This window comes from Streptomyces sp. NPDC057002, assembly GCF_042673825.1.
Classification (GTDB): domain Bacteria; phylum Actinomycetota; class Actinomycetes; order Streptomycetales; family Streptomycetaceae; genus Streptomyces.
In genome coordinates this window covers 1-57671 of the sequence record NZ_JBHURZ010000013.1, presented here as the reverse complement: position 1 = coordinate 57671, position 57671 = coordinate 1, and the positions used below count along the sequence as shown (strand labels likewise).

General features: G+C 70.8%; 46 protein-coding genes (1 of these 46 running past the window's edge). 13 read left to right on the top strand and 33 right to left on the bottom strand.

The window, feature by feature from the left end; translation table 11 throughout:
- Positions 1-787, top strand: partial view of a hypothetical protein gene (locus ACFT32_RS42010; protein ID WP_382499729.1) — the 3' portion only. Its footprint begins 545 nt before the window's first position; 787 of the gene's 1332 nt are visible here — the last part of the coding sequence; the start codon falls outside the window, past its left edge; it ends in the stop codon at positions 785-787.
- Positions 787-1380 carry a hypothetical protein gene (locus ACFT32_RS42005; RefSeq protein ID WP_382499728.1) on the top strand — a complete coding sequence of 198 codons (594 nt, stop codon included), beginning with the start codon at positions 787-789 and terminating at the stop codon, positions 1378-1380. The genes ACFT32_RS42010 and ACFT32_RS42005 overlap by 1 nt, the downstream gene beginning before the upstream one ends.
- Here the strand turns inward: ACFT32_RS42005 and ACFT32_RS42000 are convergent.
- On the bottom strand, positions 1377-2531 hold the full coding sequence (locus ACFT32_RS42000) for a pectate lyase (protein WP_382499725.1): 1155 nt from the start codon (positions 2529-2531) through the stop codon (positions 1377-1379). The two genes, ACFT32_RS42005 and ACFT32_RS42000, sit on opposite strands and share 4 nt — an antisense overlap.
- A 247-nt stretch (positions 2532-2778) precedes the next feature.
- On the opposite strand from ACFT32_RS42000, the gene ACFT32_RS41995 reads away from it, so the two are divergent.
- Positions 2779-4986, top strand: coding sequence for a family 43 glycosylhydrolase (locus ACFT32_RS41995; protein ID WP_382499723.1), 2208 nt, complete (start codon positions 2779-2781; stop codon positions 4984-4986).
- A 3-nt stretch (positions 4987-4989) separates the two neighbouring features.
- Here the strand turns inward: ACFT32_RS41995 and ACFT32_RS41990 are convergent, their stop codons facing one another.
- From ACFT32_RS41990 to ACFT32_RS41905, 18 genes are all read right to left on the bottom strand, one after another.
- Complete coding sequence (locus ACFT32_RS41990) at positions 4990-6147, bottom strand: dienelactone hydrolase family protein (RefSeq protein WP_382499720.1); 1158 nt, start codon at positions 6145-6147, stop codon at positions 4990-4992.
- Positions 6134-7369, bottom strand: a complete 1236-nt coding sequence (locus ACFT32_RS41985) for a polysaccharide lyase family 1 protein (RefSeq protein WP_382499718.1) — start codon at positions 7367-7369, stop codon at positions 6134-6136. Before ACFT32_RS41985 ends, ACFT32_RS41990 begins: the two co-directional genes overlap by 14 nt.
- Before the next feature lie 22 nt (positions 7370-7391).
- Complete coding sequence (locus tag ACFT32_RS41980; RefSeq protein ID WP_382499716.1) at positions 7392-8510, bottom strand: pectinesterase family protein; 1119 nt, start codon at positions 8508-8510, stop codon at positions 7392-7394.
- A 117-nt stretch (positions 8511-8627) separates the two neighbouring features.
- Positions 8628-9938 carry a polysaccharide lyase family 1 protein gene (locus ACFT32_RS41975; RefSeq protein ID WP_382499714.1) on the bottom strand — a complete coding sequence of 437 codons (1311 nt, stop codon included), beginning with the start codon at positions 9936-9938 and terminating at the stop codon, positions 8628-8630.
- A 33-nt stretch (positions 9939-9971) separates the two neighbouring features.
- Positions 9972-10769 carry a rhamnogalacturonan acetylesterase gene (locus ACFT32_RS41970; protein WP_382499928.1) on the bottom strand — a complete coding sequence of 266 codons (798 nt, stop codon included), beginning with the start codon at positions 10767-10769 and terminating at the stop codon, positions 9972-9974.
- Between the two features lie 105 nt (positions 10770-10874).
- The gene (locus tag ACFT32_RS41965; RefSeq protein WP_382499713.1) at positions 10875-12224 is read right to left on the bottom strand and encodes an ABC transporter substrate-binding protein; all 1350 of its coding nucleotides are present in this window, start codon (positions 12222-12224) and stop codon (positions 10875-10877) included.
- Positions 12225-12273: 49 nt separating this feature from the next.
- Positions 12274-14265, bottom strand: a complete 1992-nt coding sequence (locus tag ACFT32_RS41960) for a pectinesterase family protein (RefSeq protein WP_382499711.1) — start codon at positions 14263-14265, stop codon at positions 12274-12276.
- Between the two features lie 34 nt (positions 14266-14299).
- Positions 14300-15808 (bottom strand): family 43 glycosylhydrolase, encoded by a 1509-nt coding sequence (locus ACFT32_RS41955; protein ID WP_382499709.1) that lies wholly within the window; start codon positions 15806-15808, stop codon positions 14300-14302.
- Positions 15805-16650 (bottom strand): PmoA family protein, encoded by an 846-nt coding sequence (locus ACFT32_RS41950; RefSeq protein ID WP_382499707.1) that lies wholly within the window; start codon positions 16648-16650, stop codon positions 15805-15807. Before ACFT32_RS41950 ends, ACFT32_RS41955 begins: the two co-directional genes overlap by 4 nt.
- On the bottom strand, positions 16647-17816 hold the full coding sequence (locus ACFT32_RS41945) for a Gfo/Idh/MocA family protein (protein WP_382499926.1): 1170 nt from the start codon (positions 17814-17816) through the stop codon (positions 16647-16649). The genes ACFT32_RS41950 and ACFT32_RS41945 overlap by 4 nt, the downstream gene beginning before the upstream one ends.
- Before the next feature lie 20 nt (positions 17817-17836).
- Positions 17837-19120 (bottom strand): polysaccharide lyase family 1 protein, encoded by a 1284-nt coding sequence (locus ACFT32_RS41940; RefSeq protein ID WP_382499705.1) that lies wholly within the window; start codon positions 19118-19120, stop codon positions 17837-17839.
- On the bottom strand, positions 19117-20013 hold the full coding sequence (locus ACFT32_RS41935; protein WP_382499703.1) for a carbohydrate ABC transporter permease: 897 nt from the start codon (positions 20011-20013) through the stop codon (positions 19117-19119). The genes ACFT32_RS41940 and ACFT32_RS41935 overlap by 4 nt, the downstream gene beginning before the upstream one ends.
- On the bottom strand, positions 20010-20945 hold the full coding sequence (locus tag ACFT32_RS41930) for a carbohydrate ABC transporter permease (RefSeq protein ID WP_382499701.1): 936 nt from the start codon (positions 20943-20945) through the stop codon (positions 20010-20012). Before ACFT32_RS41930 ends, ACFT32_RS41935 begins: the two co-directional genes overlap by 4 nt.
- A 156-nt stretch (positions 20946-21101) precedes the next feature.
- Positions 21102-22832: an L-arabinonate dehydratase gene (araD, locus tag ACFT32_RS41925; protein ID WP_382499699.1), complete on the bottom strand. Its 1731-nt coding sequence runs from the start codon at positions 22830-22832 to the stop codon at positions 21102-21104.
- Entirely contained in the window at positions 22829-23740 is a 912-nt protein-coding gene (locus ACFT32_RS41920; RefSeq protein ID WP_382499698.1) for a dihydrodipicolinate synthase family protein, read from the bottom strand. The genes araD and ACFT32_RS41920 overlap by 4 nt, the downstream gene beginning before the upstream one ends.
- Positions 23737-24396 carry a GntR family transcriptional regulator gene (locus tag ACFT32_RS41915; protein ID WP_382499696.1) on the bottom strand — a complete coding sequence of 220 codons (660 nt, stop codon included), beginning with the start codon at positions 24394-24396 and terminating at the stop codon, positions 23737-23739. The genes ACFT32_RS41920 and ACFT32_RS41915 overlap by 4 nt, the downstream gene beginning before the upstream one ends.
- A 121-nt stretch (positions 24397-24517) precedes the next feature.
- Complete coding sequence (locus tag ACFT32_RS41910) at positions 24518-28468, bottom strand: tetratricopeptide repeat protein (protein ID WP_382499694.1); 3951 nt, start codon at positions 28466-28468, stop codon at positions 24518-24520.
- Positions 28469-28676: 208 nt separating this feature from the next.
- Positions 28677-29273, bottom strand: coding sequence for a TIGR03086 family metal-binding protein (locus tag ACFT32_RS41905; RefSeq protein ID WP_382499692.1), 597 nt, complete (start codon positions 29271-29273; stop codon positions 28677-28679).
- A gap of 150 nt (positions 29274-29423) precedes the next feature.
- Between ACFT32_RS41905 and ACFT32_RS41900 the strand changes: the two genes are divergently transcribed.
- Complete coding sequence (locus ACFT32_RS41900) at positions 29424-30662, top strand: MFS transporter (RefSeq protein ID WP_382499691.1); 1239 nt, start codon at positions 29424-29426, stop codon at positions 30660-30662.
- Here the strand turns inward: ACFT32_RS41900 and ACFT32_RS41895 are convergent.
- Both ACFT32_RS41895 and ACFT32_RS41890 read right to left on the bottom strand, forming a co-directional pair.
- On the bottom strand, positions 30599-31765 hold the full coding sequence (locus ACFT32_RS41895; RefSeq protein WP_382499689.1) for a hypothetical protein: 1167 nt from the start codon (positions 31763-31765) through the stop codon (positions 30599-30601). The two genes, ACFT32_RS41900 and ACFT32_RS41895, sit on opposite strands and share 64 nt — an antisense overlap.
- Positions 31762-32703: a 5-dehydro-4-deoxyglucarate dehydratase gene (locus ACFT32_RS41890; RefSeq protein ID WP_382499687.1), complete on the bottom strand. Its 942-nt coding sequence runs from the start codon at positions 32701-32703 to the stop codon at positions 31762-31764. Before ACFT32_RS41890 ends, ACFT32_RS41895 begins: the two co-directional genes overlap by 4 nt.
- A 222-nt stretch (positions 32704-32925) precedes the next feature.
- On the opposite strand from ACFT32_RS41890, the gene ACFT32_RS41885 reads away from it, so the two are divergent.
- The 8 genes from ACFT32_RS41885 to ACFT32_RS41850 all read left to right on the top strand — a co-directional run bounded on the left by ACFT32_RS41885 (position 32926) and on the right by ACFT32_RS41850 (position 40723).
- Positions 32926-33735, top strand: coding sequence for an NAD-dependent epimerase/dehydratase family protein (locus ACFT32_RS41885; protein ID WP_382499685.1), 810 nt, complete (start codon positions 32926-32928; stop codon positions 33733-33735).
- A 289-nt stretch (positions 33736-34024) separates the two neighbouring features.
- On the top strand, positions 34025-34792 hold the full coding sequence (locus ACFT32_RS41880) for a DeoR/GlpR family DNA-binding transcription regulator (RefSeq protein ID WP_261681350.1): 768 nt from the start codon (positions 34025-34027) through the stop codon (positions 34790-34792).
- 82 nt (positions 34793-34874) lie between these two features.
- Positions 34875-36248, top strand: coding sequence for an ABC transporter substrate-binding protein (locus ACFT32_RS41875; protein WP_382499683.1), 1374 nt, complete (start codon positions 34875-34877; stop codon positions 36246-36248).
- A complete protein-coding gene (locus tag ACFT32_RS41870) occupies positions 36245-37186 on the top strand; it encodes a carbohydrate ABC transporter permease (RefSeq protein WP_382499680.1) in 942 nt (313 codons plus the stop codon). The genes ACFT32_RS41875 and ACFT32_RS41870 overlap by 4 nt, the downstream gene beginning before the upstream one ends.
- Positions 37183-38007: a carbohydrate ABC transporter permease gene (locus tag ACFT32_RS41865; protein ID WP_382499678.1), complete on the top strand. Its 825-nt coding sequence runs from the start codon at positions 37183-37185 to the stop codon at positions 38005-38007. The genes ACFT32_RS41870 and ACFT32_RS41865 overlap by 4 nt, the downstream gene beginning before the upstream one ends.
- Complete coding sequence (locus tag ACFT32_RS41860; RefSeq protein ID WP_382499676.1) at positions 38004-38993, top strand: zinc-dependent alcohol dehydrogenase family protein; 990 nt, start codon at positions 38004-38006, stop codon at positions 38991-38993. The genes ACFT32_RS41865 and ACFT32_RS41860 overlap by 4 nt, the downstream gene beginning before the upstream one ends.
- Positions 38994-39228: 235 nt before the next feature.
- On the top strand, positions 39229-39450 hold the full coding sequence (locus tag ACFT32_RS41855; RefSeq protein WP_382499674.1) for a hypothetical protein: 222 nt from the start codon (positions 39229-39231) through the stop codon (positions 39448-39450).
- A 64-nt stretch (positions 39451-39514) separates the two neighbouring features.
- Positions 39515-40723, top strand: coding sequence for a TerD family protein (locus ACFT32_RS41850; RefSeq protein ID WP_382499924.1), 1209 nt, complete (start codon positions 39515-39517; stop codon positions 40721-40723).
- Positions 40724-40844: 121 nt separating this feature from the next.
- Here ACFT32_RS41850 and ACFT32_RS41845 read toward each other — a convergent pair whose 3' ends face one another.
- From ACFT32_RS41845 to ACFT32_RS41795, 11 genes are all read right to left on the bottom strand, one after another.
- The gene (locus ACFT32_RS41845) at positions 40845-41420 is read right to left on the bottom strand and encodes a TetR/AcrR family transcriptional regulator (protein ID WP_382499672.1); all 576 of its coding nucleotides are present in this window, start codon (positions 41418-41420) and stop codon (positions 40845-40847) included.
- A gap of 93 nt (positions 41421-41513) precedes the next feature.
- Positions 41514-42146 carry a DUF6461 domain-containing protein gene (locus ACFT32_RS41840; RefSeq protein WP_382499670.1) on the bottom strand — a complete coding sequence of 211 codons (633 nt, stop codon included), beginning with the start codon at positions 42144-42146 and terminating at the stop codon, positions 41514-41516.
- Positions 42147-42509: 363 nt separating this feature from the next.
- Positions 42510-43382, bottom strand: coding sequence for a carbohydrate ABC transporter permease (locus tag ACFT32_RS41835; RefSeq protein WP_382499668.1), 873 nt, complete (start codon positions 43380-43382; stop codon positions 42510-42512).
- Positions 43372-44391, bottom strand: a complete 1020-nt coding sequence (locus ACFT32_RS41830) for a carbohydrate ABC transporter permease (RefSeq protein WP_382499667.1) — start codon at positions 44389-44391, stop codon at positions 43372-43374. Before ACFT32_RS41830 ends, ACFT32_RS41835 begins: the two co-directional genes overlap by 11 nt.
- 1 nt (position 44392) lies before the next feature.
- Positions 44393-45685: an ABC transporter substrate-binding protein gene (locus tag ACFT32_RS41825; RefSeq protein ID WP_382499666.1), complete on the bottom strand. Its 1293-nt coding sequence runs from the start codon at positions 45683-45685 to the stop codon at positions 44393-44395.
- Positions 45686-45974: 289 nt separating this feature from the next.
- On the bottom strand, positions 45975-47012 hold the full coding sequence (locus tag ACFT32_RS41820; RefSeq protein WP_382499664.1) for a LacI family DNA-binding transcriptional regulator: 1038 nt from the start codon (positions 47010-47012) through the stop codon (positions 45975-45977).
- An 842-nt stretch (positions 47013-47854) separates the two neighbouring features.
- Complete coding sequence (locus tag ACFT32_RS41815) at positions 47855-48871, bottom strand: 1-aminocyclopropane-1-carboxylate deaminase (RefSeq protein WP_382499662.1); 1017 nt, start codon at positions 48869-48871, stop codon at positions 47855-47857.
- A 27-nt stretch (positions 48872-48898) separates the two neighbouring features.
- The gene (locus ACFT32_RS41810; RefSeq protein ID WP_382499660.1) at positions 48899-49540 is read right to left on the bottom strand and encodes a GntR family transcriptional regulator; all 642 of its coding nucleotides are present in this window, start codon (positions 49538-49540) and stop codon (positions 48899-48901) included.
- A gap of 110 nt (positions 49541-49650) precedes the next feature.
- Positions 49651-51234 carry a TROVE domain-containing protein gene (locus tag ACFT32_RS41805; protein ID WP_382499659.1) on the bottom strand — a complete coding sequence of 528 codons (1584 nt, stop codon included), beginning with the start codon at positions 51232-51234 and terminating at the stop codon, positions 49651-49653.
- 355 nt (positions 51235-51589) lie between these two features.
- Complete coding sequence (locus ACFT32_RS41800) at positions 51590-53047, bottom strand: alkaline phosphatase PhoX (protein ID WP_382499657.1); 1458 nt, start codon at positions 53045-53047, stop codon at positions 51590-51592.
- Positions 53048-53202: 155 nt separating this feature from the next.
- On the bottom strand, positions 53203-54630 hold the full coding sequence (locus ACFT32_RS41795; protein ID WP_382499655.1) for a hypothetical protein: 1428 nt from the start codon (positions 54628-54630) through the stop codon (positions 53203-53205).
- A 302-nt stretch (positions 54631-54932) separates the two neighbouring features.
- Here ACFT32_RS41795 and ACFT32_RS41790 point away from each other — a divergent pair, with 302 nt between their 5' ends.
- A complete protein-coding gene (locus ACFT32_RS41790; RefSeq protein WP_382499653.1) occupies positions 54933-56762 on the top strand; it encodes an endonuclease/exonuclease/phosphatase family protein in 1830 nt (609 codons plus the stop codon).
- 50 nt (positions 56763-56812) lie between these two features.
- On the opposite strand, the gene ACFT32_RS41785 is transcribed toward ACFT32_RS41790, so the two are convergent.
- On the bottom strand, positions 56813-57454 hold the full coding sequence (locus tag ACFT32_RS41785) for a hypothetical protein (RefSeq protein ID WP_382499651.1): 642 nt from the start codon (positions 57452-57454) through the stop codon (positions 56813-56815).
- Between the last annotated feature and the right edge of the window lie 217 nt (positions 57455-57671).

The window sequence follows — 57671 nt, the reverse complement described above, 5'->3', positions numbered from 1 at the left end:
GTCGACCGGGCCCGGCCCCGCGTCGCTGCTGGCGCCCAACCTCACCACGGACCTAGACGAGTTCACCACGATCGCCGGTTCGGTGAGCCTGGCCCAGGCCCTGTGGTTCACCGGCCTGGCGGGCACGGGGCTGGTCCTGCTCATGGCCGCCCGGCGTCGTACGGCCGCCGCCGCTCCGCTGCCCGCGCTGCTCGGCCTGGCCCTGGCCATGCCGTTGCTGGGCGCCGCCCCCGCCTCCGGCCTCCAGCGCGACGCGGGCGCCACGGCCGAGGTCTGCACGCGGGACGACGGCCCCACCGTCTGTGTGACCAAGGCGCACGAGCGGGGCCTGGCCGAGCTGGCCGGACCGGCCCGCCGCGCCCTGAAGCTGCTGGCGAAGCTGCCCGACGCCCCCACCTCGGTCCACGAGGTGACCGGCGACCGGCCGGGGCCGCAGCCGGCGCGCGAGGTGTGGCTGCACTCGGACACCTACGCGCCCGGCCGCGGCTGGGTCGCCGACGGTGACGACGCCCTGGTGGCGCGGATCCTGGCCGGGGCGGGCACCCGGCCGTGCGAGCCGGTCGCCTACGGGACGCGTGCGATCGCGGCCGCCTGGCTGTACGGCCGGTATCCGGCACCGGGCCAGGACATCCCGCCGGGCGAGGAGGCGGACGCACGGAACGCGGCGTGGCGGACGTTGCGGGCCCTGCCCGCCGAGGAGCAGACCCGCCGGATCGCGGCCGTCCGGGAGGCGGAGCTGAACTGCCGCGGCGACGTGGACGAACTGCTGGCGAAGGGGGCGTCCTGATGCGGCAGTACACACCGAACCTGCGGCCCGTCTCGCTCTACCTGCGCTCACGCCGGATCCCCGCCGCCCTGGCGGTGGCGGCGTCGGGGGTCGCCCTGGTGGCCCTGCTCGGGAACGCCTCCGCACAGCAGTGGCAGATCCGCGTCTTCGCCGTGCTCGCCCTCGGTCTCGGTCTCGGCGTACTCGGCAACGGCCTCGGCGGGGCCGCCGCCGCGCTGGAGCGGACGGCGGCGATCCGCTGGGCCGGCTGGCGCACGGCGCATCTCGTGGCGGTCGCCGGCGCGGTGTGCGCGGTGGCGGCCGTGGCGAGCGCCGCCCCGGCCGGTGTCGTCCTGCGCGCCACGGCCGGCCTCGCCGGACTCACCGCGCTGGCGGCCGCCGTGCTCGGCCATCAGCTGGCCTGGACGCTGCCGACCGTCTGGGCGGGAGCCGCCGCGGTCGTGCCGCCGCTGACGGAGCCCGGGATCCTGCGGCTGCTGACCTGGCCGGTGCAGCCGTCGGACAGCACGGCCGCCACGGTGGCCGCCGCCGCGCTGGCCGTCGGCGGGCTGCTCCTCTACGCCGCCCGGGGCAGCCGTACGACAACTGCCTAGTCCATCGTCGAGCCGATGGTCGTGGAGCCGGTCGTCAGGAACGTCGTGGCGGGGAGGGAGCCGTCCGCCTTGCGTGCCCCGTACGCGCCGGTCGCGTCCGTCGACCTGAAACTCGGGGTGGCGACGCCGCTGTCCCAGTTGTTGCCGGCGGAGACCGTCGAGGAACCCCGCTTCACGGGGCCGCCCTTGTCCTTGACGGCGAGGTTCTTGCCGAGGCGGGCCTTGCCGGTGGCGAAGTAGAAGCCGTTCTGGGCGTTGGCGTACGTGGTGTTGCGGTTCAGGGCGATGGCGCCGGTGTTGGAGTTCTCGGTGAAGCCGTGCAGCGTGTTGTCCCAGGCCGCGTTGTTGTTGACGACATGGGCGACGGAGGCTCCCCCGCCGCCCAGTTTGAAGCCGTTGCCGTTGCCCTCGAAGGCCGGGTCGTCCCAGCGGTTCTTCCCGTTGCCGAAGGCCCAAGAGTGCTCGAGGGTGACCGGCGAGGAGAACTGCCAGAGGTCGAGGCCGTCGTCGGAGTTGTTGTACAGCCGGGCGCCGGTGATCCGGTTGCCCGTCCCGGAGCCGAACTTCACGGCGATGCCGTCGGCGTTCTGGCCGTGTCCCGCCGGGTCGTAGTTGCCGTGGCTGTCCAGGTTCTGTACGAGGTTGCCGGTGGTGCCGTCGCCGCGCAGGGTGAAGCCGGAGTCGCCGTTGTCCGCGGTGACCAGGTTCCTGAACACGCCGCCGGCCGAGGAGGTGGCGACGAAGCCCTGGGCCGGGGCGTTGACGAAGGCCAGGTCCTGGACGGTCCAGTAGTCGCCGTAGAGGCCGGCCAGCCAGGAGCCGGCGGGCAGCTTGGAGCCGTCGATGCGCACCTTCTCGCTGCCGTAGGGCCGCAGGGTGATGCGTGCCGCACTCGTGCCGTTCGCCGTGGACTTGAGGGTGGCGGCCGGGTAGTAGGTGCCGCCGCGGACCTGGATGACGGTGCCGGCGGTGGCGTTCTTCACGGCCGCTTCGAGCTGGGCCGCGGTGGAGACGGTGACCGCCGCCGAGGCGGCCTGCGCGCCGCCGCTCGACAGCCCGAGGTAGACACCGCCCGCCCCCGCGGCGACGGCCACGGCCGCGGCGATGGTGAGCGTACGGGTCCTGCGGTGGCGTCCGGTGCTGAGCAGCACGGAGCGTTCCTTTCCTGGGGAATGAGGGACGGAAACGGTTCGGAGGGGCCCGCTCCGATCCGTTTCCGCCCAGCAGTCGCCGCCGTGCCGGGAAAGGGTTGCCGCCGTCACGTGCACAGGTGTGCCCGGGTTCCGAAACTTTCGGAACCACCGGCCTCATGCACACCCGTTGACGCACTGCACCCGTCCGGTGAAACTCCGAGGGCCGATACCCAACAGAATCCCCCACACTCCGACAGGAAGTGTCATGCGCCCCCGCACGCTCCTGCTTCCGTTCCTGGCCCTGACCGGCCTTCTCCTGACCCTCCTCACGGCGCCGCCCAGCACCGCAGACCCCGGAGCACCACCCGTGAAGCAATCCAAGTACGCCGGCTATCTCTTCGCCTACTTCACGGGAGAGGGCACCGCCGACGGCGAGCAGATCCGCTACGCCCTGAGCCGGGGCAACGACGCGCTGCACTGGCGTGAGCTGAACGCCGGCAAGCCGGTCCTGACGTCGACGACCGGCGAGAAGGGGCTGCGCGACCCGTTCGTGATCCGCTCCCCGAAGGGCGACAAGTTCTATCTGATCGCCACCGACCTCAGGATGTACCAGAACTCCAGCGGGAGCTGGGACGACGTCCAGCGGCACGGCAGCAAGTCGATCATGGTCTGGGAGTCCACCGACCTGGTCCACTGGACCGACCAGCGCCTGGTGAAGGTCTCCCCGGACACCGCGGGCAACACCTGGGCCCCGGAGGCCTACTGGGACGACAAGCTCGGTGAGTACGTCGTCTTCTGGGCGTCGAAGCTGTACGCCGACGACGACCCGGACCACAAGGGCGACACGTACAACAAGATGATGTACGCGACCACGAAGGACTTCCGCACCTTCAGCGAGCCGAAGGTCTGGAACGACCCCGGCTATTCGGTCATCGACTCCACGGTCGTGAAGTACAAGGACGAGTACTACCGCTACACCAAGGACGAGCGGGACCCCACGAGCTCCAGCCCCTGCTCGAAGTTCATCACCGGCGAGAAGTCCACCTCCCTGACCTCGACGAAGTACGACTTCGTGGCCGACTGCATCGGCAAGGGCGCGATGGACCGCGGTGAGGGCCCGACGGTGTTCAAGTCGAACACCGAGAAGAAGTGGTACCTGTTCATCGACGAGTACGGCGGCCGCGGCTATCTGCCGTTCGAGACCACCGACCTCGCCTCGGGCAAGTGGACCCCGTCGACGAACTACCAGCTCCCGGCGAGCCCCCGGCACGGCACGGTGCTCCCGGTGACGCAGAAGGAGTACGACCGGCTGCTGGCGGCCTACCCGTCCACGTCCACCTCGGTGGTGGACGCGACGGCCAAGCACCAGAAGGGCTACTCGATCGTCACGGACAGCGCCTCGAAGGTCGTCCTGCCGATGGAGCCCAAGGCCGACCTGCGGGGCCTCGCCCCGAAGCTCTGGGTGGGCGAGGGGGCCACGCTGAGCCCGAAGTCAGGTACGCGCCGCGACTTCCGCAAGCCGCAGAAGTACACCGTGACGGCCGCCGACGGAACGAAGCGCACCTGGACGGTCGAGGCGGTCCGCACCCGCAGCCCGCTGCTCCCCGGCCTGAACGCCGACCCCGACGTGCACTATCTCGACGGCAGATACTGGATCTACCCGACGACGGACGGCTTCCAGGGCTGGAGCGGCACCAAGTTCAAGGCGTACTCGTCGAAGGACCTGGTCAACTGGAAGGACCACGGCGTCATCGTCGACCTCGGGCCGGACGTGAGCTGGGCCGACAAGAACGCCTGGGCGCCAGCGATCGCCGAGCGCGACGGCAAGTACTACTTCTACTTCTGCGCCGAGCAGCAGATCGGCGTGGCGGTCGCCGACTCCCCCGCCGGCCCCTTCAAGGACGCGCTCGGCAAGCCGCTGGTCGCCAAGGGCGGTGCGCTCAAGGGCCAGATGATCGACCCGGCGGTCTACACGGACGACGACGGCCAGGCGTACCTGTACTGGGGCAACGGCCACGGGTATGTGGTGCCGCTCAACGACGACATGGTGTCCTTCGACGCGTCGAAGGTGAAGGACATCACCCCGGACAACTTCCGCGAGGGCTCCTTCGTGATCAAGCGGAAGGGCACGTACTACTTCATGTGGTCGGAGGACGACACCCGCAGCGAGAACTACCACGTGGCGTACGCGACCGGTCCGTCCCCGCTCGGCCCGTGGACCAAGCGCGGGACGATCCTTCAGAAGCGGCCCGAGTACGGCATCCTCGGCACCGGTCACCACTCGGTGGTGAACACGCCCGGCACCGACGACTGGTACATGGTCTACCACCGCTTCGCCCTCAACGGCCCGGGCCTCCCGGGCGGCGACGGCATGCACCGGGAGACCACGATCGACCGCATGGAGTTCGCGGCCGACGGCAGCATCAAGCCGGTGGTGCCGACGCTGGAGGGGATACAGCCGGTACGGCGGTGAGTCTCACAGGACCTCGTCGAGCCAGCTGACGACCTCGTCCTGCATCGCGTGGGTGAAGACGTGGCCGAGCTCCGGCCACGTCTTCATCCGTATCCGCCCCTCCGCGCGGCGTGAGCGCCAGACGGCGCGCAGCTTGTCGTAGGCGACCCGTACGCCTTCGGCGGGGAAGAGCGTGTCGAGCCCGCCGTTCATGAACAGCATCGGTCTGGGGGCGGCGATGCTCGCCACGTCGGGGATGTCGAGATGGCGGGCGAGCCCCGGGTGGAGCATGTGGAACGCCGACTGCCCGCGCAGCGTGTTGTTGCCGGGCACCATCATCTCCTTCAGGCCGGTCATCCAGCACACGCTCGCGGCGGCCGCGATGTGGTCGCTGAGGGCGGCGGTCTGCCAGGCGCGGTAGGCGCCCATGGAGAAGCCGACGGCCGCGACCCGCCGGGCGTCCACCCGGTCGAGCCCCGCCAGGAAGGCGGCGGCCCTCTGGTCCTCCCGGGCCATGAGCCCGGCGAGCGAGGAGCCGAGGTTGTAGAAGTTGGACGCCAGCGCCTGCTGCTGCTCATAGGCGAGGGGCCCGCGGTCGCCCCAGCCGAGGGCGTCCAGGCACAGCACCGCATAGCCTCGCCGGGCCAGTTCGTCACCGACGAACCGCCCGCTGAAGTACTTGTCCGCCCACGCCTGGGCAGAGGCGAGACGCGTGTCGTCGTACCAGGGCCGGACGAGCTTCTCCTTCCCGATGTCGAACTTGGATCCGTGGTCGTGCAGGAGCAGCACGGCGGGGAAGGGCCCCTCCCCGTGCGGGGTGAGCAGGGCGCCCCGCACCCGCTCGTACCGGGTGAGGGAGACGGTCACCAACTCACGGGTGTAGCCGTGCCCTTGAGTCCGCCCGGTGTACTCCGGCGCGAACGGCACCCGGTCCTGCCGTTCGACGAGGAGGTGCTCCTCGACCGTGGCCCGGGCGGTACGCCGCCAGGCGCGGAAGTCGCGGGTCGGGGACGTCCCCCAGGCGAGCGGGAAGGTCAGCCGCTCCTTCAGCGCCGGATGGAAGTCGGGCAGCGGCCCGTCCACGACCGCCGCCTCCGCTCCGGTCACCCCTCCCCCGGCCAGCAGCGCCGAACCCGCCCCGACCACGAACGTCCGCCGTCCGAGCCGCTCATGGGTGTCCATACGGCCTCCCGGATCCGGCGTGCCGCAGCACATACCGCTCGACCGCCGCCGGGGACGTGAGGGCGCGGTAGTCGTAGACGTCGGCGGGGTCCCAGCCGACCTCGCTCCCGAGGCCGAGACCGCTCGCCACGTCGTTCAGCCGGGCGGGCCGGCCGTTGAACCACGAGCCGGTGTCATGGAACCGCTCTCCGCCGTAGTCCGCGACGGCGGCGGACGGCAGACCGCCCGGGTAGCGGAAGACATTGCGCTCGGAGAAGATCGCGGACTCCACGCCGACGCCCAGGGCGTAGAGCGGCGCCCGCCCCCGGTGGACGTTGTTGACGACGTGCACCTGCCCGAAGCGGACGCGCGGGGCGCGCTGCACGATGCCGCTGAACAGGTTGCGGGCGAAGGTCACCTTGAGATGCCCCCGGTCCCGGTCGCCGCGCCCGTCGCCCGACCCGATGAGGATCGCCTTGTCGTGGTCGTCGAAGCGGCTGTCGGAGACGGTGACGAAGTCGGAGCCGTCCTCGACGTCCAGCAGCCCGTCGTGCCGCTGGACGCGCTCGCCGTGGAAGCCGAGGGGCGCCTCGCGGTCCGGGAAGCGGCCGTCGGTGAAGGTGCAGTGGTCGACCCAGATGTTCTTGCCGGTGATCACGGTCAGCGCGTCGAAGCGGGCGTTCCAGCTGCCGCTCGTGCCGTCGTCCGGGGACCAACTGGTGAAGTGGTCGACGGGCGCCTCCAGATGGAGGTCGCGCACGATGATGTCGCTGCCGGTGTTGACGGTCAGGAACACCCCGAGCAGCCGGGCGTCGCGCCCCACGCCCACCAGCGTGGTGTTGCTCGGCACGGTGAGCTGGATCTGCGCCTTCTCCCTGTTCGAGCCGGTCTGGCGGAGCTGCCGCTGCTGCTTGCAGTGATCGAAGCGGGTGTCGGACCAGGCGGCGCCGTCCTCGCCGAAGCAGGACATGTACTTGCCGAGGTCGTATCCGGGCGCGTAGTCCTGCTCACCGAGCAGCGAACCGTCGTCGGCCTCGTGTCCGGAGATGTCGCCGACGACCCGGATCACCTTGGGCGCGGTGGGATCGCCGTCGTTCGCCAGGGCCTGCTTCAGCTCGGCGCGGCTGTCCACCGTCCAGGTCCTGCCGCCCGCCCCGCCGTCGGTTCCGGTGCCGGTCGAGGCCCAGCCGACGGGTCCGCGTTCGGCGGCGGAGGCCGTGGGAGCCGGCCAGAGCAGACACACGCCGAGAAGGAGCGCCGCGGCCCTACGCACAGGGCCGCCAGTCGCCGAGGTACGTCTGCCCGGTGTGCGACGCGGCTTGCGCCCGGGTGAGCTGGGGCCGGTTCTCCGGCACGGACACGACGGCACCGGGCCCGGCGTTGCGGTACTCGGCGAACCGCATCGACTGCCAGGGATGGCCGCTCGCCATGTTCGTGTAGGGCGCGACCGCGTCGATGCCCGGGCCGAGCCAGGTGTCCCGGACGGTGAGCATGGGGCGGGCGGTGGTGTCGGAGCTGGGCACCCAGGGCCGGGCCAGCTTGAAGTGGCCGTCGGGGGCCTCGCTGCTGACGCGGCTCCTGGTCACCAGGTAGCCGAGGGGGTTGGCACCGGCAGTGGACGGCGCGAAGACGAAGCCGTACGGGGCGGCCGGCAGGTCGGTGCGGTTCAGGGTCCGGAAGTGGCAGTGGTCGAAGACGGCGGTGGCCCGTCCGAAGACGAAGTCGACATCGCCCTCGGCGTAGCAGTGGGCGAAGTACTGGCGGGCGAAGGTGCCCAGTGCCATGGAGTCGGCGTACAGGGTGTCCTGGTGGCCGAGGAACCGGCAGTGGTGGAAGGCGGACCGGTCGCCCTGGACCTTGAGGGCGACGGCCTGGGTGCCGGTGATGTCGGGGTGGTCGGCGCGCAGCCAGTCGTTGGCGAAGGTGATCCAGCGGGCGGTGAAGCCGTCGGCCTGCACGGTGGTGGTGGCGGAGCCGGTGGTGCCGTGGGTGCCGCCGCCGGGCTTCGGGGTCCCGGCCGCGTTGTCGTACACGATCACGACGTCACGGGGTTCCTCGCTCGCCCCGATCCAGGTCATCTCCGTACGGGCGGGGTCGACGGCGACGGTCTGCCGGTAGACGCCCGGGGCGATGACCAGGGTGTGGCCCGTGCCGCTCGCGGCGGCCACGGCGTCCCGGACGGTGGTGAAGTCCCCTGCGCCGCCCGGGTGGACGTACAGGGTCTTGGGGTCACGGCGGGCGGCCGGTGAGCCGTACCGGCCGAACGGACGCGGACGGGTGCCGGCCCGCGCGGGGCCGGCGGCGAGGCCGAGGGCGGCGCCCGCCGCGGCGCTCGCGACGAGGAACCCCCGGCGGGACAGGGAGACATGGGGCTGCGAGAGCATGCGGCTGCTCCTTCGCGGTGCGGCTGGTACGGGCGGGGGAAAGGGCCGGGGCGGGCGCACCCCGGGGCGGGGGTGCGATGCGGGCCGCCCCGGCCTGTTCAGGAGGGGCCGGTCAGGTCAGCGCACGCGGCCGGCGCCCGCGCCTGCGTTGACGATGCCCGGGACCGCCTTCGCCGGGTCGACACCGGCACGCAGCGTCGGTGTCCAGCCGGCGCCCGACTGGAGCGTCTCCCCGGGGATCTCCGCGTTGTGCACGGCGATCAGGTCGACGGCCTTGCCGTTGACGTGGTTGGCGTTCGCGGTGACCGGCGCCTCGTTCCACTTCTTGAGGATCTTCCCCGGGCTGATGCCCTGCGCGAGCGTGAACGCGTTGTGCTCGGCGACGAGCCGGGACTCCTTGCCGATGCCGTAGACATAGCCCCACTTCTGGCCCTTGGTGACCACGAAGTGGTTGTTGTACGAGTCGACCTGCCCGAACCGCACCCGCGGCGCCCGCTCGACGATGCCCTCGAAGCGGTTGTGGTGCAGCGTGACCTTCAGCTTGCCCGTGTCGTCGGCGGTGGCGCTGTCGCTGTTGCCGATCAGCATGGTCTTGTCGTGGTCCTTGAACGAGTTCCAGGACACGGTCACGTGGTCGGAGCCGCGCACCACATCGGCCAGCCCGTCGTGCTGCTGGTAGGTCTTGCCGAAGTAGGACGGCAGGGAACTGTCGGGGTAGCGGCCGTCGGTCAGTGTGTTGTGGTCGATCCACACATGGGTGGAGCCGTAGACGACGACCCCGTCGTACTCGGAGTTCCAGGCGCCGGTCTTGTTGTCGTCGGTGGGGTCCCACTGCGGGAAGCAGTCGACCGGGGCCTCGATGGTGAGGTTGCGGACGATGACGTTGTCGACGCCCTTGATCTGGAGGCTGCCGCCGAGGATCCCGGAGTTCTTGCCCACGCCGATGATCGTGGTGTTGGCCGGCACGCTCGCCTTGATGGCCTTGTCCTGCTGGGCGGCGGACGCGGCCCGCAGGTCCTCCTGCGCACCGCTGACCGGCTTGTCGTGCCCCCAGACGGCGGGGTCATAGTCCGCGAGGTACTTCTGGAAGTCGTAGCCCTCGGCCTCGAACGCCTCGCAGCCCTGGGAAACGGCGTCGATCATCCCCTTCACCTTGATGATCCTGGGCGCGGAACCACCGTCCTTCAGGGCGGCCTTGAACTGCTCCCAGGTGCTGACGGTGTAGACGTGCGCGGCATCGGCGGCGGCACCGCCGCTGGTGCCGGTGCCGTACGCACCCCACCCGTCGTTCGCCCCGAGGGTCTGGCGCGCCACGTCCCGCGCCTGGGCCTGCGCGCCGGTCCCGCCCAGGGACAGCACGAGCGCGGTGCACCCGGCCAGGAGAGCGACTCTTCCAATGACATGATCATGACACTTCTGAATCTTCATGGTGCGGCTCTCTTCCTTCTGCGTCGAGGGGTGTTACGCGGCGGCCTCGGGCCAGCTGATCCAGGACTCCGGGATCTCCGCCTCCAGCCGGCGGACATCGCGCGGCCCGAGCACCCGGGCCCGAAGCAGCTCCCGTGCCACGAGCCGGGCCACGGCGATCGCGCCCGGCGGATTGAAGTGCGTGTTGTCCTGCTCGGTCGCGGTCCAGTTGAAGTACGTCTTCGTCTCCTCGACCCCGAGCTCCTGCCACAGGGCGAGCGACAGCGCCTGGAGGTCCAGCAACGCCACCCGCTCCTCGGCGGCGAGCGCCCGCATGGCCGCCGGATACTCACCGTGCGTCGGCACGGCCTTCCCGCCCGCGTCGAACCTCCGCCGCTCGACGGCGGTGGCGAGCACGGGCCGCGCGCCACGGGCCCGGGCACCGTCGACGTACATCCGCAGACAGTCCTGATACGTCGACCAGGGCTCGGTGTAGCGGGTGGGGTCTTCCGCCTTCTCGTCATTGTGAGCGAACTGAATGAGAAGGAAATCCCCGGGCTCGATCACATCGAGAATCGCATCGAGCCGCCCTTCATCCACGAAGCTCTTGGAACTCCGACCGTTCACGGCGTGATTGGAGACGGACCGAGAGCGGTGAAGAAAGAACGGAAGCGCCATCCCCCACCCGGTCTCGGGCGCGGCGGCAGCATATTTCTGGGCGGCGGTGGAGTCACCGGCGATGTAGAGGGTGCGACTGCGATGCCCGGTGGCGAGTGCCGCATTGGCACCGGACAAGACGAGCGGCACAGAGGCAACAGCGGCGACGGCAACCTGTCTTCGACTAAGAGACATCCAGACCAACTCCCTGTCTTTAGGGGCGCGGGGAACTGCGCGACCAGCCACGGGACGGCCCGCACCCTGCAATCCACAGGCCGTCCCACGGCGAATCCCAGAAAATCAACCGTTCTGCTGGTCCCACTCCTCCTGAGCAGCGTTCAACTGCTCAGCCATCGTGTCCAAGAATTCCTTCGCACTCATCTTCCCCAGCAGCACCTTCTGGAAGTTCGGCTCATTGTCAGCCTTGGAAATCGTGTTCCAGTCGGGCAGGTAGTACGGCAACTGCACAATCGTCGTGGACCCGTCCGACAACGCGTCAGCGGCCAGCTTCGTAGGCTCGGCCTTCGAAATCCACGCGTCCGACGCCGCGTCCGTGTTCGCCGGCACCTGCCCCGCCGCCTCGTTGAACCGCGAGTTCTCCGCCTTGGACGTGGCGAACTCGATGAACTTCCAGGCCGCTTCCTTGTTCTTGCCGCTCTTGAACAGCCCCAGCCCGTCCACGGGGTTGGACACCTGCACGCGCTTGCCACCGGCGCCCACCGGCTGCGGAATACCCCGGAACTTCTCGACCCCCAGCGCCTTCACATGGTCCTGGTACGACCCGAGGTTGTGGTTCAGCATCCCGATCGTGCCGGAGTCCCACTGCGCGACCATCTTCGTGAAGTCGTTGTTGAGGTCGGCCGCCGGAGTGACCTTCTTGTACAGCGCCGCGTACTTCTCCAGCGCCGCCACGTTCTTCGGGTCGTTGACCGTGGTCTTGTCACCGCTTGAGTCCCAGAACGACGTGATCCCGGACTGCCCGTACATGGCGTCCAGCGCCTGGGCGATGGACCCGGAGCCACCCCGAATGGTGTAGCCGAACTCGTTCTTGCCGTTGTTCGTGAGCTTGTCCGCGGCCTCGTAGAACCGCTCCCACGTCGTGGGCTCCTCCAGGCCCGCCTTCTCGAACAGGTCGGTGCGGTAATACAGCACACCGTTGTTCGCGGAGGTCGGAATCGAGTACAACTTGTCGTCGCCACCGCCGGCCGCCTTCAGCGACTCGACCATGTCCTTGTTGAGCTTGCCGTTCAGCGACGAATCGCCGAGCCGCTCGTCCAGCGGCTCCAGCGCGCCCTGCGCGGCGAACCCGGCGAGCATCGCCGCGCCCACACCGCCGACGTCCGGCAGACCGCCACCCTGGAGGGCGGTGTCGACCTTGGACTGGTACTCGGTGGCGGCGATCCCGACGTACTCGACCTTGATGTCCGGGTTGGCCTTCTCGAAGTCGGCGATGATCTTCTTCCAGATCTCGGTGCGGACACCGCCGTTGTTGTCCCAGAAGACGATCTCGCCCTTGCCGCTCCCCTCGGAACCCTTGTCACCGCCCGCCCCGCTGCCGTCGTCGCCGCAGGCGGTGACGGTCAGGGCGAGCGCGGCCCCCAGGGCGACGGCCGTGGCGGCTCGCCTGCTTCTGCGAATGCTGATCTTCATTGGTCGGCTCTCTTCTTCTGGATCCAACTGGCTGTGAACGTGTGGGGGGTCAGTGGTGGCGGGCGTACGGAGCCCAGTCGTCCGTGCCCTTGAGGTAGTGCGCGACGGTGTGGGTCCGTGCGTCCGCGTCACCCATCTGCGGCCGGTCCGCGGTCACGCCGGCCCCGGCCCCGTGGTTCCGGTACTCGGTGAACCGCGCGTCCTTCCACGAGAACCCGCTCATGTCGGTCCACGGCGAGGACTTGACCGCGGCGGGCAGCTCGGTGTCCCGGATCAGCACCTGGGCGACGGCGTCCGGCTCACCGCCCGGGTGCCAGGGCCGTCCGAGGTGGAAGGTCCCTGCGGGCGCGTCACTCACGATCTTCGACCGGCTGATCAGGAACCCGTACGGGTTTCCCGTCCACGTCGAGGCGGCGGTGATGTAGCCGTTGTTCGTGTCCGAGCCGCGGCTCAGCGCCCGGATGACCGACCGTTCGATCACGGTCGTGGCCCGGCCGTAGACGAAGTCGACGTCGCCCTCGATGTAGGAGTCGCGGATGTAGACCCGGCTGACGGTGGTCAGCTTGGGGCTGTCGGTCATCAGGGTGTCCTGGTTGCCCAGAAACGCCGTGTCCTCGAAGACGATCCGGTCGCCGGTGGTCTTCATGGCCAGCGCCTGCTCGCCGTTGAGCTCGTGCGCGGCCTCGTCGAAGTCGTTGCTGAAGGTGAGGTTGCGTGCGGTGACGTCGTTCGCGGCGATGCGGACGGTGGCGCTCCCCGTCGAACCCCCTTGCGCGGCGGGTGTGTCGAAGACGATGACGGTGTCGGAGCGGTCGCGTCCGGTCCCTCGCAGCACAAGCTGTGGCTTGTTCGCGGGGATGTACACCTTCTCGCGGTAGGTGCCCGGCGCGACGGCGATGGTCACCGGGATGTCGTTGCCGTCGGGCACGGCGTCCACGGCGGACTGCACCGTCGGGTGGTCGGCCGGTACGTTCAGCTCGACCGGGCCGCCGATCCGCTTCTGCGGCCCCGAGAACCTCTTCACCAGCGCGGGCACGGCGGCGGCCGGGTCGAGGCGGTAGGCGTAGAACTCACGGGGGTCGAACGCCGTGCCCCAGGCGTCGTGCCGGCCCGTGGTGTTCCGCAGGACCGACCCGCGCTGCACCAGCTCAGCGGTGGCGTCGGCCTGGTAGGGGTGCTGGACGCCGTCGTAGAAGCTGTTCTCGATGACCATCTTCGTCCGGCCGCGCGACCAGTTGCCGTAGGTCCACACGGGGTCGCCGTCGGAGAGCTGCGAGGACAGGTAGTTGTTGTAGAGGTGCGCATAGGCGCAGTTGTCGGCGGACGGGTTGCGCTGCTTGGTGCCGGTGAACCAGTTGTGGTCGACCGTGATCTGGGTCTTGACGTTCGGGGTCCAGCCGATGCCGAAGGTCTTGTTGTTGTTCGTGAACCGGTTGTAGGAGACGGTGACGTACTCGCTGTCCTTGCGGATGTCGAGCTGGCCGTCGCAGATCCGCGAGAACCGTATGTGGTCGATCCACACATGGTGGGCGGTGTCGAGGCGGATGCCGTCGTAGTCGGTGTCCTTGCAGTCCCAGTTGCCCTCGATGGCGGTGTCGCGGATCGTGAGGTTGCGGATGATGACGTTGTGCGTGCCGGGGTCGAGGGTGAAGCCGCCGTGCACGATCTCGGCGGTGTCGCTCACGCCGATGATGGTCTTGTCGGAGGCGACGGGTATCTCCGTGCCGAACGGGTCCATCTTCAGGGCGCCCTTGACACGGATGACGTAGGGCTCCTCGGCAGCCGCGTACTTCGCCAGCGCGGCCTGGTCGGTGACGGTGACGACCTTGCCGCCCGCCCCGCCGGTGGTGCCGCCGGCGAGGGAGGCGAAGCCGTGGGGGCGGTCGGTCCAGCGGTCCGCGGCGGGCGCGGTCTTCGACGGCGGGGCCGCCTGGGCGTCCCCCATCGCCCCGAGGCTCAGCGCGGCGACGAGGCCGAGCACTGCGGCCACGACCTTTCCGTGCCCCGGTCTCGACAAGCGCTTGCTACGGAAGTGCGTCATTGCGGCTCCCAACAGGCGTACGACGGCGGGTGCGTTACGAGGGGCTGATCCGGAACCGGGTGAAGGTCGCCGCCCCGGCGTGTCCCTGACCGGTGGGCGCGAGGGCGAAGAGGCCGAGCAGGGCGCCGACCCAGCGCCACGGGGTGGCGGCGAAGACCGGGCCCGAGGGCCGGAAGCCGTCGCCGGTGTCGGCCGAGAAGCGGCAGCGTGCGCCCGCTCCGATCTCTATCCGCAGCCGGGCCCGGCCCTCGGGCGCGAGCCGCGGGTGGGCGGCGTCGCGTTCGGTGTCCGCGACCCCCTCCGCGAACCGGTGCACGAGATGCACGGTCCCGTCGGTGCCCCGCTGGAGGCCGATCCAGCCGAACGCGTCCCCGAGGACCGCGAGTCCGGCCCGGGCCCCGGGCTCGTCGCTGTCGAGCCGCAGCTCCACCTCGACCGTGCGGGGCACGCCGGGCAGCCGCTGGGTGAGCACGCTGGGCAGTTTGCGCAGGTCGTGGGCGTCGGCCGAGCGGACGCAGGTGAGCCTGAGCCCGTCCCCGGAGTGCTGGGTGGCCCAGCCGTCGCCCGGGTTGGCCGTCCACTGCCATTGGCGGCCGTACCGTCCGCCGGGGAAGTCGTCGTCGGTGGCGGGCGCGGCGGGCGGCTGCGGCGGCAGATCGGGCAGCTCGTGTACGGCGACGGGGGCGCCGTCGTCCCCGATCACCGGCCAGCCGTCGGGACTCCACCGCATCGGCTGGAGGTGCACGACCCGGCCGTAGGCGCCGCGCTGCTGGAAGTGCAGGAACCAGTCCTCGCCGGCCGGGGTGCGCACCCAGCCGCCCTGGTGGGGGCCGTTGACGTCGGTGTCCTTCTGCTCCAGGACGATCTTCTCCTCGTACGGCCCGAAGAAGCCGCGCGAGCGGAAGGCGCCCTGCCAGCCGGTCTCGACGCTCCCGGCGGGGGCGAGGATCCAGTACCAGCCGTCGTGCCGGTAGAGCTTGGGTCCTTCGAGGGTGAACCAGCCGGGTATGCGGTCGGCGTCGACGATCACCTTGCCCTCGTCGAGGAGTTCGGTGCCGTCGGGACGCATCCGGTGCCCGGTGAGGCGGTTCTTGATGCCGGAGCGGGACTTGGCCCAGGCGTGCACCAGATAGGCCTCGCCGGTCTCGTCGTCCCACAGGGGGCAGGGGTCGATCAGGCCCTTGCCGGCCTTCAGCAGGTGCGGCCGGGTCCAGGGGCCCCTGATCTCGGGGGCGTTGATCTGGAAGATGCCCTGGTCGGGGTCGCCCCAGAAGATCCAGAAGCGTTCGTCGTGATGCCGGAGGGACGGGGCCCAGACGCCGCAGTCGTGCCTGGGCCGCTCGAAGGCCTCCGCCGGTTCGAGGCGTTCGAGGGCATGGCCGACCAGGGTCCAGTTCACCAGGTCGCGGGAGTGGAGTAACGGCAGGCCGGGGGCGCGGCCGAAGCTGGAGGCGGTCAGGTAGAAGTCGTCGCCGACGCGGACGATGTCCGGGTCGGACCAGTCGGCGTCGAGGATCGGGTTGCGGTAGGTCTCGGTGGTCACGGGCTCACCGCCTTGCGGACCAGGGCGGCCGCGGCGTCCCGGCCGAGACGGCCGTCGGCGACGACGGTCACGACCCGGCGGACGACGGTCTCGCCCGGCGGGATCGGCAGCCGTGCGTCGTGGGCCAGTGAGGAACCCACCCCGGGGTACTCCCCGGTCCGTACGAACCACGGGTCGCGGCGGGTCTGTACGGTGGCTCCGGCGAAGACCAGCGTCCAGTTGGAGCCGGCCAGGGCGAGCCAGTCGGCGCGCCTGCCGTGCGCCTCGGTCTCGCCCTCGGTGCCGGCGGTGAAGACGTCCGGGGGCGCGGCCTCCTTGCGGGCGCGCCAGAAGAAGCCGCCGTAGGCCGCGCCCGGACGCCCGTTCGTCGCCGGGCTGCCGATCGACAGCGGGTCCTTGGTCACGTTGGTGAGGGAGAAGGTGAGGTCCAGGGCCCAGGCCTGATCGGTGAGTTCGGTGGCCGCGACCGTACGGCGCTCGCGCAGCAGCTCGCCGCCCGCCGCCACCCAGCGCAGCTCCTCCACGAAGCCGTCCGGGTCGCGCAGCTGGAACGCGACGTGCCGCTGGGAGCCGTGGTTGTCCAGCTCGGTCGGGCCCTGGTCGCGGACGTAGGTGCGCCCGCCCCAGAAGTTGAACCCCTCGACGTCGGGAACGGCGACACCGACGCCGAGGTGGTGTGCGTGGTCGGCGGGGCTCAGCTCGGTGACCGCCGTACCGGACAGAGTGGTGACGGGATGCAGATACGGGCGCGGGGAGAGCCGGACCGGCAGCTCGGGCCGGGTGACGTACCGGCCGACCGGCCGGCCCGCGACGCGCAGGACCGCGGTGTCGTTGCTCGTCATCTGGTGCTCACCTCGTTCGAGAAGTGCCCGTGCGCCCAGGGGGCGCCGAGTTCGGAGTAGAGGGAGAGGGTGTCGGCGGCGGCCGCGACAAGTCCGTCGATGCCGGGTACGACACGGCGGTTCTCGCCGGGGATCCGGTGCCAGGCGGTCTCCGGCAGCGGTGCCGGGTCGGGAGAGGTGCGGATGGCCTCCACGACCTTCATGAAGGCACCGGTCTCCTCCGGCGGGACCAGCAGGGCCGCGCCGGTGGTGAGGTGCGCGACGAGGTTCTCCAGCAGGTCGCTGCGCCCGTGGTAGGACTCCTCCGGGCCGTGCCCCGCGCGCTGGAGCAGCACCCGGTCCTGCTTGTACCAGAAGGTGATCCGGCCGCTGCTGCCGTGCACCAGGACGTACGGCTCGTCCGACTCCTCGGCGCACAGGGTCGCGGCGACGGTCACCGGGTGGCCCTGCGTGGTGGTGATCCGGACGCAGGAGGTGTCGTCGGACTCGATGGCGTTGGCGCGCAGCAGCTCGGTCTCGATGCCGGTGACGTGCTCGGCGCGGGTGCTGCCGCCGAGGGCGAGGGCGGTGGCGACGGCGTGGGCGAGGGGGTTGGTCAGCGCCCCGTCGATCACGTCGACGCCGTTCAGCCGCCGTTTGCCCGCCCAGGGCGCCCGCCGGAAGTAGTCCTCGTCACGCACCCAGGCACCGGCCCCGCCGAGCCCGACCAGCGTGCCGATCGCGCCCTCGGCGACCATCTCGCGGATGGCGGGCAGGGCGTGCGAGCCCAGCGACTGGAAGCCGATCTGGCAGACGACACCGGCCGCCGCGACCCCGTCGGCCATGCGGCGGAACTCCGCGTAGGAGGGGGCGGGCGGCTTCTCCAGCAGGATGTGCACACCCCGCTCGGCCGCCGTGAGCGCGAGGTCGGTGTGCGTCGGGATCGGTGTGCAGATCACGGCGATCCGGGCGCCGGTGGAGTCCAGCAGGGCCCCGAAGTCGGCGGACTGCTCGGGCGTGCCGAGGTCGCCGAGTTCCTCCTCGGTCAGCGGCGTCAGCTCGCAGACACCGACGAGCCGGACGATGCCCTGCTTCTGGAGCCGGCGGATGTTCTCGACGTGCCAGCGGCCGTGGCCTCGGGCGCCGGCGAGGACGACAGGCAGAGGCACGTTCATGGAGTCGTTCATGGCGTCGATCATGCGACCGGTCACGGGATCCTCCCCGCTCCCGCGCCGCGGGCCACGGCCCGGTCGGCCGCCGCCGCGCTGTCGACCGGCCCGTGCAGGGTGGGGGTCCAGCCGACGTCGGCCGTCAGATCGCGCTCACTGCCCGAGTTGTAGGCGTTGTAGATCGCGAGCAGATCGACCGGGTAGCCGTTGAAGAGGGTGCCGCTCTGGTGCAGGGCGCTGCCGTTCCAGCTCTTGACCAGGTCGGCGACCTCCACATGGCCGGGGGCGTGGAAGGCGTTGTTCTCGGCGAAGATCCTCGACTCGGTGGAGACGCCGAGGGAGTAGCGGTAGTCGTCGGTGATCTCGTACCGGTTGTTGTAGACGTGCACCTGCCCGAAGCGGACGCGCGGGGCGCGCTGGACGACCGACTCGAAGGCGTTGTGGTGCAGGGTGACCCGGAGCCTGCCCCGGTCGCCGGTGGCGGTGTCGCCGTTGCCGATGAGCATCGCCTTGTCGTGGTCGGCGAACCGGCTCCAGGAGACGGTCACGAGGTCGGAGCCGTTCGTGATGTCCAGCAGACCGTCGTGGCGCAGGTAGTTGCGGGCGAAGTGGGTGGGCTCCTTCGCGTCCGGGTGGCCTCGGTCGGACGCGGTGACGTGGTCGATCCACACATGGGTGGCGCCGGTCAGCCAGATCGTGTCGTAGGCCGCCTTCCAGTCGCCGAGGCCGCCGGTGTTGGGCTGCCAGACGGGGAAGCAGTCGTAGGCGTCCCGCACCTCGAGGTTGCGGATGATCACGTTGTCGGCGTTCTTCACCTGGAGGCTCGCGCCCTTCAGGACGGCCGAGTCGCCGAGGCCGACGATCGTGGTGTGGGAGCCGACGGGCAGCACGATCCGCTCGGCCTGCCGGGCGGCGGAGGCCTGGCGGGCCTCCTCCTGCGGGCCGCCGGGCTTGGCGGAGCCCCAGGTGCGGGGGTCGTAGGCGGCGAGGTACTTCTTCAGGGCGTAGCCGCCGGTGGCGTAGTCGGAGCAGTCGAGCCGGTCGCCGTCGTCGTCGGTGTTGGCGTCGACGGTCCCGGCGATCTTGATGATCTTCGGGGTGTCGCTGCCGCCGTCGAGGGCTCGGACCAGCCCGGCGCGGTCGGTGACGGTGAAGACGTGCTCGGCGTCGGCGGCGGCGCCCCCGGTGGTGCCGTCTCCCTCAGAGGCCCAGCCGTCGTTCGCGGGCAGGGTGTCGCGGCCGATGTCCCGGTCCTCGGCGTGCGCGGGGACGCACAGGAGCCCCAACAGCCCGGCCGCGACAGCCAGTTGTCTGACTCTCATCCCTTCACCGCCCCCGCGCTGAAGCCGGTGATCAGCCACTTCTGGATGAAGGCGAACACGATCACGACCGGGACGGCCGCGATGATGCCGCCCGCGGCGAGGGCGCCCAGGTCGACGCTGTCCGCGCTCATCAGGGAGTTGAGGCCGACGGGGATCGTCTGCTTGTCCTGGTTGTTCAGGAACATCAGGGCGAACAGGAAGTGGTTCCAGGAGTGGACGAAGGCGAACGAGCCGACGGCGATCAGGCCGGGGCGCAGCAGCGGCAGCACCACGATCCGGAAGGCCGTCATACGGTTGCAGCCGTCCACCCAGGCCGCCTCCTCCAGGGAGTACGGCACGTTCTTGATGAAGTTGCTGATCAGGATCATCGACAGCGGCAGCTGGAAGACCGTCTCGGCGAGGATGACACTGCCCAGCGAGTTGATCATCTGGAGCTCGGCGAAGATCTCGAACAGCGGCACCAGCAGCAGCGCGCCCGGCACGAACTGGGAGCACAGCAGCGCCAGCATGAACGCACGCTTGATCTTGAAGTCGAACCGGGCGAGGGCGTAGCCGCCGGCCAGCGCGACGAGCGTCGTCATGAGCAGGGTGGCGACGCCCACGAGCACGCTGTTGGTGAAGTAGGTGCCGAAGCTGCGTTCCGTCCACACCTTCTCGAAGTGCTCGAAGGTCATCGGCCAGGGCACGAGCGAGGTCGAGCCGGCCGGGCGCAGCGAGAAGAGCAGGATCCAGTAGAAGGGGATGAGGGTGAAGACCAGGTAGATCCCCAGGGGCAGATAGACCTGCCAGCGGGGTGCCTCGTCCCAGGCGCGGTTCCTCTTCGTGGGCCGCGGCGGTTCGGGGGTGTCTCGCACGGGAGCGGGCGCCGCCTTGGTGGCTTCCTTGACGCTCACTTGTTGTCGCCTCCGAACTTGCTCAGCCGCAGATAGACCATCGAGCAGAAGAGCAGGATCACGAACGCGACCGTGGTCAGGGCGGACGCGTAGCCGAAGTTGTGGGCGTCGACCGAGGTGTTGGCGATGTACAGCGGGAGGGTCGTGGTCTCCCCCGCCGGGCCGCCGCCGGTCAGCGTGTAGAGCAGGTCGACGTTGTTGAACTCCCACACCGCGCGCAGCAGCGTGGACAGGATGATGGCGTCCTTCAGATGCGGCAGGGTGATGTGCCAGAACTGCTTGATGCGGCTGGCCCCGTCGACCTCGGCGGCCTCGTACAGGTCCTTCGAGACGGACTGGAGGTCGGCGAGGATGAGGATCGCGAAGAAGGGCACACCGCGCCACAGGTCCGCCACGACCGCCGCCGGGAACACCGTGGAGGTGTCCGACAGCCAGCTCGTGCCGTAGGAGCCGATGCCGATGTCCGCGAGGTAACGGGTGATGCCCGTCTGGGAGTTGTAGAGCAGCACCCAGATCGCGGAGGTGAGCACGCCGGAGACGGCCCACGGGGAGAAGACCAGGGCGCGTCCCAGGCCCCGGCCCACGAAGGTCTGGTTGACGATGAGGGCCAGCGCGAGACCGAACAGCAGCTGGAGTCCGACCTCGACGAAGACCCACTTGGCGCTGAAGACCAGCGTGTCCCAGAAGACCGGGTCCTTCGTGAAGGCGTGGACGAAGTTGTCGAAGCCCGCGTAGCCGTTCCGCCATGGCTTGGTGGGGTTGTAGTTCTGCAGGCTGTAGTAGAAGACGCTGATGACCGGGTAGGCGATGAAACCCAGCATGAGCAGGGCGGCCGGGGCGATCAGCAGGTACGGGAGCCTGCGCGGCGTGGCGGAGGCCCGGCGCCGCCGGGGTGGCGCGGGCGGTTTCGCCACGGCTGCGGCTTGGGCCATGACTGTTCTCCGTTCTCAGTACGTCGTGGTACGTCGTGCGTCGGTGCGTGCGCGGGAAGCGCTTTCTTCCCGGGCAGGGTCGTGCCGGGTCGTGCTGAGGTGCGGGGTGGTGCGTGGAGCCTGTGCCGTGCCGTGGTGCGTGTCCGGGGCGTGGGTTCAGCCCGCGTACGGGTCCTGCACTGTGCCTTGGCGAGCCAGGAACTCGAAGTCGCAGCCGGTGTCGGCCTGCGTGATCTGCTCGTTGTAGAGCGCGCCGTAGCCGCGCTCGTACCGGGTGGGCGGCGGCGTCCAGTCCGCCCTGCGCCGCTCCAGTTCCTCGTCGTCCACGTGGAGTTGAAGGGTGCGCGCCGCTACGTCGAGGGTGATGGCGTCGCCGGTGCGGACGAGGGCGAGCGGTCCGCCGACGTACGACTCGGGTGCCACGTGCAGCACGCACGCGCCGTAACTCGTGCCGCTCATCCGGGCGTCGGAGATCCGGACCATGTCCCGGACGCCCTGCTTGAGCAGGTAGTCGGGCAGCGGCAGCATCCCGTACTCGGGCATGCCCGGACCGCCCTTGGGGCCGGCGTTGCGCAGCACGAGCACATGCTCGGGGGTGATGCCGAGCGACGGGTCGTTGATGGTGCGCTGCATGGTCTTGTAGTCGTCGAAGACGACGGCGGGGCCGGTGTGCTTGAGCAGGTGCCGCTCGGCGGAGATGTGCTTGATGACGGCACCGTCCGGGCAGAGGTTGCCGCGCAGCACGGCGACTCCGCCCTCGGCGGCGACCGGGTTCTCGCGGCTGCGGATGACGTCGTCGTCGTGCACGACGGCGTTCGCGATCTGCTCGCCCAGGGTTCCGTTGACGGTGGGCCGGTCCGGGTGCAGCAGGTCGGTGATCCGCGAGAGGAAGGCGGGCAGACCACCGGCGAAGTAGAAGTCCTCCATGAGGTACGTCTGTCCGCCGGGCCGGACGTTGGCCAGCACAGGCACGGTGCGGGCGATGCGGTCGAAGTCGTCGAGGGTGAGTTCGACCCGGCAGCGCCCCGCCATCGCGATCAGGTGGATCACGGCGTTGGTGGAGCCGCCGAGTCCGAGCACCGTGGTGACGGCGTCCTCGAAAGCCTCGCGGGTGAGGATCCGGGACGGTTTGAGCGCGGTCCAGGCGAGCTCCACGGCACGGCGCCCGGAGGCGGCGGCCATCCGCTCGTGCCCGGAGTCGACCGCCGGGATCGAGGAGGCGCCCGGCAGCGTCATACCGAGGGCTTCCGCCGCCGCGGTCATCGTCGACGCGGTCCCCATGGTCATGCAGTGACCGGGAGAACGCGCCAGTCCGCCCTGAAGCTCCCTGAGTTCGCAGTCGGTCAGGTTGCCCGCGCGGTGCTCGTCCCAGTACTTCCACATGTCGGTGCCGGACCCGAGGGTCTCACCGCGCCAGTGACCCGGCAGCATCGGCCCCGCCGGCACGAAGATCGCCGGTACGTCGGCCGAGGCGGCGCCCATGAGCAGCGCGGGCGTCGACTTGTCACAACCGCCGAGCAGCACCGCCGCGTCGATCGGGTACGACCGCAGCAACTCCTCGGTCTCCATCGCGAGCAGGTTGCGGTAGAGCATCGGGGTCGGCTTCTGGTACGTCTCGGAGAGCGTGGCGACCGGGAACTCCAGCGGGAAGCCGCCGGCCTGCCACACCCCCCGCTTGACCGCCTCGGCGCGCTCGCGCAGATGGACATGGCAGGGATTGATGTCGGACCAGGTGTTCAGGACGGCGATCACCGGGCGGCCCCGGTACTCCTCCGCCTCGTAACCGAGCTGCCGCATACGCGCGTTGTGCGACCAGGTGCGCAGCTGGCCCTCGACGCCGTACCACTGATGGCTCCTGAGCTCCTCGGGACGCAGCCTGCCGGTCATATCGACCACCCCGCGGCGATGGCGGCGACCTCGGCGCGCTCGCCCTCCGGCAGCGGCCTGCTCGGCGGGCGGACCTCGCGGCGGCACAGTCCGAGGGAGGCGAGGGCCTCCTTGACGACGGTGACGTTGTTGGCGGAGCCGCTGTCGGCACGCAGTTCCTCGAAGCGGCGGATCTGCTCCCAGACCTTCATGGCGGCCGGGTAATCGCCGGAGCGCAGCGCCTCGATCATGTTCAGGGAGACGGCCGGGGCGACGTTCACCAGGCCGGAGGTGAAGCCGGTGGCGCCCGCGGAGAAGTAGGAGGGCGCGTACGGCTCGGCGAGCCCCGCCACCCACACGAACCGCTCAAGGCCGGCGTCCCGGGCGAAGCCCGCGAACCTGGCGGCGTCCGGGACGGCGTACTTCACGCCGATGACGTTCGGGCAGGCGTCGGCGAGTTCGGCCAGCCGGGCACCGGTGAGCTGCGGGTTGCGGACGTAGGGGACGACGCCCAGCTCGGGCACGGCCTCGGCGACGGCACGGTGGTAGTCGACCCAGCCGGCCTGGGAGACGTAGGGGTGGACGGGCTGGTGGACCATCACCATCTGGGCGCCGAGCTCACGGGCGTGCCGGGCGGAGGCGATGGCGGTCGGCACGTCGTGTCCGACCCCGACCAGGACGACGGCCCGGTCCCCGGCCTCGTCCATGGTCAACTCGGTGACCAGACGGCGCTCTTCGGGGGTCAGGGCGTAGAACTCGCCGGTGTTGCCGTTCGGGGTGAGGGTCGTGATGCCGCCGTCGAGCAGACGGCGCAGCAGGGCCCGGTAGGTGTCGCCTGCGACGGAGCCGTCCTCGGCGAACGGCGTCACCGGGATCGCCACCACGTCGGCCAGGGCCGCCCGCTGGGTCTCGAACGCCACGCTGCTCATCGCTGACCTTCCTGTTCCAGTCCTGCCTCGGGGAAAGCGCGCCGCACGAAGGACGCGATGTGCGAGTGGAGGGCGCGGGCCGCGCCGTCGGCGTCGCCGTCGAGGGCGAGCCGCAGGATCTCGCGGTGCTCGCCGGCCTCCCGCTCCCAGGAGGGCGAGGCGGCCCAGGCGACGGCGGAGACCAGGGCGGCCTGGTCGCGGACCTCGTCGAGCATCCGGCCGAGCAGCGGGTTGCCGCAGGGCAGGTACAGGGCGCGGTGGAACTCCCGGTTGGCGAGGGAGCGTTCGGCGGTGTCGATGGCCGCGTCGGCCCTGGTCAGCGCCTCACGGGCGGCGTCCAGGGAGGCCCCGCGCTGTACGGCGCGCTTCAGCGCCTCGGGTTCCAGCAGCAGCCGTACGTCGTAGACCTCGCGCGCCATGTCCGCGTCCACCAGGCGCACCGTGACGCCCTTGTACTGGTTCATCACGACCAGGCCGGTCCCGGCGAGGGTCTTGAGCGCCTCGCGCACCGGGGTCTTCGACACCCCGAACTGTGCGGCGAGCTCGGTCTCGACCAGCGCCTGACCCGGCGTCAACTGCCCGGTGAGGATGCGGTGTTTGATCCCTTCCAGCACGAACTGCGTGCGGGAGGGGATCGGCGTGGGCACAGAGGTCATGCGCGCCTCTCGGATCTCGCGTATCGCGTCTCATATATGACGTACGAAGTACGACGCGATGACGGTAGGAGGGCGCGTGTGGTTCGTCAATGCTTTCGACAGAGATGGTTGTCGGCGGACCTCATGCGCCGGTGTGCGCCAGGACCAGCCGGCGGCTGCGTCCCGCACGCTCGGCGAGGGTGCCGTCCCCGTCGGAGAGCTCGGCGAGGTAGTGCAGCAGGTCCGTCACCGCGTCGAAGTCCGGACCACTGTCGAGGAACGACCGTATGGCCTCCGCGACGGTGTCCTCCGCATCGAGGAGCAGCACCCGGAACAGGGCGAAGTACCTGGTCGCGTCGTCGCCGGGGGTGTCGGCCGGGTGAGCCAGCAGGGCCGTCCACCGGTCTCGGCAGGTCTCGAGTCCCGACGTCACCGTGTCCAGCATGAGCTGTTCGAAGAGGGCTCCGCGGTCGCCGGGTTCGGCCGCGATCGCCTGCTCGAGGTCCTGCCGGGCCAATGCGTAGTGGCCCGCTTCCCGCCGGGCGATCCCCCGGCGTTCGAGGGCCCAGGACAGATCCGGGTCGTGTTCCAGCGCGGCCGTGAAGTCGGCGACGGCCTGCTCGTGGCGGCCGGCCTGACGGTGGGCCTCCCCGCGTTCCGCCAGGGCCTCCACGAGGGTCGGGTCGTGTTCCAGCGCGGCGGTGTAGTCGGCGATCGCCTCGTCGAGACGGCCGGTCTCGCGGTGTGTCTGGCCACGCTCGGACAGAGCCCAGGTGGAGGCGGGATCGAGAGCCAGCGCCGCGGTGAAGTCGGCCACCGCCTCCTCGAAACGCCCCGCCTGACGATGGGTTTGCCCACGGGACATCAGAGCCCAGACATAGGCCGGGTCTACAGCCAGCGCCGCGGTGAAGTCGGCCACCGCCTCCTCGAAACGCCCCGCCTGACGATGCGCCGCCCCCCGCTCCGCCAGAACCCAGTCGTTACGCGGCTCACTCTCGAGAACGGCACTCAGATCCGCCACCGCCTCCTCCGACCGACCGGCCTGCCGACGCGCCTCACCCCGACGGGACAGAGCCCACACATAGGCCGGATCAAGAGCCAGCGCCGCCGTGAAATCCGCCACCGCCTCCTCGAAACGCCCCGCCTGACGATGGGCCTGTCCACGGGACACCAGAGCCCACACATACGCCGGATCAAGAGCCAGCGCCGCCGTGAAGTCGGCCACCGCCTCCTCGAAACGCCCCGCCTGACGATGCGCCGCCCCCCGCTCCGCCAGAACCCAGTCGTTACGCGGCTCACCCTCCAGAACGGCACTCAGATCCGCCACCGCCTCGTCGAACCGACCGGCCTGCCGATGCGCCTCACCCCGACGGGACAGAGCCCACACATAGGCCGGATCAAGAGCCAGCGCCGCCGTGAAATCCGCCACCGCCTCCTCGAAACGCCCCGCCTGACGATGCGCCGCCCCCCGCTCCGCCAAGGCCCAGTCCAGCGTGGGGTCCACCGCGAGGGCGGCGGAGAGGTCGGCGATCGCGTCGTCGAGGCGGCCGGCCTCACGGTGTGCCTGGCCCCGGGACGCGAGGGTCCACATCGAAGCGGCGTCGATGTCCAGTGCGGCGGTGAAGTCGGTGACCGCCTCCTCGAAGCGGCCGGCCTCCCGGTGGGCTTCGCCACGGTGGGAGAGGGCCCAGGCGTAGGAAGGGTTGATGGCCATGGCCGCCGTGAAGTCGTCGACGGCCAGGTCGTATCGGCCGTCGAGGCGGTGGGTCTCGCCCCGCTGGGCGAGGGCCCAGGCGTACGGGGGGTCGAGTTCCGCGGCGGCCGTGAGGTCGCTGACGGCCTCGGCCGGGCGGCCCGCCGCCCGATGGGCCACACCCCGCTCGGCCAGGGCCCAGGCGAGGGTCCCGTTCAGTTCGAGAGCCGCGGTGAAGTCGGCGACGGCCTCCTCGTGACGCCCGGCCGCCGCGTGGACCAGCCCGCGCTGGGCGCGAGCCCACGCGTAGGTGGGATCGATCTCCAGAGCAGCCGTGAAGTCGGCGATCGCGGCGTCGTGGCGACCGGCCTGCGAGTGCACCAGCGCGCGGTGGGGCAGGACGTCCGCGGCGAGGCCGGCATCGAGGCCCAGGGAATCCGTGAAGTCCGCCAGGGCTTCCCCGTAACGGGCCGCCGCACGGTGGACTTCACCACGGGAGGCGAGGGCCCGCGCCATGGTCGGGTCGAGTTCGAGGGCGGCCGTCAGATCGGCGACGGCCTCCTCGTTGCGGCCCGCCTGGCCGTTGGCTTCGCCCCGCCGGGCCAGGGACCAGGCATCCGTGGGATCGAGTGCGAGCGCGGTCGTGAGGTCGCTGACCGCTTGGTCCGAGTGGTCGAGCCAGCGATGCAGGTCGCCTCGGTAGGCCCAGGCCCGGGCGTTGCGCGGATCCGTGGCGACGGCCAGGTCCAGCGCCTGGGCGGCTTCGTCGTCGTGGTCCGCGAGATAGAGCTGCCGGCCGCGGTAGGCGTGGACCCAGGCACGGGCGGAGGTGTCCAGGCCGCCGTGTGCCAGCAGGGCGGCCAGGGCGGTGAGCAGGGGCTGGGCGTCCGCGGCGGCGCTCTGGAGCCGTTCGGCCCAGGTGAGAAGGGCCGGATCGGCGCTGTCGCGGGCGGCCTGCGCGAACCCGTCGGTCCACTGCCGGAGGATCTCGGCGTCCTGGCCGGCGGCGTGGACGGCCTCCTCCAGCGTGGCCGGCAGCTGGGCGGCGGGGTGCGCGCACAGCCGGTGGTACGTCTCGTCCAGACGGTGCCTGCGCCATCTGGGGTCACCCCAGCGCTTGGCCTCGGGCAGCCCCCGCTCGGCGGCGGCGCGCCAGGCGGCGTGCGCGTCCGCCAGCCGCGTGTGCGCGGTGGTCCAGCGCTGCGGAGAGTGGGCACGCTGCTGACGGACCATGCTCGCGCGCACCACGGCGTGGTACTGCTTGAAGTCGCCGCGACCGCTGACGAACGGCTGCTCGCACAACCACTGCCAGAGCCCGTGGGCCTCGGCCGGTACGGCGGTGGCGAAGATGTCCTCGTTCAGCTGCGGCGCGAACGCGCACGCCAGTACCGTCTCGCGTTGCCGCGCGTCGGTGATCCACCGCACGAACCGTTCGACCGCCACGTCCGCCACGTTCCCGTCGGCGGCGACGTCCTCGGCCGCCGCGGGCCGGGTCAGGGCGAGGAGCTCCACCAGCAGGGGCAGCCCCATCGACAGATGCAGCACCGCCTCCACCACATCGGGTTCCGTCACGCCCCGGGCGGCGAGCAGCGCCCTCGTCTCCGCGGCGGTGAACACGTCGAGCGGGACGTCCGCCACCAGGGCCCGCAGCGGAGCCCACTCCCGTTCCGCGAGCTCGTCGCGTCCGGCCAGTACCACCATCACGTTGACGGGTAACGGCCCGAACGCGTCCTCCAGCAGGTCGCGCAGCCACCCGTCCAGGTAGCGGCCGGTCACTTCCCAGGTGTCGAGGAACAGCACGACCCACGGGTACCGGCCGCAGAGCCGGCCCAGTTCCGAGACGAACGCCCGGCTCACCTCGGCCGCGTCGCTCACACGGGCCCGGCGGGTGCGCGTCCGGGCACCGGAGCGGAGCCGGTCGAGTCCCTGAGCCGCGGCGTCGGGGCTGGCCAGCGCGGCGACCGGGGCGGCGCCCGGTATCAGCGACACGGCCCCCAAGGCGGCCTGCGCCACGACCCTGCTGGACACCGAGGCGTCCCCCTCGGCCGGCACCGGCTCGACGGCGGCCTCCTGCTCCCGGCGGTACTGCTCGGCCGCCCGGTCGTACTCCTTGAGCGGCCCCGCCTGCGCGGCCAGTTGCCGCGCCAGCTCCGACAGGGCCTGCTGCACGCCGTGGACGTCGCCCTCGTCCACCACCGCGGTCACCGCGCCCGCGCGCCGGGCGGCCTCCTGCCACTGGCGCAGCAGCGTGGACTTGCCCACGCCGCCCACGCCGCGCACATGGAACAGGAACTCGGCCGGGTCCTCCTCCGAATGCGGGTCCCTCCCCAGGTTCTCCGCGAACAGTGACAGCTGCGCCCGCCGGCCCACGAAGCGTGCCCGTGTGCGCTGTCGGATCATTTCCCCCCGCGACCGGCTGCGCCGCCCCGAGCCCGCCATGCCCCACCCCGTTCCGACCACCGCTCCGTGTGCCGTCTCCCCCGGCCATTCTGCCGCGCCGAACGGGGCGCGGGGCGGTGAAGCGGGCGCGGGCGTCACGCCGTTCGGGCCGGGCGCATCCGCGGCGGGAGCGGCCCGCCGGCGGCTGCCGCGAGCCGGTCCCGGCTCCTCAGGACACGCGCGTCCACCCGGGCTCCCGCCCGCTCAGCCCCACCGCCCGGTCCAGCAGCGCCGCGTCCTCCTCGACGGGCACGACGGGGCCGAAGATCTCGCCGCGGTCGGGGTCGTCGGCCGCCGCCGCGAGGAAGTCGTGGCAGATCCGGAGCGCGGCCGGGTCGGGGGCGTAGGACTGGCCGGTCGCGCGGGCCAGGTCCCAGCCGTGGATCACCAGCTCGTCGGTCGCGACGAGGCCCGCGATCTCGCCGGGCAGGTCCACGCCTCCGGCGCGGGTCATGCCGGTCCACGCGGCCGGGTCGCGCCAGGCCTCGGCCAGTTCGCCGAGCACCTTGGGCAGTTCCTCGCGCCAGCCCTGCCCGAGCTCGGGCAGGGTGGAGCCCGGGTTCGTGTCGGTCGTGACGCCCAGGTCCTTGCGGCCGGCGTCGCGGAAGGCGACGGTCAGGTGGACCAGGTGGGCCAGCACGTTGCGCACCGCGTACTCGGGGCAGGGTGTCGGATCCGCCAGTTGCTCGTCGGTGACACCTTCGGCCAGGCGCGCCACGACCGCCGTCTGCGGGCCGAGGTCGAGGGTCGGGGTCGTGTCGGTCATCCGCTGCTCCTCACGTCTTGGTTCCTGGGAGGTAGACCGGCGGCGACCACAGAACTCATCGCCGGGACGCCGTCTTCCTGGGATTCCGGTCGGGAATTAGGGCACCCTCCCGATCTCTCCGCCCGGTCCTTAGTCCCACGATGGCCAGGCATGACGACAATGACGACCTGGCCTCTCGTGCGCGTCCTGCGCGACCGCGACGCGGGGCTCTGCCTCTCCTCGGTGGTGGTCTCCGGCTTCGGCACCTCGGCCCTGTGGCTGGCGTCCGGCGTATGGGTCAAGGACCTCACCGGCTCGGACGGCCTGGCCGCGCTGTGCATGCTCGCGATGTGGCTGCCGACCCTGGCCGGCCCGCTGCTGGGCGCCCTCGCCGACCGGGGCCGCCGCAAGCCGCTGCTGATCGGCGTGAACGTGCTCCTGGGCGCCCTCCTGCTCACCCTGGTGAGCGTCGACGCCCCGGGCGACCTGTGGCTGCTGTACGCGGTGCTGTTCGTGTACGGCGCGGCGGGCGTCGTCCATGACGCGGCCGAGTCGGCGCTCGTGGCCACCGCCGTCGAACCGTCCCTGCTCGGCGACTTCAACGGCCTGCGCATGACGGCTTCCGAGGGCATGAAGCTCCTGGCCCCGCTGGCGGGCGCGGGCCTGTACGCGGCGTACGGCGGTGCGGGCGTCGCCCTCCTGGACGCGGCGACGTTCGTGCTGGCCACGGGGCTGTACGCGCTGCTCCGGGCGCGGGAGGAGAGGCCCGCGCCGCCCACCGGAAGCCGGCGGAAGCGGGCCGCCGAGGGCGCCCGCCATCTGTGGGCGCACCCCGTACTGCGCCCCCTGGTCCTGGCGGGCGGCGCGACCATGCTGTGCGCCGGAGTGAACGGGGCGATGATCTACGCCGTCGTCGACGACCTCGGACGCTCCCCCGCGTACGCCGGTGTGCTGTACGCCGTGCAGGGCGCCGGGTCGGTCGCGGTGGGCCTGCTGTCCGGCACGGCCTTGCGTCACCTGGGCGAGCGGCGCTTCGCGGCGTACGGCATCGGCCTGCTGGCCGTCGCGGTGGCCCTGCGGGCGGTGCCGTCCGACCCGCTGGCGCTGATGTGCGGCGCGGCGATCGGCGCGGGCCTGCCCGCCGTACTGATCGCCGCCCTGACCTCGGTGCAGCGCGAGACCCCCGGCCCGCTGCTCGGCCGGGTCACCGCCACGGCCCACACCCTGGTGTACGCCCCGAACGTGATCGGACTGGCCACCGGAGCGGCCCTGGTCGAGCTGACCGGCCACCGGCTGGTGCTGATCGCCCTGGGCACGGCCCTCCTGGCGACGGCTGCCCTGCTGCTTCAGCGTCCCGCGAGCACGGCGCGGACCGCCTCCAGGTCGCCGTCGGACGCCAACCCGGCGTGATAGAGCCGCAGTTCCGTGGCGCCGAGGCGGTGGGCCTCGGCCGCGTCGGTGGCGAGGGTGGCGGGGCTGCCGCCCATGCCGGAGACGACGGGGAAGTTGGCGGCGATGACGGCGCCTTCCTTGCCCTGGCTCGCGAACGGCGTCAGGGTGCCGGTGCCGCCCGCGCAGGGCACGACCACGCCGTCCGCGACGGACAGGATGTGCGCCGGGTCGACGCCGGGGTTGGCACCGACGTGGTAGGACACCGGGTCCGCGTGCAGCAGCACCTGGAAACCGTCGGAGGCGGCGGCCCGGACGGCCGCCACGGCCTCCTCCTGGAGCGTGCGGGCGGTGTCGTCGCGCCACGCGCGCGTGGTGTGCGCGAGGGTCTCGCCGAGGAGCTTCTCGATGCCCGTCCAGCCCCCGTCGGAGGGCGCCGCCCCCTGCCAGACCGGCTCCAGCGCGGTCCGTACGGCGGCGGCCAGCTCGTCGGGGTCCAGGCCGTGCCGACCGTAGCCCTCCCGGCAGGCCGGGCAGAAGCAGAGCGCCATCAGGTACTCCCCGGCGTCCCCGAGGCCGACGCCGCCGGTCTTGTCGTGGGCGTGCAGATGCTGCAGGCCGTACCAGCCGAGGGACTCCAGCTCGGTGCCCCGCGCCCCGGGCCGTACGGCCGCCTCCGCCGCCAGGTCGGTCAGATACCCGCGCGTGGCGGGCTGGGCGATGCACGGCGCCCAGGGGTAGCGGTCGCCGTAGGCGTTGACGACCGAGGTGTCCGGGTGCTCGGCGCCCAGCCTGGAGTTGTGCGCGAGGACGACCCAGGTGTGCACTTCCAGACCGGCGTCCACGAGAGCGACCGCGGCCTCCCCGAAGGCGTCCCCGGGGGCCCAGGCACCGGCCGCGTAGGGGCGCAGCTCCCGCCCCGCCCAGCGGTCGTCCGACGGGTACAGCACGGAGGCGTGCTCGGCGGTGACGATGCGGTGGCGCGGATGGCGGGGCGTGAGGGCACGCGTGGAGTGGTAGGCGGCGGCGAGCGTCACCTGCTCGACGCCGAGCGCGGCGATCCGCGCGGGCGCCTCCGGGTCCCCGTTGACATCCCAGGGGTAGACGAATGCCGACGCCTTCACTTGGCCTCCTCCAGCAGCGCATAGCCGCGTTCGATCAGTTCGGCGAGCTGCTTGACATGATCCTCGGTCGGCTCGTGCAGCGGGGGCCGTACCTCGCCCACGTCGAGGCCGCGCAGCCGTACACCGGCCTTGACCAGGGCGACGGCATAGCCGCGGCCCTGGGCGCGCAGTTCGACGAACGGGCGGAAGAAGCCGTCCAGCAGTTTCCCCACGGTCCGTTCGTCGCCGTCGGCGAGGGCCTGGTGGAAGGCGAGGGCGAGTTCGGGGGCGAAGCAGAACACGGCGGAGGAGTAGAGCGTGACACCGAGGGCGCGGTAGGCGAGCTGGGTCTGCTCGGCGGTCGGCAGGCCGTTGAAGTACAGGAAGTCGCCCGGGACCTCCGAGCGCACGGCGCTGATGACGCGCTGCATGAGGTCGAGGTCGCCGAGCCCGTCCTTGAGGCCGATGATCCCGTCCGTACGGGCCAGTTCGACGACGGTCTCCGGGGTGAAGACAGCGTTGTCGCGCTGGTAGACCACGACGGGCAGGGAGGTCGCGGCGGCCACCTCCCGGTAGTGCCGCAGCAGCCCCTCCTGCCCGGCGACGACGAGATAGGGCGGCATGGCGAGCAGCCCGTCCGCCCCGGCGGCCTCGGCGAGGCGGGCGTAGCGCACGGCGAGCGCGGTGCCGTACCCGGCGCCCGCGACGACCGGCACCCGCCCTTCGGCCGCCTCGACGGCCGCCCGGACGCACTGTTCGAACTCCTCGGGCGTGAGCGCGTGGAACTCGCCGGTGCCGCAGCAGGCGAACACGGCGGCGGCTCCGGCCTCGACCCCGCGGCGCACATGCGTGCGGTAGGCGTCGAGGTCCACGGAGCCGTCGGGGCCGTACGCGGTGACCGGGAAGAACAGCGGCCCGCTGGGAAGGCTGAGTCGAGCGGCGAGAGGGGCTGACGTCACGAGCTCTCCCGGTTCCATATTCATGATTGGCGTCTATATTTCTGAACACCTCCACGCTAAGGCGCCGCCGCGGTGCCGGTCAAGCACACGAACCCGCGACGCACCAGCGGATTTGCCCTCGCCGCGACACACTTGACGGGCTCCACCCCGGCTCCTTAGCGTGTCCACGAATATGAATGCCGTGCGCCCATGTACACGGTGGCCGATTCAAGGAGACCGAGGATGCCCGCTCCCCGCACCGTTCTGCTCACCGGCGCCGCCGGCGGCCTCGGCACCCTGATGCGGGACCTGCTCCCGGACTACGGCTACGAACTGCGCCTGCTCGACCTGCGCCCCATCGAGGACGCGCCGGACGCGATCGTCGCCGATCTCGGCGACAAGGACGCCCTGCGCGAGGCCGTCCGAGGCGTCGACGCGATCATCCACCTCGCGGGCATCTCCCTGGAAGCCCCCTTCGAGAAGATCCTCAAGGCGAACATCGAGGGCACCTACCACCTGTACGAGGCCGCCCGCGAGGAGGGCGTCGGCCGGATCGTCTTCGCCTCCTCCAACCACGCGGTCGGCTACACCCCGCGCCCCCAGGGCGACGACCCGCTCATCCCCATCGACACCCCGCACCGCCCGGACACCTTCTACGGCCTGTCCAAGTCCTTCGGCGAGGATCTCGCGCAGTTCTACTGGGACAAGCACGGGATCGAGACGGTCTCGGTGCGCATCGGCTCCTGCTTCGCCGAGCCGACCAGCGTCCGCATGCTGTCGGTGTGGATGAGCCCGGCCGACGGCGCCCGCCTCTTCCACGCGACCCTGACCGCCGAGAACGTCGGCCACACCGTCGTCTACGGCTCCTCCGCCAACACCCGGCTCTGGTGGGACCTCACCACGGCACGGGCACTCGGCTACGACCCCCAGGACGACTCCGAGCCCTTCGCCGAGAAGCTGATCGCCGAGCAGGGCGAACTGGAGACCGGCAACGAGGCCCACGCCTACCTCGGCGGCCCGTTCGTGACGGACCCGCCGATCTGGCCGTACTGACCGGAAGACATCACCTCCGGCGGCGGGCGGGCAGAAAACGGACCCGCCCGCTCGGGCATTCGGGCAACGCCGCCAGGGGCGCGGGGAACTGCGCGACCAGCCACAATGCGTCCGCAGACAGCTACGACCTCCCCCCGGCCCACCGCGCCGGCCGAAGACCGAACGGGCACAGACGGGCAGGATCGCTCCCGCAACAGACCTGGCCACCGTCGAACACCCGCTGTAGAACTTCCCCCATGGCCCGACCGAGGGCCCGAACGGGCAGCACAGCAGGAGGCGGGTGACGGCCATGAACAGAACCGCGGAAGAACGTCAGCGCGAGATCGTGCTCGTCGCACGGCGTGACGGCGCTGTCGACGTCACCGCCCTCGCCACCGAGCTGGGCGTGGCCAAGGAGACCGTACGGCGGGATCTGCGCGTCCTGGAGGACCACGGCCTGCTCCGCCGCACACACGGCGGCGCCTACCCCGTGGAGAGCGCCGGCTTCGAGACGACGCTCGCCTTCCGGGCCACCAGCCACGTCCCCGAGAAGCGCCGGATCGCGGCCGCCGCGGCCGAACTGCTCGGGGACGCCGAGACCGTCTTCGTCGACGAGGGCTTCACCCCGCAGCTCATCGCCGAGGCACTCCCCAGGGACCGGCCGCTGACCGTGGTCACCGCGTCCCTGCCGGTCGCGGGCGCGCTCGCCGAAACCGACACCGTCTCCGTCCTGTTGCTCGGCGGACGGGTCCGCTCCGGCACCCTCGCCACCGTCGACCACTGGACGACGAAGATGCTGGCCGGCTTCGTCGTCGACCTGGCGTTCATCGGCGCCAACGGCATCTCCCGCGAACACGGCCTCACCACCCCCGACCCGGCCGTCAGCGAGGTCAAGACACAGGCGATCCGGGCCGCCCGCCGCACGGTCTTCGCTGGCGTGCACACCAAGTTCGGAGCGGTCAGCTTCTGCCGGTTCGCCGAGGTCGGCGCGCTGGAGACGATCGTGACGAGCACCCTGCTGCCGACGGCCGAAGCCCACCGCTACTCACTGCTCGGACCCCAGGTCATCCGGGTCTGACACCACACCTCCCCTCGTCCCCCAGCGGGCGCGGTCACACCCTGTGCTGCCCCTTATCTCCCCATACATCCAGGAGCGATCCATGCGAACCCAGAGCCGACGACGGCCACCGCGAGCCACGCTCGCCGCGGCCGCCGCAGGGACGCTGCTCGCCCCGCTGCTCTCCGGCTGCTGGGTCGGCGCGGGCGGGGCCGGATCCGGCGGCGACGCCATCAACGTCCTCATGGTCAACAACCCCCAGATGGTCGAGCTGCAGAAGCTCACCCGCGCCCACTTCACCGAAGAGACCGGCATCAAGGTCAACTTCACGGTCCTGCCCGAGAACGACGTCCGCGACAAGATCAGCCAGGACTTCGCCAACCAGGCCGGCCAGTACGACGTCGCCACCCTGTCCAACTACGAGATACCGATCTACGCCCGCAACGGCTGGCTGCACGAGATGAACGGCTATGTGGCCAAGGACCCGGCCTATGACGAGCGGGACGTCCTGAAGCCGATGCGCCAGTCCCTCACCGCGGACGACGGCAAGCTCTACGGCCAGCCCTTCTACGGCGAGTCGTCGTTCCTGATGTACCGCAAGGACGTGTTCGAGAAGAAGGGCCTGACGATGCCCGCGCAGCCCACCTGGCAGCAGGTGGCGGACCTCGCGGCGAAGGCCGACGGCGCCGAGCCCGGCATGAAGGGCATCTGCCTGCGCGGTCTGCCCGGCTGGGGCGAGGTGATGGCGCCCCTGACCACGGTCGTGAACACCTTCGGCGGCACCTGGTTCGACAAGAACTGGAAGGCGCGGCTCGACTCACCCGCCTTCGAGAAGGCGACGAAGTTCTATGTCGACCTGGTGCGCGAGCACGGCGAGTCCGGCGCCGCCCAGTCCGGCTTCGCCGAGTGCCTGAACAACATGACCCAGGGCAAGGTCTCCATGTGGTACGACGCCACCTCCGCGGCCGGATCCCTGGAGGCGGCGAACTCCCCGGTCAAGGGCAAGGTCGGCTACGCCCCCGCCCCCGTCGAGAAGACCAAGTCGTCCGGCTGGCTCTACACCTGGGCCTGGGGCATCCAGAAGTCCTCCCGCAACCCGGACAACGCCTGGAAGTTCGTCTCCTGGGCGTCCGGCAAGGGCTACGAGGAACTGGTCGGGGACAAGGCCGGCTGGTCGAACGTCCCGGCCGGCAAGCGCGCGTCGACGTACGCCAACGCCGACTACCGCAAGGAGGCCGCCGCCTTCCAGGAGATGACCAAGGAGGCCATCGAGGGGGCCCGGCCCGAGGATCCCGGAGTGCAGCCGCGGCCCGCGCCCGGCATCCAGTTCGTCGGCATCCCCGAGTTCACCGACCTCGGCACCAAGGTCTCCCAGGAGATCAGCGCGGCCATCGCCGGACGCCAGTCCGTCGAGTCGGCCCTGAAGAAGTCTCAGGCGCTCGCCGAGAAGATCTCCGAGGAGTACGAGGGACGATGACCGCCACGACAACGGCCCCCGTGGCCTCCCCCGAGATACGCAACCCCGTCCGCCGACCCTCCGCCCGGCTGCGCGCGTGGGCCACCCGGGCCCCGCTGCTCCCCGCCCTGATCTTCATGGTCGTCGTCACCCAGCTGCCCTTCGTGGCCACGCTGGTGATCTCCTTCTTCGACTGGAACGCCCTCTACCCCGACGCCCGGCACTTCACCGGCCTCGACAACTACCAGGAGGTCCTCACCGACGCGGACCTGCGCCACTCGGTGTGGACGACCGTACTGCTGACGGTGGCGGTGGTCCTGGCCAGCCTGGTGCTGGGACTCGTCCTCGCCCTGCTGCTGGACCGGAGGTTCCGGGGCCGGGGCATTGTCCGCACCCTGCTGATCGCGCCGTTCCTGGTGGTCCCGGTGGCAGCGGCCCTGCTCTGGAAGCATGTGCTCTACAACCCTGAATACGGCCTGCTCAATGGGTTGTTGCACTATGTGGGCGGTCCACAGCCCGACTGGATCTCCAACACCCCGCTGCTCGCGGTCGAGGCATCCCTCGTCTGGCAGTGGACGCCGTTCATGATGCTGATCCTGCTCGCGGGCCTGCAGAGCCGCGACCAGGAGCAGATCGAGGCGGCCCGCGTCGACGGCGCGAGCGACTGGCAGATCTTCGTCCATCTGACGCTCCCGCATCTGCGCCGCTACCTCGAACTGGGCGCCCTGCTGGGCTCGATCTACATCGTCCAGAACTTCGACGCGGTCTTCACGATCACGTCCGGCGGCCTCGGCACCGCCAACCTCCCCTACACCGTCTACCAGAGCTTCTACCAGGCCCACGAGAACGGCCTCGCCTCGGCCGCGGGCGTCCTGGTCGTCATCGGTTCGATCATCATCGCGACCTTCGCCCTGCGCGTGGTGTCGTCCCTGTTCCGCGAGGAGGTGTCCCGCGCATGAACGTCGTACGCCGCAACAGTATGGGCCTCATGGCCTGGCTGGCCGGGATCGTGTTCTTCCTGCCCATCGCCTGGATGGCCCTGACGTCCCTCCACTCGGAAGCCGACGCGGCCACCAACCCGCCCTCCTTCGCGGCCTCCCTGACCCTGGACGGCTACCGCGAGTTCTTCGGCGCGGGCGGCGGCGCGAGCCCTTGGCCGGCGCTGATCAACTCGGCGGTCGCGTCGCTGGCCTCGACCCTGCTGGTGCTGCTGCTGGCCTTCCCGGCGGCGTACGCGCTGTCGATCAACCGGGTCCGCAAGTGGACGGACGTCCTGTTCTTCTTCCTCTCCACGAAGATGCTGCCGGTGGTGGCGGGCCTGCTGCCCATCTACCTGTTCGCGAAGAACGCCGGGATGCTCGACAACATCTGGCTGCTGGTCATCCTCTACACATCCATGAACCTGCCGATCGCGGTGTGGATGATGCAGTCCTTCCTCGCCGAGATCCCGGTCGCGGTGATCGAGGCGGCGAAGGTGGACGGGGCCAGACTGCCGACCGTCCTCGCGCGCGTGGTCGCCCCGATCGCCCTGCCCGGCATCGCCGCGACCTCCCTCATCTGCTTCATCTTCAGCTGGAACGAACTGCTCTTCGCACGGGTGCTGACCGGCGTGGTCGCCGAGACCGCCCCCGTCTTCCTGACCGGCTTCATCACCAGCCAGGGCCTGTTCCTGGCGAAGGTGTGCGCCGCGTCGCTCGTCATCTCCCTGCCGGTGCTCGCCGCGGGGTTCGCCGCCCAGGACAAGCTGGTCCAGGGCCTGTCGTTGGGAGCCGTGAAATGAAGGCCGCCGTCATCGAGTCCGTGGGCAAGGCCGTCGTCGCCGAGGTCCCGGACCCGACGCCAGGGCCGCGCGAGGTCGTCGTCGAGGTGGCCGCCTGCGGCCTCTGCGGAACCGATCTCCACATCCTGCAGGGCGAGTTCGCGCCGAAGCTGCCGATCGTGCCCGGGCACGAGTTCGCGGGCCAGGTGGTCGGGGTCGGCACCCAGGTCACCGAGGTGTCGGTGGGCGACCGGGTCGCGGTGGACCCCTCGCTCTACTGCTACGAGTGCCGCTACTGCCGTACGGGCCACAACAACCTCTGCGAACGCTGGGCGGCGATCGGCGTGACGACGGCGGGTGGCGCCGCGCAGTTCGCGGTGGCCCCGGTGGCGAACTGCGTGAAGCTCCCGGACCACGTCCGCACGGAGGACGCGGCCCTCGTGGAGCCGCTGTCCTGCGCGGTACGCGGCTACGACGTCCTCCAGTCCCGCCTCGGCGCGCATGTCCTGATCTACGGCTCCGGAACGATGGGCCTGATGATGCTGGAACTGGCGAAGCGCACGGGCGCGGCGAGCGTGGACGTCGTCGACGTGAACGCGGCCCGCCTGGAGACGGCCCGTCGCCTCGGTGTCTCGGCGTCGGCGGCGAACCCCGACGAGCTGGACCGGCCGCAGGGCTGGGACCTGGTCGTCGACGCGACGGGCAACGCGGCGGCGATCCAGGACGGCCTGGACCGGGTGGCGAAGGCGGGCACGTTCCTGCAGTTCGGCGTGGCCGACTACGCGACCCGCGTGACGATCGACCCGTACCGCATCTACAACCAGGAGATCACCATCACGGGCTCGATGGCGGTGCTGCACAGCTTCGAGCGCGCGGCGGAGCTGTTCGCGAACGGGGTGCTGGACCCAGAGGTCTTCATCAGCGACCGCATCCCGCTGGAGCGGTACCCGCAGGCGCTGGAGCAGTTCGCGGCCGGCGTGGGCCGGAAGATCGTCGTGGTGCCGTAGCCAGACCTTGCGGACCGAACCGCGCGTGGGGTGCGACCCTCTCCGGCCGCACCCCACGCGTCCCCCGAACACGGCCGACATGCAAGATCCTTCCGCGCCAGTCTTGTGCAGCCGGACCACCCAGGGGAACATCCGCCTGATGCCAATCCTCGACAGATTGATAGCGGAATACCTATCAATGGGTGCCGGAGAAATTCGCTGGGAACACCTGTCTCCCGCCCTCTACCCTCACGGCATGCCACGACCCCAGGGATTCAGCTACGAGCAGCACAGCGGCGGAACCGTCCGCATCACCCACCACGGCCGCCCCGCCACCACCCTGAACGGCACCCGGGCCGCCCAGTTCCTCACCGAGGTCGAGACCTCCGACCCCCAGCTCGTCATGGCCCGCTGGACCGGCAACTACAAGCGGGGCAACGAACGCACCGCACGCGACCATCCCCGCAATCGCCGCTGAGCCGATTGGCCGCAAGGTAAGGGAACGGCAAAACCGCCTCGCTCGTTCACCCGGCATGACAGCTATGACCCCCGGCTCGAACATTCCCCTGTCCGCCGCCCGCGTGACGGTGGACGTCGCCGCCCCGGTGCGGCTCGACGTATCGGGCCTGCTGCTCACCGCCGACGGCAAGGTGCGCTCCGACGACGACTTCATCTTCTACAACCAGCCGTCGGGCCCGGGCGTGACGTACCGCTCCGGCGGCGGCACCGCGCCCGACGCGATCACGGTCGACACAGCGGCCGTACCCCCCGGCATCGAGAAGATCATCGTCACCGCCAGCCCGGATGCCGCGGGCCAGACCTTCCAGGGCGTCGAACCGACCGCCACGATCCGCAACGCGGACGACAGCTCCGTCCTGGCCTCCTTCACACCTCCGCAGCTCGGCAGCGAGACGGCCCTGGTGATCGTGGAGATCTATCTCCGCAACGGCCAGTGGAAGGCCCGCGCGGTCGGCCAGGGATACTCCAACGGCCTCGCCGGCATCGCCACGGACTTCGGTGTGACGGTGGAGGAACCGGCCGCCCCGGCCCAGCCGGTTCCCCCGCCGCCTGCCCCCATGCAGCCGCCGGTGGCCCCGCCGGCCCCGCCCGTCACCACTCCCGCGGCACCCCCGGCCCCGGCCACGCCTCCCCCGCCGCCCGCGCCCGGCACCGGGAAGATCAACCTCGACAAGGGCCGCATCAACCTCCAGAAGAACCAGACCGTCTCCCTCGTCAAGGGCGGCCGCCCCCTGCTCTCCCAGGTCAAGATGGGCCTCGGCTGGGAGCCGGCGTACCGCGGCAAGGACATCGACCTCGACGCCTCGGTCATCGCCTACGGGCCGCAGCGCAACCACATCGACAGCTGCTACTTCGGCAAGCTCCAGATCGTGGGCGGCGCGATCAAGCACTCCGGCGACAACCTCACGGGGGAGGGCGGCGGTGACGACGAGGTGATCATGGTCGACCTCGGCCGGCTGCCGCAGGAGGTCACCGGCCTGGTCTTCACGGTCAACTCCTTCTCCGGCCAGAAGTTCACGGAGGTCGCCAAGGCCTACTGCCGCCTCCTGGACGGCACGACGGGCGAGGAGCTGGTCCGCTTCGACCTCACCAGCGCCGAGCCGCAGACCGGCGTGATGATGGCCAAGCTGATCCGCCAGTTCTCCGGCGAGTGGGACATGACGGCGATGGGCGACTTCGTGAAGTCCCGCACGGTCAGGGGCATGGTCAAGCCGGCAGCCCAGGCCCTGTAACCAACCTTCTCCCCCGCGCCCTCAGGGGCGCGGGGAACCGCGCGACAAGCCACAGACTTCCCGCACCCGGCAAAGCTCCCGCACCCCTACGGCGCCCGGGACCACCGACCGGCAAGGCCACTCACACACCCCTCGGCCGCAACCCCTCCACCAACAGCATCAGATAGCGCCGCACATACGCACACTCCGCTTCCGCCAGTTCCGCCGCCGCGGCGACACCATGGACCAGCCGCAGGACATCGACCGGCTCGACATCCCCCCGCAGCGTGCCTGTCTCCCGCGCCGCCCGGACCAGCCGCCCCGCCGCGCCCTTCACCGAGTCGCCGCAGGCCGTCCCCACAGGGGAACCCGTGTCCGTGACGGCCGGGCCCAGCAGCGCCTTGAGGCCGCGCACCTCGATCAGCCCGGCGCCCAGTTCGTACAGCCACTCCACCAGCGCCTCACCCGGCGCCAGCTCGGCCGCCAGCACATCCGCCCGGGCCGCGATCGCCTCGATACGGTCCAGGTACACGGCCTCCAGCAGCGCGTGCCGGGTCGGGAAGTGCCGGTACAGCGTGCCGGAGCCCACCCCGGCCCGCTTCGCGATGTCGTCGAGCGACGCGCTCTCCCCATGCGCGCCGAAGGCCGCCACGGCCGCCTCCAGCAACCGCTCGTAGTTACGCCGGGCATCCGCCCGCATGGGCCTGACCTGCGCCACGCAGCCACTCCTCACGAACCGGGGAACCCGATCGAACCCGCTCGAACCCTCTCCGTACCTTAGATCGGAGTCGGAGCTGAGAACGCCGGCATGTCACGCCGGTGTCTGCCCCTTGATCAGAGCGGCGGGAACGGCCTGGTGCAGCAGCCGGTCGCGAGGGAGAGTCAGGCGGAAAGCCTGCTCCACGACGGCGAGGGACTTGGCGTGGGCCGCGTCCCTGTCGTCCTCGTCCGGGATGCCCACGGCCTGAACCGCGTCGCTGAGCAGCTCCGGGCGAAGACCGGTGATCTCGTGCGACCAGGTGTGCATGTACATCTGGAAGCCGCATACGTGGACGCCGTCACGGAAGTAGTTGAACTCCGGTGGCGGCAGCTTCGGGTTCTGCGTCTCGTAGGAGAGCTGGAACACGTGATCGTCCCGCACGGACAGGCCATCGGTGCAGCCGGGGCCCACGGAGCCCGGCCACTGCCCGTACGCCACGGCGAAGGACAGATCCCCGCTCGTGCCGTACCGCACCGCGACACTGTCGCCCCGGCCGCGGTCCCGGTCGCGCCGGGCCAGGAAGCCGACCAGTTCCTCCGCTCCGTGGTCGCCGAGTTCCTCGGGGGCCTCGTCACCGCTGAGACGCCGCACCAGTTCCTCGGGCTCCATGCCCCGGGCCAGGGTGACGCAGTACCCCAGCCAGGTGAGGTTTTCGCGGGCCAGCCACGCTACTCCGTCGTTCACTTCCCCTCCTTCCTGCGCGGCGGAGGACGACTCCGTCGCACTTCACGATCGCCTTGCTCGCGTCACACCTCCCGAAGCCCGGCGTCCTGACAAAGTACAGATCCTGGTCGAGCAGCCGCAGCTTGCTGGAACGAGGAGAAGCGGCTCATGGAGGTGGAGTTGATCCATCCGGACATCGCCGACCGGCCGCAGACCTCCTTCCAGGTGGGTGGTAGTTCAAGCGGAGGCGCTGCTGCCCTGACGCCCCTGAGGCGGGCCCGGGTCTGCTGCGCGACCTTGATGTCCTCCTTGGTCTCCACGGTTTGGCCAGGGTTGCACTCCGCGAGACGACGGTTCGACAACAGCCCCTGGCCAACCGGCACTTCACATCTTCATCGCCCCCGCCGCCAGGTCCCGCAGGAAGTGCCGCGCGCCGATCAGGAACACCAGGATCAGCGGGATGACACTCATCAAGGCGCCGGCCATCACCAGGGAGTAGTCGGTGTTGTAGAGGACGTTGAGATTCGCCAGGGCGACCTGGAGGGTGACCTCGTCCGGGTCGATCATGACCACCAGGGGCCAGATGTAGTCGTTCCACAGGCCGATGAAGGTGAAGATGCCGAGGAAGGCCAGGGCCGGGCGGAACAGTGGCAGGGCGACCGTCCAGTAGAGGCGGAAGAAGCCCGCCCCGTCGATCCGCCCCGCGTCCAGCAGCTCGTCCGGCAGTGAGTTCTGGGCGTACTGGCGCATCCAGAAGATGCCGAACGCGTTCGCCGCGCTGGGGATGATCAGCGCCTTCAGCGAGCCCGCCCAGCCGAACTCGGCCATGGTGACGAACTGCGGCACCAGGGAGAGCTGCGCCGGGATCATGTACGTCACCAGCAGCATGCCGAAGAGGAACTTCTTCGCCGGGAACTCGTACTTGGCGAAGGCGAACGCGGCCAGCGAGTCGAAGAACAGCACCAGCACGGTTCCGAGCACGGCGACGACGACGGTGTTGAACAGCGAGCCGAAGAAGTCGACGGTGTCGAGCACCCGCCCCATGTTGTCCAGCAGATGCGGCCCCGGCAGCAGCTTGGGCGGGTAGCGGAAGATGTCCTGCGTGGTGCCGGAGGCCAGCACCACCAGCCAGTAGAAGGGGAACAGCGAGACCAGCACACCGAACAGCAGCGTCGCCCGCGCTCCGATACGGCTGAGCCTGCTGCCGGAGCCGATGGCCAGGCCCGCGCTGCCGGTCGTCCTGTCGTCAGCGGCCATGGCGAGCCCCCTTGCGGCGCAGCAGACCGGCGAGGCCGGGACGGCGGTCGTCGTCCGAGCCGGCGACCAGCCGCCAGTTGATGACGGTGAAGATCGCGATGATCGCGAAGAGGACCCAGCCCATCGCGGCGCCGTAGCCGAACTGGTGCTCCTTGAAGGCCTTCTGCCACAGATAGAGCACGATGGTCATCCCTTCCTGTCCCGGACCGCCCGTGGTTCCGACATCGGTCGACTGGAAGAGCACCTGGGACTCGGTGAAGATCTGCAAGCCGTTGATGGTGGAGGTGACGGCCGCGAACAGCACCACGGGCCGCAGCTGCGGCAGTACGACCCGGAAGAGGATCTGCCAGCTGTTCGCGCCGTCGACGCGGGCGGCCTCGAAGTGCTCGGTGGGGATGGCCTGGAGGCCCGCCAGGAAGATCAGCGCGTTGTAGCCGACCCACCGCCAGATGATCATCAGGGAGACGGACGACTTGATGCCCCACTCCGAGGACAGCCAGCCGATCCCGTCCACGCCGATCGCCCGCAGCACCGCGTTGGCGAGGCCCGCCTGGGCGAAGACCGAGCCGAAGACGACGGTCATGGCGACCATCGAGGTCACGTTGGGGATGAAGTACGCCACCCGGTAGGCACCCGTGAAGCGGACCTGCGAATGCAGCAGGAAGGCCAGCACCAGGGCCAGGAACAGCATCGGCACCGTCGACAGGAACCAGATCTCGAAGGTGTTGAGCACCGAGTGCCAGAACACCGAGTCCTGAAGCAGCCAGCCGTACTGCTGGAACCCGACGAAGCGCATCTCCCCGATGCCGTCCCAGTCCTGGAAGGACAGATAGACGGAGAAGACGATCGGGAAGGCGCCGAAGACGGCGAACAGCACGTAGAACGGGGAGATGGCCAGCAGGGGCGGGATGTGACGCCTGCGTCCGCCCGGGGTGGTCGACTTGGTACGGCCGGCAGGCCGCCGCTCGTCGGCCGCCGGCGCACCGGCCGGGTCGAGAACCGTCGCCATGTCAGCTCACCCCCACCCGGGACAGCGTGGTCTCGGCCGTGTTCACGGCGTCCCGCCACGCCCGGTCGGGGTTCTTGCCGAGCATCTCCACATTGGTCAGCTCCTGGAAGAACGGGGTGTTGGCGGTCTCCTCGTAGGGGCTGAAGTAGACGACCGGGGCCTTCTGGGCGGCCGGGCCGAAGACGTCGATGGGCTGCTGACCGCCGAAGAAGGGGTCGGGCTTGTGCATCGCCGGGTCGGCGTAGGCGGCCGGAGTGGTGGGGAACAGGGCCATCTCCTGGTAGCTCTTGAGCTGGTTCGCGGGGCTGAGCAGCCACTTCAGGAAGGCGAAGGCCGCTTCCGGTTCCCGGCAGTAGCGGGTCAGGGTGACGTAGGAACCGCCGTAGTTGCAGGGGCCGTCGGGCAGCGTGGTCAGCCGCCAGGCCCCGGAGGTCTTCGGGGCGGTGTCCTTCAGACCGTAGATGGCCCACACCGCCGTGGTCATGGTGGCGACCCGGCCTCCGCTCATGGCCGCGTTGAAGTCGGGCGTACCGTCCGTGATCCGGGCGCTGAGCTTCTGCCGGAGGATCTCCACGGAGAGATCCCAGGCGCGCCGGACGTGCTCCTGGTCGCCGATAAAGCGGTTGTCGGCGTCCACGAACTGCTTGGGGCTCTGGAGCAGGACCTGCTGGAAGACGTTGCCGATGTTGCTCACCAGGTAGGGCTTGCCGGGCCCCTTCGCCCGCAGTGTCCGCCCGGCGGCGATGAACTTCTCCCAGGTGGGCAGCCCTTCGGCGACATCCGCCGGTTCGCGGGGCAGTCCCGCCTTCTCGAAGAGGTCCCTGCGGTAGTAGAGCGCGGTGGGGCCGGCGTCCAGCGGGAAGCCGATCATCCTGCCCGTCGGGGTGAAGCAGGCCTTCCACTTCCAGTCGAGGTACTGGTCGCGGACGGACTCCGCGCCGAGCGTGCGCAGGTCGAGGAACTCGTTCTCGTCGGGAAAGAACGTGGCCAGGTTGTCGTTGTTGACGACCGTGAGGTCGGGGACGTAGGCGCGGGCGGCGAGGCTGGTGCGCACCTTGGAGTCGATCTCGCCGTCCGGGATCTGGGAGCCCTTCACCCGCAGCCCCGGTACGCCGGGGACGCCGCGCCTGGCGGTGGCGAGCAGCTTGTCGCTGAGCGAGCCCTTCCAGTACCAGAGGCTGAGGTGGTCCGTGCCGGCGGAGGCCGATCCCGCCGCGGTCCCGCATCCGGTCAGTCCGAGCAGGCCCGCTCCCGCGCCCCCCAGGGAGGCCCCCAGAAGGCGTCTGCGGGACATCGTTCGGTGTTCCATGGGCGCGCACTCGCTTTCCGGGCGTACCGCGGCCGGGGGACAGCGCTGCCGCGGGCCCGTTCTCACAGGGGATGGGGGGACGCTTCTGGGATGAGGAAGCGAAGACAACGATGTCGGCGGGCGCGTGGTAGTCGGGCCGACGGACTCGCGATGGGGATTTCTGGGGGGTCGTGAACGTTCACGTGAGCGTTGCCGTTGAGTATCGGGGCGGCCGAAAACCGGTGTCAAGGGAACTGCGCGGCAGATCTGCCGACGGGCACGACGGCCCGGGAGGTCACGCGGACTCGCGCACGACCAGTTCGGGTGTCACCCACGCGTCGGCGCCGCGCAGCGGCTCCTGACCGGCGCACAGCCGGGCCATCTGCTCCACGGCCAGCCGTCCCAGCTGCCGCTTGTCGATGTGCAGGGTGGTCAGGGCGGGGTCCACCAGCTCGCCCAGGGAGAGACCGTCGAAGCCCAGCACGGCCAGATCGTCCGGAACCGCGCGGCCACGGCGCCGGGCGGTACGCATCGCCCCGACCGCGATCAGGTCGTTGAAGCCGAAGACCGCGGTGATCTCCGGCCGTGCGTCCAGCAGCCGCTCCATGCCGGCCTCGCCCCCCGTCACGCTGTGCTCGGGACACAGCACGATCCAGCTGTCGTCGACGGGCAGACCGTGCCGCCGGACCTGCTCGAGGAAGGCCTGCTTGCGGGCACCGGATTCACGCTCGCCGTCGAGCATGCCGATCCGGCGGTGCCCGGCCCCGACCAGGTGGGCGATGCCCTGCTCGACACCGGCGGAGGCGTCGATGCCGACGGCCGCGAACCGGGTCTGCTGCGGGCCGCGCTCCAGGAGCACCAGCGGCACGCCCCCGAGGTGCCGGGTGAGCACCTCGTCCGAATCCTTGAAGTAGCCCACGACCGCGTCCGTCTGGTGGGAGAGCACGTCGAGCGCCTGCCGCTCCCTGGCCTCGTCGATCCGGGAGTCCCAGACGACGACCTGCCAGCCGCGCTGCTCGGCCGCCTCCAGCACCCCGGCGGCCACCTCGGGGAAGAACGGGTTGCGCAGGTCCGGGATGACCAGGCCCGCCGTCACCGCGCCCTTCTGGACGAGTCCGCGCGCGAACCGGCTGGGCCGGTAGTCCAGGAGCCGCGCCGCCTCCAGCACCCGTTCCTTGGTGCCCGGGTCGATCTCGCCCTTGTCGTTGACCGCCCGGGAGACCGTCTGGCGTGACACCCCGGCCAGGCGTGCGACGTCATGGATCGTGGCCCGGCGCCGGGCACCGTCGGGCCGCTCGTCACCCGGCTCCACCCGTTGTCTGTCGGTCCACACGCTGAGCACCTTATCCGGCGCCGGACACCGCCCGGCAGGGGCAGCGGGGCGGGCCGCTCGGTCACCGAGCCCGCTGAACAGCGTCAGCCGCAGGGCGCCGGGGGCTTCCAGCCGGGAGTTCAGGGACTCCCAGGGGGTGCATGTCGGCTCGGCGACGACCTCCGCTCCGGCGGCGGCCAGCTGTCGCCGTGACGGAGACGGGGCCGTCCACCTCGACCTCGTGAAGGCCGCATGCTCGGATCGGACTGCCGATCCAGGGGGAGCCGGGCCGGGCCGCCGGGCCGCCGGGCCAGGCAGGCCATCGGGCCGAGGGACGACCAGGCCTGACCGAGTGCAGGCGCAGCCGGATCGCAGGGCAAGCCGGACCGGATGACCACAGTGACCTCGGGCGCGCACAGAGCCTGTGCGGCGGCAGCGGCGGCCAGCGCCTCGGCGAGCCTGGGCGGCACCCCGCGCCGCCGCAGCCCGCCTCTCCACCGCGGCGCGAGCGTGAGCAGCGGCCGGACCGGATCACCGCCTCGGGCCGGACTGCCGAGCCAGAGCTAGCTGCCCGGCCGAGCTGGGCCGGGCCGTCGGGCCAGGCCGCATAGCCGAACAGCGGCGCCAAGCCCGCCGGATCGCCCGGCCGAGCCAGGCCGCCGAGCCGGATCACCAAGTCGGGTCGCCTGCCCGGCCGGACCCCTGGGTCCAGCCGACCCTCCGAGTCCAGCCGATCCACTGAGCCCGAGCCGACCCTCCGAGCCCGGCCGGATCCGCCGCAAACGGCGACCGCCACCCGGCGCCGCCCCGCCCGCGAGGCCGGGCAACTGCCACCCGGCGCCGCCCCGGCCCGAAAGGGCCCCTCAGAACAGCGCGCTGTACGCGTTCAGTGCCGGCTGCCCGCCGAGGTGGGCGTAGAGGACGGTGGAGTCGCGGCCGATCTCGCCGTTGGAGACCAGGTCGATCATTCCGGCCATGGACTTCCCCTCGTAGACGGGGTCGGTGACCATGCCCTCCGTGCGGGCGGCGAGCCGCATCGCCGCCAGGGTGGTCTCGTCGGGGACGCCGTACGTGCCCGCGTGGTACCGCTCGTCGAGTTCGACGTCGGACTCGGTCACCTCGCGCTTGAGACCGATGAGTTGCCCGGTGTTATGGGCGATCCGGGCGATCTGCGTACGGGTGGCGGCCGGCTTGGCCGAGGCGTCGATGCCGAGCACGCGCCGGGGCCGCCCGCCCGCCTCCTCCAGCGCGGCGAACCCCGCGACCATGCCGGCCTGCGTCGATCCGGTCACCGAGCACACGACCACGGTGTCGAAGAAGACGCCCAGCTCCCGCTCCTGCCGCACCACTTCATGGGCCCAGGCGGCGAAGCCGAGGCCGCCCAGCGGATGATCGGAGGCACCGGCCGGGATGGCGTACGGCTTCCCGCCGCCCTCCTCGACCTCCCTGAGCGCCTGCTCCCAGCTCTCCTTGAACCCGATCCCGAACCCGGCCTTCACCAGCCGCACATCGGCCCCGGCGAGCCGGCTGATCAGGATGTTGCCGACCTTGTCGTACACGGCGTCGGGCCAGTCCACCCAGCTCTCCTGGACGAGCACGCACTTGAGTCCGGCCCGGGCGGCGACGGCGGCGACCTGGCGGGTGTGGTTGGACTGCACCCCGCCGATCGACACGAGCGTGTCACAGCCCTGGGCGAGCGCGTCGGCGACCAGGTACTCCAGCTTGCGGGTCTTGTTCCCGCCGTACGCGACACCGGAGTTGCAGTCCTCGCGCTTGGCCCAGAGGGAGGCGCCCCCGAGGTGCTCGGTCAGCCGCTCCAGGCGGTGGACGGGCGAGGGCCCGAAGAGCAGGGGGTACCGCTCGTACGAGGAAAGGGGCATGGGTCCTCCCGGGTTCGGGGGTCGGTCTCAGTCGGCGAGTTCTTCCAGGCCCCGCCAGATCTCCGCCGTGACGCGGACCGCCTCGGCCACGTCACCGGCCGCACAGGCCCCGATCAGCCGCTCGTGCAGCCCGGCCGAACGGCAGCTGCCGCCCTGGCCGAAGCGCCGTCGCTCCAGGCGCCGGATGAGCGGGGTGTAGCGGGCGACGGTCGCGGCGGCCGCGCGATTGCCGCTCACCCGGACGAGGACCTCGTGCAGCGCGTCGTCGGCACGCAGGGCCGCGTCCACGTCTCCGGAGCCGACGGCGGCGGCGAACCGCTCGTTGGCGGCGCGCATCGCCTCGATGTCCGCGGCCTTCAGCCGGGGCACGGCGACCCGCGTCACCAGCTCGTGCATGGCGCCGACCACGGCGGCGGCGTCCCGCACGTCGGAGGCCACGAGCGGCGTCACCCGTGTGTAGCTCTGCGGCTTGCTCTCCAGCAGCCCCTCGTCCACCAGCCGGGAGAACGCGTCCCGCACCGGCGCCCGGGACAGCCCGAGCCGCTCCGCGAGCTCGGCGTCCCGCACCACCGCACCGGGTTCGATCTCCCCGGCCACGATGGCGTCCCTGATCGCCGCGTACGCCCGGTCCCTGAGCAGGGTCCGGGACACCGGCCTGATGGCCTCCATGAACTGAAATGTTAGATGTCAGCCACCACCGCACACAAGAGGCAGGGGCGAGAGCGCAGCCCGGACAAGACCGTGGCCCGCACTCCCCTCGCGGTGCGGGCCACGGCCTCTCAGGCCGCCCAGGGCCAGTCGGCGTCCCGGGAGGCCTCGATCAGCGGAACCATGCGGAAGCCCGCGTCCGAGAGCCCCCCGAACGTGTGCCGGTTGCCCTTCCCCGACGGGCCGTGGCCCGCCCGGTATCCGGCGAGGTTCCAGGTGTAGACCGGCACATCGGCCGGGATCTGCTCGGTCGGGTCACCCATGCGGTGATGCGTGTACTGCTCGTCGGTGACGATCAGCACCCGGTCGTGCTTCCGGTAGTGCCGGCGCACCGCCTCCGTCGTGTCGGTGCCGCCCAGGTCGCCGAAGCGGTCCAGGATCTTCAGCACCGACTCGCCCTCGCGGAACCGCACGCGGTCGCTCGTCGAGCCGAACTCGACCAGGTCCGCGCGCTGTGCCCGCAGCGCGAGCGCCGTACCGAAGACCGCCGCCGCGTCGGCGCGGTTGAGCTCCGAGCGGTCGGACAGCCGGGACCAGAACATCGAGCCCGAGCGGTCCACGAGCACCAGCGTCCGGCCGGGCAGCGCGGGCACGTTGGCCAGCGAGTGACCGAGGGCCCGCTCCAGCGCGTACGACCAGCGCAGCGACGGCGCGTGCTGGTACGCGGCGAGGTACCGGAAGGGGAACTGCCGCGAGCGCGCGACCTCCGCCGGGTCGCTGATCCGCGCGGCGACCCGCTCGGCGACCTCGTCGGACACCCCGGCCTCGTCGAAGTTCCGCAGGTTGCGCACGAGCGCCATGGTGCCCATGGACGGAATCACGGCCTCCCAGGCCGCCTTGTCCATCGGCCCCTGGAGCCAGCCCGCCAGCGTCTCCCAGGTCATTCCGGCGGCGGCCAGCCGCTCGGCACCGCCCTCGGCGGTCACGACCGCCCGCCGCTCCTCGACCGGCAGCGCCATCAGCTCGCGGTGCGCGCCGAGGACACGGTCCGCCGCGGGCGGTACCGCGGTGTCGGGGTTGTGCCGCCGGTCGAGGGCGTAGCGGAACAGCTCGCCCTGCCACGGCTTGTCCGGGTCCGGGGCCGCGTGCACGAGGTTGAGGATGTCGCCGAAGCGGTAGCCCTTGGAGGCGGTGTCGTACTTCAGCAGCGCCTTGCCGTGGTACAGGCGGCGCACGGCGTCGGCGACCCCACGCTTGACCGGCTTCGGCACGTTCCGCCCGTACATCGCGGTCCAGTACGCGAGCAGTTCGCCGGGCTCGTCGGGCCGCTGGAGCACCGAGGCGACGACCTGCCGGTTGGACGGGCCGTCGGTCGCGCCCGCGTCCAGGCGGGCCTTGACGTACTCGGCGGCGCCGACGACGGAGGCCGTGCGCAGGTTGCCCTCGCCGCGCAGCCAGCCGAGCAGGCCGGCCGTCCAGGCCGGGTCGGTGACGGCGAGTTGGCGCACGAGCTTGGCGAAGCGGTCGTCGCGGTCGGCGCCGGACTCGTAGAAGGTCTGCTGGGAGACGAAGTTCGAGACGGCGAGCAGGAAGAGCTCGGAGCGGGCATCCCGCTCCCGGCCTCGGCCGCCCTCGTAGGTGCGCAGCACACGCCCGGTGGACGTGACGCGCGAGACGGGACGCGCGCGGGCTGCCTTGGAGTTGAATCGCGCCATGATGAATTCCCCCGAATTCGTTCTTGCTTATCTATTTCCGGGGGAGACGCTGCATGCGAGAAAAGAGGTGGGTGCCCGAGAACCGAAGTCGGCGACGGACTTATTCAGATGCTCTACCCATTGAGCTACGGCGACCCGAAGTCGTCGGCGGGACTCGAACCCGCAACCCTCCGATCCCAGGAAGTAACCGTTGCCTGCGCACCGGGCACCCACCACATGCTGCGCCTCCCGAGATCAAGTCGGCGGCGGCGTCGGATTCTTTGGAAGAGAAGTAGCCGCTGCCATCGCACCGGGAGGTGCGTGACGTTGTGATCTCACTGTAGGAGGCGCAGCGCGGGCCTTGCGACCGAATTAATTACCGCTTCTGGCGCTTCCAGGGGCCGGTGATGGCGAGCAGAATGCCCGGGGTCTGAATGTTGGCGTACAGCGTCCGGCCGTCGGGCGAGAAGGTGACGCCGGCGAACTCGCTGTACTCGGGCTCCTCTTCGGTGCCGATGTTCAGGTCGTTGCGGGCGATCGGGTACGTACGGCCGCTCTCGGTGGCACCGAAGAGGTGCGAGACGCCCTCGCCGTCCTCGGCGAGGACGATGCCGCCGTACGGGGAGACGGTGATGTTGTCCGGGCCGTCGAAGGCGCCGTCCTTGGAGGGGTCGGGGTTCACGCCGAGCAGGACCTTCAGCGTCAGCGTCCGGCGCTTGGGGTCGTAGAACCAGACCTGCCCGTCGTGCTGGACGGGGCTCTCCTCACGGGCGTACGAGGAGACGATGTAGGCCCCGCCGTCGCCCCACCACATGCCCTCCAGCTTGCGGGCGCGGGTGACCTGGTCGTCCTTGAACTGCTTGCGCACGGGGGTGGTGCGGGCGTCGCGGTCCGGTACGTCCAGCCAGTCGACGCCGTACACGGTGCCGATCTTCGTGGCGCGGGACAGGTCGTCGACGAACTTGCCGCCGGAGTCGAAGCACTTGGGCGCCTGGAGGACACCGGCGTCGTCGGCGAGCTTGCGGAACTTCCCGGGGCCGTACTCGAAGCCCTTGGGCGGGGTCCAGCGGAAGAAGAGACCGTTGGGGCCGGAGGCGTCCTCGGTGAGGTAGGCGTGGCCGCGCCTGGGGTCGATGACGACGGCCTCGTGGTCGTAGCGGCCGAAGAACTTCAGCGGCTTGGGGCTGCGGTTGGCGCGCCGGTCGCACGGATCGACCTCGAACACATAACCGTGGTCCTTGGTCATGCCGTTGACGCCGGCCTTGTCGGAGTTCTCCTCGCAGGTGAGCCAGGTGCCCCAGGGGGTGCTGCCGCCGGCGCAGTTGGTGGAGGTGCCTGCGATGCCGACCCACTCGGCGACCCGTCCGTCGGGGCGCACCTCGACGACGGTGCAGCCACCGGCGGCGGCCGGGTCGTAGACGAGGCCCTCGGTGAGCGGCACCGGGTGCTCCCAGTTGGCGCGCGGGCCCTTCAGCTCGTGGTTGTTGACGAGCAGGGTGGTGCCGCGGGGACCGTCGAAGGTGGCGGTGCCGTCGTGGTTGGACGGCGTGAACTCACCGGACTCCAGCTTCGTCCTGCCGCTGTAGGTGAGGATCCGGTACGTGAAGCCGGCGGGCAGGGCGAGGATGCCCTTGGGGTCCGCGACCAGCGCCCCGTAGCCGACTCCGTGCCGGGCGTCCGCGGACGCGTCCCCCGCGCTGTCGGTGTCGGTGTCGGTGTCGTAGGACGCGAGGGCGTTCGGTGCGGTGGCGAGGGCGCCGACACTGCCCGCCAGCGCGACACCGGCACCGGTGATCGCGGAGGTTCTGGCGAAGTCCCTGCGGGTGAGCGACATGGTGTCTCCTGTGACGGTGAGTATGCCGTGGAGGGTGGCGGACCTCGTTCGGGCGACACCGTGCCGTTCAGCCATGAACGCCGGTTGAACAACACCCCAGGGGCGCGGGGAACTGCGCGATAAGCCAAGACGGCGCCGCACCCGCAAAGGCAAGGTCAACCACTCTGTTGCGACCGCGCCTTGAACGCAGCCTTCCGAGCCTCCTTGGCGACCTTCTTGTCCGGATGCAACCGCCCCATCGCCTCCAGCACATCAGCCACAGCAGGATGATCCACCCGCCACACAGCCGCGAAGAACCCACTGTGCTGCTGGGCAAGCCCCTGAACCAGCGCCCGCAACTCCTCGGAGTTCCCTTCGGCGGCAAGCTGCGCGGCCACCGTGTCGATGGTCAGCCAGTAGACCATCGCCTCGGACGGCGCGGGCACATCCGCCGCCCCGTGCTCGGTCAGCCACACCCGCGCGAGCCCGCCCAGCTCGGCATCGTCGAGCACCTCCCGCAGCGCCGGCTCGGCCGAGACGCCCACCAGGGAGAGGGCCTGCTGACACCGCAGCCGCCGCAGGGGCGCACCGGCGTCCGCGCCACGGGCCGCCGCCAGCAGCTCCCGCGCGGAGGCGAGGGAGTCACGGCGGGCCAGCCACTGCTCGGTCTCGGCCTGCGCCGCGGCCGGCGGGAACGCCGCCGTGCCGTCGAGCAGCGCGTCGGCCCCCTTGTCCGCGAGGTCCCCGACCGCCGGTGCCTCGAACCCGGCCTCCAGCAGCCGGGCACGCATCCCGTACAGCCCGAGCGGGGTGAGCCGGACCATGCCGTACCGGGAGACGTCGGTGTCGTCGACGGGCGCCGCGGGCTCCTCGTCGGCGTCGGCCATGAGCGCCTCGTCCACCGGCTGGTACTCCATGAACCCCACCGGCTCCAGCATCCGGAACTGGTCGTCCAGCCGCATCATCGCGTCGGACACCTGCTCCAGGACGTCGTTGGTGGGCTCGCCCATGTCGCTGGGCACGATCACCGACGCGGCCAGCGCGGGCAGCGGCACCGGCGCCTCGCCGGGCGTGTCCTCGCCGACGGTCAGCAGATAGAGGTTGCCGAGCACTCCGTCGAGGAACTCGGCCTCGGCCTCGGGATCCCAGTCGACGGAGGAGAGGTCGAGCTCGTCGTTCTCGTCGACGAGATCCGCGAGCCCCTCCAGGTCGGGCACGCTCGCGTCGGCGAGCACCGTCTCCAGGGCCGCGAGCCACAGGGCGAGCACGTCCTGCGGCGAGCCACCGGTGAGCAGGGCCAGGTCCTCGCCCGCCCGGACGGTGCCCTCCTCCTCGTCGACGACCTCGACGAGCCCGGCATCCACGGCCACCCGCCACGCCTCACTGGCGTCGGCGGCGGCATCGTCCCCGCTCAGCCCCAGCGTCTCGGCCGCCGCGGGAAGCTGCTCGTCGACGAGCCCTCCCCCGGCGTCGACGCGGGTGTCCGGCCCGGCCCAGCGGGCGAGCCGGGCGGCCCGGGACAGCAACGGCGTGGACAGTGCGGCACGTGCCAGCTCCGCTTCGGAGTGCAGCCGCACCGGCGGCAGGGGGGAGCTGTCTGACATCGGCTGATTCTCCTAGGGCGCCTCATACGACTCAGCCGCTCAGCCTAGACGGATTTCCACCCATGCCGCCCACTTCATCTCACCGTCAGCCGCCGTACATGGCCGAAACCTTGACAAGTGACGTGACCAGGCTGGAGATTGACGCGCGTAGAAGTCGGCGGACAGTTGTTCACCGGGCCGGCCCCACCCGCCCCCGTCCACCGCCCGCTACGCGCGTCACACCGCCCGCCCCACAGGTAGCGGCAGCCAGTCCACGCACCACCCTCGTCCCGGCACCTGTCATGTCCCCGGAGGGAATCCCGTTGCCGAGCAAGTCGTCCGCGCGTCTCGCCGCGCTCACCGTCGCCGCCGTGTGCTCCGCGGCATCCACGATCGTCCTCACCACCCCCGCGCACGCGGACTCGGTCCGCGTCCACGACGTCCAGGGCAGCACCCGGACCTCCCCGTACGCCGGGAAGCAGGTCACGGACGTGGCCGGAATCGTCACCGGCATCCGGACGTACGGTTCCTCCCGCGGCTTCTGGATCCAGGACCCGAACCCGGACGCCGACCCGGCGACCAGCGAAGGCGTCTTCGTCTTCACCAGCTCGACGCCGAAGGGGGTCGCCGTCGGTGACTCCGTCACGGTCAGCGGCACGGTCTCGGAGTACGTCCCCGGTGGCACCGCCTCCGGCAACCAGTCGCTGACGGAGATCACCAAGCCGACGTTCACGGTCCTCTCCAGCGGCAACAAGCTCCCCGCCGCCACCACCATCACCTCACGGTCGGTCCCCGCCACCTACGCGCCGGCCGGCGACACCGCGGCGAACGGCTCGATCAACGCCCTGCCCCTCAAGCCCTCGAAGTACGCCCTGGACCACTACGAGGCGCTGGAGGGCATGACCGTCAGCGTCTCCGACACCCGTGTCGTGGGCGCCACCGACCCGTACACCGAACTCTGGGTGACGGTGAAGCCGCACGAGAACCGCAACCGCAACGGCGGCACGGTCTACGGCTCCTACGACGCCCAGAACGCCGGCCGCCTCCAGATCCAGTCCCTCGGATCGACGGCCGACTTCCCGAAGGCGAACGTGGGCGACACCCTCACCGGCACGACGGCGGGCCCGCTCGACTACAACCAGTTCGGCGGCTACACCCTGGTCGCGAGCGAACTCGGCACGCTCAAGACCAGCGACCTGAAGCGCGAGACGACCCGCAAGCAGCGCGGCGGCGAACTGTCGGTCGCGACGTACAACGTCGAGAACCTCGACCCGTCCGACGGCACCTTCGCCGAACACGCCGCCGCGATCGTGAACAACCTGAAGTCGCCGGACATCGTGTCCCTGGAGGAGATCCAGGACAACAACGGCGCCACGAACGACGGCACGGTCGCCGCCGACCAGACCCTGACCAAGCTGATCGACGCGATCGTCGCGGCCGGCGGCCCGAAGTACGACTGGCGCTCGATCGACCCGGTCAACGGCGCCGACGGCGGCGAGCCGGGCGGCAACATCCGCCAGGCGTTCCTGTTCAACCCGGAGCGGGTCTCCTTCACCGACCGCGCGGGCGGCGACGCCACGACGGCCACCGATGTGACGAAGATCCGCGGCAAGGCGCAGCTCACGCTCAGCCCCGGCCGCATCGCCCCCGCCGACGAGGCCTGGAAGAACAGCCGCAAGCCGCTGGCGGGCGAGTTCGCCTTCCGCGGCCGCACGGTCTTCGTGATCGCCAACCACTTCAACTCCAAGGGCGGCGACCAGGGCCTGACCTCCCAGTACCAGCCGCCGTCCCGCAGCTCCGAGACCCAGCGCCACCAGCAGGCCACGCTGGTGAACGGGTTCGTCAAGGACATCCTCGACACCCAGAAGAGCGCGGACGTCATCACGCTGGGCGACATCAACGACTTCGAGTTCTCGAAGACCGCGAAGCTCCTGGAGGGCCGCGGCGAACTCTGGTCGGCGGTCAAGTCGCTCCCTCGCAACGAGCGTTACTCGTACGTCTACCAGGGCAACAGCCAGGTCCTCGACCAGATCCTGATCAGCCCGTCGATCCGCCGCGACTGCGACTTCGAGTACGACAGCGTGCACATCAACGCGGAGTTCAACGACCAGATCAGCGACCACGACCCCCAGGTCCTGCGCTTCCGCCCGTAACCCACAAGGGCCGGCTGAACAACCGCTTCAGCCGGCCCACCCCATCTCACTCACCCCGGCACAAGCCCCAGAGCATGCCGATACCGGCTCCCGCTCGTCGCCCCATCACTCCCTGACACAGCCAAGGCATCGTCATAGGCCTGGTCGCTCTCCCACTCGGCGTAATTCAGCACATGCCCGCCATCGGTACTCAGATGGAAGTGAGCGGAGATCAGCCCGGCGTGCCCCTCCTTCACCACCAGGTCGACCCACTCCTCCGGCCCCGCCCCGGCACCTGCACCGTCCTCGAAGTCGATCCGCACGGTGACGATCAACCCCGGCACCCGCACGTCCCCGACGGCCCTCTCCAGGCTGCGATACCGCCGGTACCTCCCGAGCCCCACGCGCTCGATTCCCGGCACGGCTGTGTCGATCTCGTCGACCCGCTCCTGCCGATGGGTCTTCACAAACGCCTCGAAGGCATGCTCACCGCTCCACTGCGAGTGGTGCATCAGCGTGGACCCGTCATGCCCGGCGTACACGTGATACCCCAGCAGCCCATCAGCGGGCCAGGGCCGCCGCTCCCACGTACTCCCGATCGCCTCCACAGTCCGAACCTGCCGCTCGGGCGTCCCCACACGCCAGGTACTGAAGAGGGGAGCACCGATACGCGGGTCGGTGAGATCGGGGTGCTGCTCGGTCCGACGGCTCATTGCACACTCCAGTCACGGTTCGCCGAATGCGTGCACACCACCTTTCAATCTCAACCAAGCTTGAGGTCAAGCGAGGGTTTCCAGGCACTCAGCGTTCGAGCTGGTGCCGGGTGGGTCCGCAGCCCGGCGGAACGGGGTGCCGCTGCGCCCACCCGTGCCGCCCTTAGCGGCACGATTGCCCGCAGCTAGGCGGGGCTGGCGCCCGTGGCCAGCGCCC

Coding starts and splice junctions, on each gene's coding strand:
- ACFT32_RS42005 (WP_382499728.1), top strand. CDS start 787: ATGCGGCAGTACACACCGAACCTGCGGCCCGTCTCGCTCTACCTGCGC.
- ACFT32_RS41995 (WP_382499723.1), top strand. CDS start 2,779: ATGCGCCCCCGCACGCTCCTGCTTCCGTTCCTGGCCCTGACCGGCCTT.
- ACFT32_RS41990 (WP_382499720.1), bottom strand. CDS start 6,147: ATGGACACCCATGAGCGGCTCGGACGGCGGACGTTCGTGGTCGGGGCG.
- ACFT32_RS41980 (WP_382499716.1), bottom strand. CDS start 8,510: ATGCTCTCGCAGCCCCATGTCTCCCTGTCCCGCCGGGGGTTCCTCGTC.
- ACFT32_RS41975 (WP_382499714.1), bottom strand. CDS start 9,938: ATGAAGATTCAGAAGTGTCATGATCATGTCATTGGAAGAGTCGCTCTC.
- ACFT32_RS41970 (WP_382499928.1), bottom strand. CDS start 10,769: ATGTCTCTTAGTCGAAGACAGGTTGCCGTCGCCGCTGTTGCCTCTGTG.
- ACFT32_RS41965 (WP_382499713.1), bottom strand. CDS start 12,224: ATGAAGATCAGCATTCGCAGAAGCAGGCGAGCCGCCACGGCCGTCGCC.
- ACFT32_RS41960 (WP_382499711.1), bottom strand. CDS start 14,265: ATGACGCACTTCCGTAGCAAGCGCTTGTCGAGACCGGGGCACGGAAAG.
- ACFT32_RS41950 (WP_382499707.1), bottom strand. CDS start 16,650: ATGACGAGCAACGACACCGCGGTCCTGCGCGTCGCGGGCCGGCCGGTC.
- ACFT32_RS41945 (WP_382499926.1), bottom strand. CDS start 17,816: ATGAACGACTCCATGAACGTGCCTCTGCCTGTCGTCCTCGCCGGCGCC.
- ACFT32_RS41940 (WP_382499705.1), bottom strand. CDS start 19,120: ATGAGAGTCAGACAACTGGCTGTCGCGGCCGGGCTGTTGGGGCTCCTG.
- ACFT32_RS41930 (WP_382499701.1), bottom strand. CDS start 20,945: ATGGCCCAAGCCGCAGCCGTGGCGAAACCGCCCGCGCCACCCCGGCGG.
- araD (WP_382499699.1), bottom strand. CDS start 22,832: ATGACCGGCAGGCTGCGTCCCGAGGAGCTCAGGAGCCATCAGTGGTAC.
- ACFT32_RS41920 (WP_382499698.1), bottom strand. CDS start 23,740: ATGAGCAGCGTGGCGTTCGAGACCCAGCGGGCGGCCCTGGCCGACGTG.
- ACFT32_RS41915 (WP_382499696.1), bottom strand. CDS start 24,396: ATGACCTCTGTGCCCACGCCGATCCCCTCCCGCACGCAGTTCGTGCTG.
- ACFT32_RS41910 (WP_382499694.1), bottom strand. CDS start 28,468: ATGATCCGACAGCGCACACGGGCACGCTTCGTGGGCCGGCGGGCGCAG.
- ACFT32_RS41905 (WP_382499692.1), bottom strand. CDS start 29,273: ATGACCGACACGACCCCGACCCTCGACCTCGGCCCGCAGACGGCGGTC.
- ACFT32_RS41900 (WP_382499691.1), top strand. CDS start 29,424: ATGACGACAATGACGACCTGGCCTCTCGTGCGCGTCCTGCGCGACCGC.
- ACFT32_RS41885 (WP_382499685.1), top strand. CDS start 32,926: ATGCCCGCTCCCCGCACCGTTCTGCTCACCGGCGCCGCCGGCGGCCTC.
- ACFT32_RS41880 (WP_261681350.1), top strand. CDS start 34,025: ATGAACAGAACCGCGGAAGAACGTCAGCGCGAGATCGTGCTCGTCGCA.
- ACFT32_RS41875 (WP_382499683.1), top strand. CDS start 34,875: ATGCGAACCCAGAGCCGACGACGGCCACCGCGAGCCACGCTCGCCGCG.
- ACFT32_RS41870 (WP_382499680.1), top strand. CDS start 36,245: ATGACCGCCACGACAACGGCCCCCGTGGCCTCCCCCGAGATACGCAAC.
- ACFT32_RS41865 (WP_382499678.1), top strand. CDS start 37,183: ATGAACGTCGTACGCCGCAACAGTATGGGCCTCATGGCCTGGCTGGCC.
- ACFT32_RS41860 (WP_382499676.1), top strand. CDS start 38,004: ATGAAGGCCGCCGTCATCGAGTCCGTGGGCAAGGCCGTCGTCGCCGAG.
- ACFT32_RS41855 (WP_382499674.1), top strand. CDS start 39,229: ATGCCACGACCCCAGGGATTCAGCTACGAGCAGCACAGCGGCGGAACC.
- ACFT32_RS41850 (WP_382499924.1), top strand. CDS start 39,515: ATGACCCCCGGCTCGAACATTCCCCTGTCCGCCGCCCGCGTGACGGTG.
- ACFT32_RS41835 (WP_382499668.1), bottom strand. CDS start 43,382: ATGGCCGCTGACGACAGGACGACCGGCAGCGCGGGCCTGGCCATCGGC.
- ACFT32_RS41830 (WP_382499667.1), bottom strand. CDS start 44,391: ATGGCGACGGTTCTCGACCCGGCCGGTGCGCCGGCGGCCGACGAGCGG.
- ACFT32_RS41825 (WP_382499666.1), bottom strand. CDS start 45,685: ATGTCCCGCAGACGCCTTCTGGGGGCCTCCCTGGGGGGCGCGGGAGCG.
- ACFT32_RS41815 (WP_382499662.1), bottom strand. CDS start 48,871: ATGCCCCTTTCCTCGTACGAGCGGTACCCCCTGCTCTTCGGGCCCTCG.
- ACFT32_RS41810 (WP_382499660.1), bottom strand. CDS start 49,540: ATGGAGGCCATCAGGCCGGTGTCCCGGACCCTGCTCAGGGACCGGGCG.
- ACFT32_RS41805 (WP_382499659.1), bottom strand. CDS start 51,234: ATGGCGCGATTCAACTCCAAGGCAGCCCGCGCGCGTCCCGTCTCGCGC.
- ACFT32_RS41800 (WP_382499657.1), bottom strand. CDS start 53,047: ATGTCGCTCACCCGCAGGGACTTCGCCAGAACCTCCGCGATCACCGGT.
- ACFT32_RS41795 (WP_382499655.1), bottom strand. CDS start 54,630: ATGTCAGACAGCTCCCCCCTGCCGCCGGTGCGGCTGCACTCCGAAGCG.
- ACFT32_RS41785 (WP_382499651.1), bottom strand. CDS start 57,454: ATGAGCCGTCGGACCGAGCAGCACCCCGATCTCACCGACCCGCGTATC.